The organism is Streptomyces sp. B6B3, from assembly GCF_039871525.1.
GTDB lineage: Bacteria > Actinomycetota > Actinomycetes > Streptomycetales > Streptomycetaceae > Streptomyces.
Map to the genome: position 1 here is coordinate 1 of NZ_JBDPLU010000033.1, position 53,492 is coordinate 53,492.

The 53,492-nt window shown below is 73.0% G+C and carries 48 protein-coding genes and 1 pseudogene; 28 read left to right on the forward strand and 21 right to left on the reverse strand.

What is annotated here, in order from left to right; translation table 11 throughout:
• Positions 1 to 227 (forward strand): HNH endonuclease signature motif containing protein (locus tag ABGB06_RS36740; protein ID WP_347593819.1); only part of this gene is annotated, 227 nt, incomplete at its 5' end.
• A 467-nt stretch (positions 228 to 694) separates the two neighbouring features.
• Here the strand turns inward: ABGB06_RS36740 and ABGB06_RS36745 are convergent.
• Positions 695 to 1,018 carry a hypothetical protein gene (locus ABGB06_RS36745; RefSeq protein ID WP_347599084.1) on the reverse strand — a complete coding sequence of 108 codons (324 nt, stop codon included), beginning with the start codon at positions 1,016 to 1,018 and terminating at the stop codon, positions 695 to 697.
• A gap of 909 nt (positions 1,019 to 1,927) precedes the next feature.
• Between ABGB06_RS36745 and ABGB06_RS36750 the strand changes: the two genes are divergently transcribed.
• From ABGB06_RS36750 to ABGB06_RS36770, 5 genes are all read left to right on the forward strand, one after another.
• Entirely contained in the window at positions 1,928 to 2,464 is a 537-nt protein-coding gene (locus ABGB06_RS36750) for a hypothetical protein (protein ID WP_347599087.1), read from the forward strand.
• A gap of 17 nt (positions 2,465 to 2,481) precedes the next feature.
• The gene (locus ABGB06_RS36755; RefSeq protein ID WP_347599090.1) at positions 2,482 to 2,691 is read left to right on the forward strand and encodes a hypothetical protein; all 210 of its coding nucleotides are present in this window, start codon (positions 2,482 to 2,484) and stop codon (positions 2,689 to 2,691) included.
• Positions 2,688 to 3,158, forward strand: a complete 471-nt coding sequence (locus ABGB06_RS36760; RefSeq protein WP_347599093.1) for a GNAT family N-acetyltransferase — start codon at positions 2,688 to 2,690, stop codon at positions 3,156 to 3,158. The genes ABGB06_RS36755 and ABGB06_RS36760 overlap by 4 nt, the downstream gene beginning before the upstream one ends.
• A gap of 123 nt (positions 3,159 to 3,281) precedes the next feature.
• Positions 3,282 to 4,094, forward strand: a complete 813-nt coding sequence (locus ABGB06_RS36765) for a hypothetical protein (RefSeq protein ID WP_347599096.1) — start codon at positions 3,282 to 3,284, stop codon at positions 4,092 to 4,094.
• A gap of 4 nt (positions 4,095 to 4,098) precedes the next feature.
• Positions 4,099 to 4,518 carry a GntR family transcriptional regulator gene (locus ABGB06_RS36770; protein ID WP_347599099.1) on the forward strand — a complete coding sequence of 140 codons (420 nt, stop codon included), beginning with the start codon at positions 4,099 to 4,101 and terminating at the stop codon, positions 4,516 to 4,518.
• Positions 4,519 to 4,656: 138 nt separating this feature from the next.
• Here the strand turns inward: ABGB06_RS36770 and ABGB06_RS36775 are convergent, their stop codons facing one another.
• Both ABGB06_RS36775 and ABGB06_RS36780 read right to left on the reverse strand, forming a co-directional pair.
• A complete protein-coding gene (locus ABGB06_RS36775) occupies positions 4,657 to 4,869 on the reverse strand; it encodes a hypothetical protein (RefSeq protein ID WP_347599102.1) in 213 nt (70 codons plus the stop codon).
• 147 nt (positions 4,870 to 5,016) lie between these two features.
• Positions 5,017 to 5,556, reverse strand: coding sequence for an extracellular solute-binding protein (locus ABGB06_RS36780; RefSeq protein ID WP_347599105.1), 540 nt, complete (start codon positions 5,554 to 5,556; stop codon positions 5,017 to 5,019).
• A gap of 43 nt (positions 5,557 to 5,599) precedes the next feature.
• On the opposite strand from ABGB06_RS36780, the gene ABGB06_RS36785 reads away from it, so the two are divergent.
• From ABGB06_RS36785 to ABGB06_RS36810, 6 genes are all read left to right on the forward strand, one after another.
• Complete coding sequence (locus tag ABGB06_RS36785; RefSeq protein WP_347599107.1) at positions 5,600 to 6,106, forward strand: sugar ABC transporter permease; 507 nt, start codon at positions 5,600 to 5,602, stop codon at positions 6,104 to 6,106.
• Positions 6,042 to 6,416, forward strand: coding sequence for a sugar ABC transporter permease (locus ABGB06_RS36790; RefSeq protein WP_347599109.1), 375 nt, complete (start codon positions 6,042 to 6,044; stop codon positions 6,414 to 6,416). The genes ABGB06_RS36785 and ABGB06_RS36790 overlap by 65 nt, the downstream gene beginning before the upstream one ends.
• On the forward strand, positions 6,406 to 7,362 hold the full coding sequence (locus ABGB06_RS36795; RefSeq protein ID WP_347599111.1) for a carbohydrate ABC transporter permease: 957 nt from the start codon (positions 6,406 to 6,408) through the stop codon (positions 7,360 to 7,362). The genes ABGB06_RS36790 and ABGB06_RS36795 overlap by 11 nt, the downstream gene beginning before the upstream one ends.
• Positions 7,363 to 7,412: 50 nt before the next feature.
• Complete coding sequence (locus ABGB06_RS36800) at positions 7,413 to 7,850, forward strand: GNAT family N-acetyltransferase (protein ID WP_347599113.1); 438 nt, start codon at positions 7,413 to 7,415, stop codon at positions 7,848 to 7,850.
• Positions 7,851 to 8,004: 154 nt separating this feature from the next.
• The gene (locus tag ABGB06_RS36805; RefSeq protein WP_347599115.1) at positions 8,005 to 8,280 is read left to right on the forward strand and encodes a hypothetical protein; all 276 of its coding nucleotides are present in this window, start codon (positions 8,005 to 8,007) and stop codon (positions 8,278 to 8,280) included.
• 395 nt (positions 8,281 to 8,675) lie between these two features.
• Positions 8,676 to 11,318: an FAD/NAD(P)-binding protein gene (locus ABGB06_RS36810; RefSeq protein WP_347599211.1), complete on the forward strand. Its 2,643-nt coding sequence runs from the start codon at positions 8,676 to 8,678 to the stop codon at positions 11,316 to 11,318.
• Between the two features lie 59 nt (positions 11,319 to 11,377).
• Here ABGB06_RS36810 and ABGB06_RS36815 read toward each other — a convergent pair whose 3' ends face one another.
• Together ABGB06_RS36815 and ABGB06_RS36820 are read right to left on the reverse strand one after the other, a co-directional pair.
• Positions 11,378 to 11,992: a GPP34 family phosphoprotein gene (locus tag ABGB06_RS36815; protein WP_347599117.1), complete on the reverse strand. Its 615-nt coding sequence runs from the start codon at positions 11,990 to 11,992 to the stop codon at positions 11,378 to 11,380.
• A 95-nt stretch (positions 11,993 to 12,087) separates the two neighbouring features.
• Positions 12,088 to 12,801: a histidine phosphatase family protein gene (locus ABGB06_RS36820; protein ID WP_347599120.1), complete on the reverse strand. Its 714-nt coding sequence runs from the start codon at positions 12,799 to 12,801 to the stop codon at positions 12,088 to 12,090.
• Positions 12,802 to 13,123: 322 nt separating this feature from the next.
• Here ABGB06_RS36820 and ABGB06_RS36825 point away from each other — a divergent pair, with 322 nt between their 5' ends.
• Entirely contained in the window at positions 13,124 to 13,663 is a 540-nt protein-coding gene (locus ABGB06_RS36825) for a DUF1062 domain-containing protein (protein WP_347599122.1), read from the forward strand.
• A 53-nt stretch (positions 13,664 to 13,716) separates the two neighbouring features.
• On the opposite strand, the gene ABGB06_RS36830 is transcribed toward ABGB06_RS36825, so the two are convergent.
• The 10 genes and pseudogenes from ABGB06_RS36830 to ABGB06_RS36875 all read right to left on the reverse strand — a co-directional run.
• Entirely contained in the window at positions 13,717 to 15,075 is a 1,359-nt protein-coding gene (locus tag ABGB06_RS36830) for a Gfo/Idh/MocA family oxidoreductase (protein WP_347599125.1), read from the reverse strand.
• Positions 15,072 to 16,283 carry an FCD domain-containing protein gene (locus ABGB06_RS36835; RefSeq protein ID WP_347599128.1) on the reverse strand — a complete coding sequence of 404 codons (1,212 nt, stop codon included), beginning with the start codon at positions 16,281 to 16,283 and terminating at the stop codon, positions 15,072 to 15,074. The genes ABGB06_RS36830 and ABGB06_RS36835 overlap by 4 nt, the downstream gene beginning before the upstream one ends.
• Positions 16,284 to 16,288: 5 nt before the next feature.
• Positions 16,289 to 17,935: an alpha-amylase family glycosyl hydrolase gene (locus ABGB06_RS36840; RefSeq protein ID WP_347599131.1), complete on the reverse strand. Its 1,647-nt coding sequence runs from the start codon at positions 17,933 to 17,935 to the stop codon at positions 16,289 to 16,291.
• Positions 17,936 to 17,945: 10 nt separating this feature from the next.
• Positions 17,946 to 18,857, reverse strand: a complete 912-nt coding sequence (locus tag ABGB06_RS36845) for a carbohydrate ABC transporter permease (RefSeq protein ID WP_347599134.1) — start codon at positions 18,855 to 18,857, stop codon at positions 17,946 to 17,948.
• A complete protein-coding gene (locus ABGB06_RS36850) occupies positions 18,854 to 19,807 on the reverse strand; it encodes a sugar ABC transporter permease (RefSeq protein ID WP_347599137.1) in 954 nt (317 codons plus the stop codon). The genes ABGB06_RS36845 and ABGB06_RS36850 overlap by 4 nt, the downstream gene beginning before the upstream one ends.
• On the reverse strand, positions 19,804 to 21,246 hold the full coding sequence (locus ABGB06_RS36855) for an extracellular solute-binding protein (RefSeq protein WP_347599140.1): 1,443 nt from the start codon (positions 21,244 to 21,246) through the stop codon (positions 19,804 to 19,806). Before ABGB06_RS36855 ends, ABGB06_RS36850 begins: the two co-directional genes overlap by 4 nt.
• Positions 21,247 to 21,341: 95 nt before the next feature.
• On the reverse strand, positions 21,342 to 22,703 hold the full coding sequence (locus ABGB06_RS36860; protein ID WP_347599143.1) for a hypothetical protein: 1,362 nt from the start codon (positions 22,701 to 22,703) through the stop codon (positions 21,342 to 21,344).
• 200 nt (positions 22,704 to 22,903) lie between these two features.
• Entirely contained in the window at positions 22,904 to 23,986 is a 1,083-nt protein-coding gene (locus ABGB06_RS36865) for a LacI family DNA-binding transcriptional regulator (RefSeq protein ID WP_347599146.1), read from the reverse strand.
• A 36-nt stretch (positions 23,987 to 24,022) separates the two neighbouring features.
• Positions 24,023 to 24,787: a carbohydrate ABC transporter permease gene (locus ABGB06_RS36870; RefSeq protein ID WP_347599213.1), complete on the reverse strand. Its 765-nt coding sequence runs from the start codon at positions 24,785 to 24,787 to the stop codon at positions 24,023 to 24,025.
• A 193-nt stretch (positions 24,788 to 24,980) separates the two neighbouring features.
• Positions 24,981 to 25,643: pseudogene (locus ABGB06_RS36875) on the reverse strand (sugar ABC transporter permease); the annotation flags it as partial.
• Between the two features lie 331 nt (positions 25,644 to 25,974).
• Here ABGB06_RS36875 and ABGB06_RS36880 point away from each other — a divergent pair.
• From ABGB06_RS36880 to ABGB06_RS36910, 7 genes are all read left to right on the forward strand, one after another.
• Positions 25,975 to 26,136, forward strand: a complete 162-nt coding sequence (locus ABGB06_RS36880) for a hypothetical protein (protein WP_347599149.1) — start codon at positions 25,975 to 25,977, stop codon at positions 26,134 to 26,136.
• Between the two features lie 373 nt (positions 26,137 to 26,509).
• The gene (locus tag ABGB06_RS36885; RefSeq protein WP_347599152.1) at positions 26,510 to 28,060 is read left to right on the forward strand and encodes a sulfatase; all 1,551 of its coding nucleotides are present in this window, start codon (positions 26,510 to 26,512) and stop codon (positions 28,058 to 28,060) included.
• 46 nt (positions 28,061 to 28,106) lie between these two features.
• A complete protein-coding gene (locus ABGB06_RS36890) occupies positions 28,107 to 31,058 on the forward strand; it encodes a BTAD domain-containing putative transcriptional regulator (protein WP_347599155.1) in 2,952 nt (983 codons plus the stop codon).
• Between the two features lie 365 nt (positions 31,059 to 31,423).
• Complete coding sequence (locus ABGB06_RS36895) at positions 31,424 to 32,125, forward strand: class I SAM-dependent methyltransferase (RefSeq protein ID WP_347599158.1); 702 nt, start codon at positions 31,424 to 31,426, stop codon at positions 32,123 to 32,125.
• Between the two features lie 3 nt (positions 32,126 to 32,128).
• On the forward strand, positions 32,129 to 33,271 hold the full coding sequence (locus tag ABGB06_RS36900; protein WP_347599161.1) for a PLP-dependent transferase: 1,143 nt from the start codon (positions 32,129 to 32,131) through the stop codon (positions 33,269 to 33,271).
• Positions 33,272 to 33,383: 112 nt separating this feature from the next.
• Positions 33,384 to 34,610: a hypothetical protein gene (locus tag ABGB06_RS36905; RefSeq protein WP_347599164.1), complete on the forward strand. Its 1,227-nt coding sequence runs from the start codon at positions 33,384 to 33,386 to the stop codon at positions 34,608 to 34,610.
• On the forward strand, positions 34,607 to 36,067 hold the full coding sequence (locus ABGB06_RS36910; protein WP_347599166.1) for an MFS transporter: 1,461 nt from the start codon (positions 34,607 to 34,609) through the stop codon (positions 36,065 to 36,067). Before ABGB06_RS36905 ends, ABGB06_RS36910 begins: the two co-directional genes overlap by 4 nt.
• Here ABGB06_RS36910 and ABGB06_RS36915 read toward each other — a convergent pair.
• Complete coding sequence (locus ABGB06_RS36915; RefSeq protein WP_347599169.1) at positions 36,021 to 39,947, reverse strand: glycoside hydrolase family 2 TIM barrel-domain containing protein; 3,927 nt, start codon at positions 39,945 to 39,947, stop codon at positions 36,021 to 36,023. The two genes, ABGB06_RS36910 and ABGB06_RS36915, sit on opposite strands and share 47 nt — an antisense overlap.
• 214 nt (positions 39,948 to 40,161) lie before the next feature.
• On the opposite strand from ABGB06_RS36915, the gene ABGB06_RS36920 reads away from it, so the two are divergent.
• The 7 genes from ABGB06_RS36920 to ABGB06_RS36950 all read left to right on the forward strand — a co-directional run bounded on the left by ABGB06_RS36920 (position 40,162) and on the right by ABGB06_RS36950 (position 48,139).
• Complete coding sequence (locus ABGB06_RS36920; protein WP_347599172.1) at positions 40,162 to 40,674, forward strand: M23 family metallopeptidase; 513 nt, start codon at positions 40,162 to 40,164, stop codon at positions 40,672 to 40,674.
• Positions 40,675 to 40,868: 194 nt separating this feature from the next.
• Positions 40,869 to 42,089, forward strand: coding sequence for an amino acid ABC transporter substrate-binding protein (locus tag ABGB06_RS36925; RefSeq protein ID WP_347599175.1), 1,221 nt, complete (start codon positions 40,869 to 40,871; stop codon positions 42,087 to 42,089).
• 7 nt (positions 42,090 to 42,096) lie between these two features.
• Positions 42,097 to 42,981, forward strand: a complete 885-nt coding sequence (locus ABGB06_RS36930) for a branched-chain amino acid ABC transporter permease (protein WP_347599178.1) — start codon at positions 42,097 to 42,099, stop codon at positions 42,979 to 42,981.
• Positions 42,965 to 44,137, forward strand: a complete 1,173-nt coding sequence (locus ABGB06_RS36935) for a branched-chain amino acid ABC transporter permease (RefSeq protein ID WP_347599181.1) — start codon at positions 42,965 to 42,967, stop codon at positions 44,135 to 44,137. Before ABGB06_RS36930 ends, ABGB06_RS36935 begins: the two co-directional genes overlap by 17 nt.
• Positions 44,134 to 44,880 (forward strand): ABC transporter ATP-binding protein, encoded by a 747-nt coding sequence (locus ABGB06_RS36940; protein WP_347599184.1) that lies wholly within the window; start codon positions 44,134 to 44,136, stop codon positions 44,878 to 44,880. Before ABGB06_RS36935 ends, ABGB06_RS36940 begins: the two co-directional genes overlap by 4 nt.
• Entirely contained in the window at positions 44,870 to 45,772 is a 903-nt protein-coding gene (locus ABGB06_RS36945; RefSeq protein WP_347599187.1) for an ATP-binding cassette domain-containing protein, read from the forward strand. Before ABGB06_RS36940 ends, ABGB06_RS36945 begins: the two co-directional genes overlap by 11 nt.
• A 234-nt stretch (positions 45,773 to 46,006) precedes the next feature.
• Complete coding sequence (locus ABGB06_RS36950) at positions 46,007 to 48,139, forward strand: serine/threonine-protein kinase (protein ID WP_347599190.1); 2,133 nt, start codon at positions 46,007 to 46,009, stop codon at positions 48,137 to 48,139.
• A 42-nt stretch (positions 48,140 to 48,181) separates the two neighbouring features.
• Here the strand turns inward: ABGB06_RS36950 and ABGB06_RS36955 are convergent, their stop codons facing one another.
• From ABGB06_RS36955 to ABGB06_RS36965, 3 genes are all read right to left on the reverse strand, one after another.
• A complete protein-coding gene (locus tag ABGB06_RS36955) occupies positions 48,182 to 48,976 on the reverse strand; it encodes an FHA domain-containing protein (protein ID WP_347599193.1) in 795 nt (264 codons plus the stop codon).
• Positions 48,977 to 49,057: 81 nt separating this feature from the next.
• Positions 49,058 to 49,483: a VOC family protein gene (locus ABGB06_RS36960; protein WP_347599196.1), complete on the reverse strand. Its 426-nt coding sequence runs from the start codon at positions 49,481 to 49,483 to the stop codon at positions 49,058 to 49,060.
• A gap of 114 nt (positions 49,484 to 49,597) precedes the next feature.
• Positions 49,598 to 50,701, reverse strand: a complete 1,104-nt coding sequence (locus tag ABGB06_RS36965) for an NADH:flavin oxidoreductase/NADH oxidase (protein ID WP_347599199.1) — start codon at positions 50,699 to 50,701, stop codon at positions 49,598 to 49,600.
• 164 nt (positions 50,702 to 50,865) lie between these two features.
• Between ABGB06_RS36965 and ABGB06_RS36970 the strand changes: the two genes are divergently transcribed.
• A complete protein-coding gene (locus ABGB06_RS36970; RefSeq protein WP_347599202.1) occupies positions 50,866 to 51,330 on the forward strand; it encodes a MarR family transcriptional regulator in 465 nt (154 codons plus the stop codon).
• A gap of 80 nt (positions 51,331 to 51,410) precedes the next feature.
• Here ABGB06_RS36970 and ABGB06_RS36975 read toward each other — a convergent pair whose 3' ends face one another.
• Entirely contained in the window at positions 51,411 to 53,003 is a 1,593-nt protein-coding gene (locus tag ABGB06_RS36975) for a phosphodiester glycosidase family protein (RefSeq protein ID WP_347599205.1), read from the reverse strand.
• Between the two features lie 145 nt (positions 53,004 to 53,148).
• On the reverse strand, positions 53,149 to 53,492 hold a 344-nt coding region (locus ABGB06_RS36980), incomplete at its 5' end, for a hypothetical protein (protein WP_347599208.1).

Sequence of the window (53,492 nt, forward strand, 5' to 3'; positions counted from 1 at the left end):
CGGCCCACCGCTGCGACATCGACCACATCCAGCCCTTCAACCACCAGGACCCGGACGCCGGCGGTCCCACCGAACCGGACAACCTGATGGCCCTGTGCCGACGCCACCACCGGGTCAAGCACCAGACACCGTGGTCGGTTGAACGGGACACCACCACCGACCAGATCACCTGGACCGCCCCCACCGGCCACCACTACAGCCGAGACCCACACACCTACGCCGCCTGACCAACCAGCTGACAACAGGATCACCCGGTCGGTTGCGGGAACCGCCATCGCACGTCGAGTCATCGATCCAGGACACGCTGAACCCGGCGTCCGGGCGGTTCGACAAGATCACGCTGGAGTACCGGAACCTCCCGCACCCCACCGTCGAGCCGCCGCTGCGGGTGTCGGCGAGCGTCGACTTCGATGCCGCGGCGACCGTCGGACGCGTTCTCCGGCGGGTGGAGGATCTGGTCCGGCGCTGGCGCCGAGTGGGGCTACAGGGGTGCGGGGCCGGCGCCCGGTCGGCTGCCGGGCGTGAGGACCGTCGGCTCTCGGGAAGGGGCACCCCAGCCCGGGTGCCGCTGCCGAAAGCTGACGGAGCCGACCCCGCGGATCTCATGCTGATGCGCATGCATCGCTGCCCCGATGGTGGACATTCCATCGAGGCAGTTTCATGCCGTTAGTTGAGGCCGTCTGATCCGGGGTTTCTACAACTTGCAGTAGAGACTTGTACCCTGGGTGTCGCTGACGGCCACGTACCCGCTGCTGTCATGCGTCCAGTAGACGGTTCGAAGGTTCTCTCCGCTCACCTGGCCGGTGGTGTAGCTGGAGCCGCTGGAGGCCCACTGCCACTCGCCGGATTGGTCGTCACCTGATTTGTGCCCGATCAGTCCTATCCTCCAGTTGGAGGGGTCGGGCTGTTGGTTGTAGAGGCCGTACCAATCCTTCTCCGTCTGGGGATGTCCCTCGTAGCCGATGACGACCTTGCCGCCTCGGCATTCCGGGGTGACCGCGTCTGGAGTTCCCGCCACCTAATTTCTCCCTTCGAGAGCGTGGCTGTGCCACCTCGAAACGGTAAGGCCGCGCAAGAATCTCTGTACACGGGCCGAATCAGCCAAAGTGTGGCAGCCGCATTTCGCGCCAACTTCGGAATTTCGCAAGCGGGCCTCGGGGAGCTGTGGTACCCGGCCAGGTCGGCTGCCGATGCACGTCCCGGGCGCCCCATCAGGGCCGTCCGGCTCATCGTCATCGTACGGTGTCGCCGTCCCCTCGCGTTGCGGCCCGCGGTTCGGACGCCGCGGCAGCGGGCGCCTCGCAGGGCTCCGAATTCTGCGTTCTTCCGAATCCTGACCGACAGCACGGTTTCCCACTCACAACGAAACGACCAAGGTCATGCCGGCGGCTCTCAATTGGCGCTCCGGCGTCCTCCGGACTGCCGATTTCGACCACATGCACTCGGCGTTTTCCTCTGAGCTCGACAGGGCTACCAGTGGCGCGATGGGCGCCCTGTCGGAAATCGCCGAAGAAGTGTTTACCCGGGCGATTTCCGACGCCACGCCTCCGGCGCTCATCCGCGTTCTGGCAACTCTCGCTGACGGCATCGCCCTTGGGACAGCTCAGGAACGAGCGGTTGTCGGCGACCATCGTGCCGGGGCGGAATATCTCGGCAGGGCGCACGGCATCTTCGCGATGCGAAAGGCGCGGGACGTAGGGGCGGCCGTTCTGTGGTTCGTACGCATCGGCGCACCACCCAAAGCGACAATGGCCGCCGTCGGGGCCGAACAGGTCGTAGGCGGTAAGGGTGCACTCGGCCCGGTAGAGCGCCAGCGCTTTGTGTCGTGGCCCCGGGCCGAACGCTGGTTCGTCGGCCTCGGCGCCCGCGCGTACACTCACTGGCGCGCTGTCGAGCGCCAGGGCGAACCCGGGGGAGCACACCGTTCATGCACGACCACGACGATCCGGCCTGGGGGCCGTTGCCCGTCCGATCGGCCGCTCTGCGCTGGCTGGTGCTGCTCCCGCTGACCCTGGTGTTCCTGCCGGTGTGGTGGGTGGTGTGGGTGCTCCTCGCGCTCTGCTTCTACGGCATAGCGCCGGTGGTCCAGCTGGTCGTCTACCTGATGCCGCGTTCCGAGAACGGTGCGATACGGATGCTGGACGCCACGCTGGGCCGGGTGCCGTTCATCCCGCGCTGGTGCGTGACGCCCGTGGCGCTGGTGCGGGAGGGCGACGCGGAGTACTACCGGGCGCGCGTGGACCGGAAGGTCGGGAAGAAGACCCGGCTGGCCGCGGCCTCCTCTCTCGGCCTGCACCGCGACCTGGAGCTCGGCGTGCACTACTTCCGGGGCGCGGGCGCCGGTCACGTCATGCGCGTCGCCTCGGAGCTGGGCTGGAGCCTCCATCCGTTGCTGCGCTCGCACCCCCGGCGCCGCCTCCGCCTGCGCCACAACGGTCGGCCGCAGCCGGACACCGGGGCCTGACCGGGGGGTAGGGATACATGTCCGACCTCGCCGTCTTCACCGGTCCGGCCGGTGACGCCGCCCGGCTCCGACCCGGGCGTTCGGGTCTCGCCCCCCGTGTGTGGGAGGCGGCGGTCCTGGCTCACGAACGGGATGCCTTCGCCCGGCACGTTCTGGACGGCCAGGGGGTGCTCGACGAGCGGCTCGTGGCCTGGCGCGACGATGCGCTGGAGGGTGAGGTCCGGTGACCGACGCCGCATCGGCCCGGATACGGCCCGCCCGTGTCGCCGACCTTCCTCGTCTTGCCCAACTCGCGGCCGAACACGCCGCCTACGAGGGGGCGGCGCCCCCGCCGGCCGATCTGGCCCGCCGGCTGGAACGGCTGCTCTTCGGTGGGGAGACCGCGCGGTTGCGGTGCCTCGTCGCGGAGTCGGGCGACGGAGACCTCATCGGTTACGCGTCGTGCGCGCCGGAGGTGTCCACGTGGGACGGAGCCGAGTACCTCCACATGGACTGCCTGTTCCTGCGCGACGGTCACCGGGGCCTGGGGATCGGCCCCCTGCTGGTGCGGGCCGTGGTGGCCGAGGCACGCGAACTCGGACTCGGACAGGTCCAGTGGCAGACCCCGCCGACGAACACGGACGCGATCAGGTTCTACGACCGTCTGGGTGCTCAGGCGAAGGAGAAGCGACGCTACTTCCTGCCGGTCGACTGAACGCTGCCGAGGGTGCCCGGCGAACGGACCCTCGCCCCAGGGATTGACTTGTCGCAGATCTTGTCGCAACTTGATGAGACAAGACTTCAGACAAGGGCGTCATGCCGAAGGGAGCGTCGCCTGATGGCTGACCAGTCGGTGCGTGCGACAGATCTCAGGGAGGCCGGCGTGTGGTTGGCCCGGCACGGCCTGGCCGACGTCCGGCCGACGCCGTTGCTGGCCACGCGTCTGGCGGTCCGACGCAGTACCCGTCTGGCCGCTCATGTCCTGTTGACCGCGTTCATCATCGCGATCGCCCTCATCTACGTCGTCAACCGGCCTGTCGACTCCGCGAACGACGGGTCCGGGCCGTACCAACACGGCTCGTTGCTGGTTCTGACGGCGGTGGTGGCCGGGCTCGTGCTGGCCCAGTCACTGCTCGACTGGTGGGTGCGGCGCGTCGACCGGCGGGCCGGCACGACGTTACCGCGCCGGGCGGCGCACCCGGTCCGGCTCGGCTGGCGCACCGTGCTCGGCCGGCCGCATGCCGCGTTCGCGGCTGCCATGTTCGCGGGCCCGGCGGTGCTGGCGATCCGCGCCCTGACCGTGCAGGACTCCGCCGCGCGATACGCGGCGCTCATCCTGCTCATCGGGCTGTGCGGGATCGCGGTCGGCACGGTGGTCCAGCTGCGCCACGTTCTGACGCACCCGGCCGTGGCCGACGACGAGGTCTCGCTGACCGCCGACGTCATCATGCGGGTCGAGGACGCCCGCGAGGTCGCCACGCCGAGCGTGGTGTGGTGCCTGCCGGCGGTGTCGGTGTTCGATACGCCGCTGGGTTGGTGGAACGTCGCGTGGCTCGTCTTCGTCGCACTGAGCGTCGTCGTGCTCGCCCTGATCTCCGCGCGGGCCGCGAGCAGCGGCGCGGTGGCCCGGCACGCCACACGCGGCCGGTGAACCGATGATCGTCATCGACTCGGCCTCGCCCGTACCACCGTTCGAGCAGCTCCGCGCCCAGCTCGCCCGGCAGATCCAGGACCACACGCTGGCCGTGGGCACCCGGCTTCCGACCATCCGACGTCTGGCCGCGGACCTCGGCCTGGCCGTCAACACGGTCGGACGGGCCTACCGGGAGTTGGAGGAGGCGGGGCTGATCGAGACCCGCGGATCGGCCGGCACCTTCGTGTCCGCGTCCGGCGAGAAGGGGCGCGAACGGGCGCGCCGCGCCGCCGCCGAGTACGCCGCCGTCATCGCGAGCGTCGGCATCGACGCCCACGAGGCCATCCGCATCGTCCAGGCGGCGCTGACCAACGGCACCGCACCGTCGCCCTCGTCGCCACCGGCCGCCGCACGCCCACCGGACGGCGACGGCCCGCCCTGACGGCCGCGGCGACCGTGATGCTCGCGAGGAGCGCGGCCAAGCGTTCGGCGAGCGGCTCCGCGAGCCCGCGTGTCGACGAGCCGGCGCCCGTCGACGCGCAACCAGGGCAGTGCGGTCACGCTCACACCTTCCCCACGCTCAGGCGGAGGCCAGTGCCTGTTCCATCTGCGCGACCCACTCCGCCGCGCCGTCCGCCGGTGAGACGTTGCCGAAGAGCACGTCGGAGTCGATCCGGGAGGTGATGTCGTTGAGCGCGGAGCCGCCGGCGGGTGGGATCGGGGCCGCAGGGGCGCCGTTCTGGGAGACCTGCTCGACGTAGGCCGAGTTCGCCTCGCCCGCGTCGTCCAGCATCGGCGTGATCGCGTCGCGGACCTCGGTGTTGAACGGCAGGCCGCGGTCGTCGAGGATCTTCTCGCCCGCCGCCGGGGAGTTGACCAGGTAGTCGATGAGAGCCGCCGCCTCCTCGGGGTGCTCGGAGCGCGACGAGATCGCGTAGAACTAGGAGGGCAACACCGTGGCGCCCGGCTGCTGGTACTCCGTCTCGCCCGGGAGGGCGACCAGTCGCAGGTCCTCGCCGGCCGCCGCGGCGTAGGCGCCGACCAGGTTGGAGTAGGTGATGGTCATCGCCGCCTCGCCGGTGCCCAGCAGGGACTGTTCCGGGGTGAGCGTGGCGCCCTCCTGGATGATCTCGGCGGGCGGTGGGCCCCCGCCGTCGAGCAGGGCCGGCTCCAGTTCGAAGAAGTCCTCGATCGTCGAGGCGGCGACGCCCAGTTCGCCCTCCTCGTCGAAGATGGGCGTGCCGCGCTGGCCGGCGTAGACGCCGAGGAGGTCGTTGGCCCGCGGGTCGAACCCGTAGGTGCCGTCGGGGCTGTTGGCGGTGATCGCGTTGGCGACGTCGACGAACTCCGACCACGTCCAGGTGTCCGGGTCGGGCAGTTCGACGCCGGCGGCGTCGAAGACGGCCGGGTTGAGGATCAGGCCGATGGCGTTGCCGCCGGTGGGGACGCCGTAGAGGACGTCGACGGAGTACAAGGACAACCGGGTCGCCTATCTCTTCCTGATCCCGTGGCTGCTCGGCGTCGTGTGCATCACCATCGGGCCGGTGCTGGCCTCGCTGTACCTGTCCTTCACGGACTACAACCTGCTCCAGCCACCGGAGTTCAGCGGGTTCGAGAACTACACCCGGATGTTCGACGACCCGCAGTTCTGGGCGTCGTTGAAGGTGACGCTCATCTACGTCGTCTACTCGGTGCCGCTCCAGCTCGCCCTCGCGCTGGGCCTGGCCCTGCTGTTGGACCGCGGCCTGCGCGGCCTGGCGTTCTACCGGTCGGTGCTCTACCTGCCATCCCTGCTGGGGGGTTCGGTGGCCATCGCCATCCTGTGGCGCCGGGTGTTCGGCCTGGAGGGCCTAGTGAACGCCCTCCTCGGGAACTTCGGCGTCACGGGGGCCGGGGTGGATCGCCGACCCCTCGACGGCACTGAGCAGCATCGTGGTGCTGCACGTCTGGACCTTCGGGTCACCCATGGTGATCTTCCTGGCCGGGCTGCGGCAGATCCCGCAGATGTACCACGAGGCAGCGGCGGTTGACGGCGCGACGGCGATCCGTCGCTTCCGGTCGATCACCCTGCCGATGCTCAGCCCGATCATCTTCTTCAACCTGGTGCTCCAGGTCATCTTCGCGTTCCAGTCGTTCACCCAGGCCTTCATCATCTCCGGCGGCACGGGCGGGCCGAGCGACTCGACCCTCTTCACCACGCTCTACATCTACAAGCAGGGGTTCGGCCGGTTCGACATGGGCTACGCCTCCGCCATGGCCTGGGCCCTGCTGGTCATCGTCGCCGCGTTCACCGCCGTGAACTTCTGGTCATCGAGATTCTGGGTGTTCTATGACGACTGAAACGACGGCCGAAACGCGTCCGGGGCCGGCGGCGCCGGCCGGTCGTCCCGCGGCGCCGGCCGGTCGTCCCGCGGCGCCGGCCCGCCGCCGCGGCGGGCCGCTGCCGGCGGGCGTGGCCAGGCGGCGGGCGGTGGCGCTCGGCAAGCATCTGGTGCTGATCGCCGTCGCGCTCACCATGCTCTACCCGCTGATCTGGCTCGTCGTCAGCTCGTTCCGGCCGAACGACGTCATCTTCCGGGACCAGGGACTCAGCCTGCACGGCCTGACGCTCGACAACTACAGCAACGGCTGGACGGCGCTCGCGTCCCCGTTCGGCAGGTACCTGTGGAACTCGGCGATCCTGGTCTTCGGGGCGATCCTCGGCAACCTGTTCTCCTGCTCGCTGGCCGCCTACGCCTTCGCCCGGCTGCGGTTCCGCGGCAGGAAGGTGCTCTTCGAGCTCATGCTCGGCACCATCGTGCTGCCGATCCACGTCATCATCGTGCCGCAGTACGTGCTCTTCTCCGAGCTCAACCTGCTGAACACCTTCCTGCCGCTGGTCCTGCCGAAGTTCCTCGCCACCGACGCGTTCTTCGTGTTCCTGATGGTGCAGTTCATCCGCGGCCTACCGCGCGAGCTGGACGAGGCCGCCCATATCGACGGCGCCGGGCACCCCCGGATCTTCCTGCGCATCATCCTGCCGCTGATGACGCCGGCCCTGGCGACGACGGCGATCTTCACCTTCATCGGCACCTGGAACGACTTCTTCGGCCAGCTCATCTACCTGACCAGGGAGAGCAACCAGACCGCCCCGCTGGCCCTGAAGACCTTCGTGGACGCCCAGTCCGCGTCCGACTTCGGCGGCATGTTCGCGATGTCGGTGGTCTCCCTGCTGCCGCTGTTCCTGGTCTTCCTCTTCGGCCAACGCTGGCTGCTCCGCGGCATCGCGACCACCGGCATCCGGTGACACGGTCCGGACCGAGCGCGGTCGCCGCGGGTGCTCGGTAGGGTCGGCAGATGAGTGTCGAGGTCGAGGTCGTCCGCGAGGCGACCGACGAACTGGTCGAGGCGGTCGCTCGCCTGCTGCCCCAGCTCTCGAGCAGGCCCGACCCGACGGACCGCGCGTCGGTGACGCGGCTCCTCCGGAGCGACGCGAACACGCTGTTGACGGCACGGGTGCGGGGCAGGGTGGTCGGCATGACGACCCTGGTCCTGGTGCCGCTGCCCTCCGGGCTTCGCGGTCGCATCGAGGACGTCGTGGTCGACGAGACCGCGCGAGGCCACGGCGTCGGATCCGCCCTGACCGAGGAGGCGCTGAGGCTGGCGGAGACCGCCGGCGCCCGGACGGTCGACCTCACGTCGAGTCCTTCCCGGCAGTCCGCGAACCGGCTCTACGAACGCCTCGGTTTCGTGGCCCGCGACTCGCGGGTCTATCGGTTCGAGGTGAGGTCGTAGCCCGACAGGACGCACTGACCGCTGGTGCCACGTCCGCCTCAGCAGAATCGAACAGACATCCCGAAAAGGCTTGTGACCAGCGGGGATTGTCAGTCTGAGGCAGTATCATGAAGGGGTAAGTTCTGGTTCGGCCAGGCTCCTTGGAGGTCGCCCCATGCCCGTGGCGTACGCACCGACTCCCGTGTCCAAGAAGCGACTCCCGGCGGGGATGCCCCGCGAGTGGTATGTCATGCACAATCGCATGATCAAGGCGATGCGCATCTCCATCGCCTGCCTCGAAAGCGGCCTGTACACCCCGCAGCAGGCGAGGAACGAGGTCATAGCGCTGGTGGCCGAGCGCATCGGCGTCCATCCGCCGTCCGCGATCACCTGCCGCCTGGTGCGCAGCCTGCTCTGGTCGTCGAACCCCCAGGGCCGCGTTCCCAGGTGAGCGGCTCCGCCCGGACCGTGGCGAAGGTTCCCGGCCGCGTCGCGCCCGGCGCGACGCGGCCGGGGCCGGCGCGGCCGGCGGGAGTTCGCGCCGCCTCGGGCACCGGAGCGCCGTGGTCACGCACCGAACGGATGAGGCGGATGGGCGCCGAGTGTTCCCAAGCGCGACGGGTATCCCTACTATTTCCATCGGAAATATAGGTTCGTAAGAGGTAGGTTGGCCAGAGGACCTCTCGCCCCGTCGCCGACGCCGGGAGCGGATCGCCGGCGGCGGTCGGGGAAGGAGAACCCTGCGATGCCTGTCGCGCCGTCGTGCTGGAGGCTCCCGTGACCACCAACTCCGCCCGTCCCCTCGTCGCCGTCGTCGGAGCGGGCGCCGCCGGCGCGCTGACCGCGATGCAGGTGTGCGAGACGGCGGTACGCCGCAGTACGCCCGTCAGCCTCGTGCTGATCGACCCGGCGCCCGAGGCGGGCCGCGGCGTCGCCTACGCGACCGCCGACTCCCGCCACCGGCTCAACGTGCCCGCGGGCGGCATGAGCTGCTATCCGGACGACCCCACGCACTTCGTGCGCTGGCTCCGGGAGCACGGTGAACCGGAGGCATCCGCCTGCGACTTCGTCCCCCGGCAGCGGTACGGCGCCTATCTCGCCGACTCCCTCGGCCAGGCCGTCATCCGCGCCCACGGCACGGTCGCCGTGCGCCGACTGCGCACCACGGCCACCCGCTGTACCTGGACCGGCGGCGGGCGCGGCACGCTGCGCCTCGCCGACGGTCAGACCCTGGAGGCCGACAGCGTCGTGCTGGCCACCGGCCCTGCCCCCGGCACCCAGTCCTGGGCCCCGGAGCCGCTGCGCGCCTCGGCCCGTTTCGTCCCCGACCCGTGGGCGCCCGGTGCGCTGGACGCGCTCGGCGCGTTGGACGCGCCCGGCGCCGATACGGAGGGCTCGCCCGGGGACGGGGACGTGCTGCTGGTCGGCACCGGACTCACCGCCGTGGACGTGGCGCTGACCCTGGAACGCGCGGGCCGCCGCGTGCACATGGTCTCCCGCGGCGGCGCCCTGCCCCGGCGGCACGCCCTGGTCCAGCTCCCGCCGCTGCTGGCGCCCGACGAACTGGTCGGCCTGCCGCTCCGCACCCTGCGCGCGGCCGTGCGCCGGCACGTCGCCGCGGCCGTACGCCGGCACGGCGACTGGCGGCCCGCCGTCGACGGCCTCCGCCCGCTGTCGCAGACCCTGTGGACCGCCCTCTCGGACGCCGAGCGGGCCGAGTTCCTGGCCCGCGACGCCTCCCGCTGGAACCTCCACCGGCACCGCATGCCCCCGGCCACCGCCGAGGCGGTGGAGCGGGCGTTCACCGCCCAACGGCTGCGCGTGCACACGGGACAGGTGCGCGACGTCGTCGCCCGGGACGACGGCGCCCTCGACGTCACGCTGACCTCGGACCGCACCCTGCGCGCCGCCTGGGTGGTCGACTGCACCGGGCCCGGACTGCGCGTCGCCGACCGCCCCGACCCGCTGTGGCAGGGGTTGTTCGCCGACGGCGCCGCCGTCCCCGGGCCGCTCGGCATCGGGGTCGCCACCGACGGCGGCCGGCTGCGGGGCGCGGACGGCCGCGCGCCGCGCCCGCTGTTCACGCTCGGCTGGCCGCGCCGCGGCGAGCTGTGGGAGACCACGGCCGTCCCCGAGATCCGCGCCCAGGCCGCCGAGATCGCCGAGGCCGTTCTGGAGCCGGTGCGCCGTCCGGTCCGCGGCCGGCGCCGGCCCACCGACCTGCAGGGGCTGCCGCTGTCCACGCACGCCGCCGCGGCGGCGGCGTACCGCGTCGGACTGGAACGCGTGCTGAAGGTGCGCGCCGGCGCCGCCGACGCCCTGTCCCGCGCCGTCGAGCTCGACCCCGGCTTCGCCCTCGGCCACGCCGCGCTCGCCCTGCTCGGCCACGAGTGCGGCTCGGACGTCGACGTGCCGCGCGCCCTGGCCGACGCCCAGCGAGCCGCGCGGGAGCGCGCCGACGAGCGCGAACGCGGCTTCGTCGACGTCGTGTCAAGCCGGATCACCGGCGGTGGCGGCGGCGACGCCGCGCTCACCCGGCATCTGGCGGCGTATCCGGGCGACGCCCTGGCGCTCGCCGTCGCGGTGCCCACCATCGCGTTCTCCGGCGTCACCGACCTCGACGGGGCGATGGCCCGCCGGCTGGTCGAGCGCACCGCGCCCGCCTACGAGGGCCACTGGTTCCACACCTCGTTGCTGGCCTTCGTGCGCCAGGACGACGGCCGTTACGACGAGGCCTCCGAGCTGGCCCGCCGGGCGTTGGCGGTCGAGCCCGCCTCGGGCCACGCCACGCACGCCCTCACGCACGTGTACTACGAGACCGGGGCGCACCGGCAGGGCCGCGACTGGCTGGACGGCTGGATCGCCGGCCAGGGCCGCGGCGCCACCCACCGGGCGCATTTCGCCTGGCACGTCGCGCTGCACGAGCTGGCGCTGGACGACCAGGACGCCGTGCGCCGGCGCTGGTTCTCCCAGCTCGCGCCGCACCGGGTGGGCGGCGTCCGGGCCTTGGTGGACTCCGGATCGCTCCTGTGGCGGGCCCGGCTGGCGGGCGGCTGGACCGGCGACCAGCCGACGGCCGACGTGCTCGCCGCCGTCGGACGGGAGGTCGTGGAACACCCGACGACGCCGTTCACCGCCCTGCACGGCGCGGTGACCCTCACCGCGGCCGGCGACCTGCCCGCCCTGCGGCGGCTGCGCACCCACGCCGCGGGCGCGGACCCGGTCCAGCGCGAGGTCATCGCCCCGTTCTGCGACGCCCTGATCGCCGTGCTGGAGGAGCGCTGGCCCGACGCGGTCGGCCATCTGGAGGCGGTGCGGCCGATGCTGCGCCGGGTCGGCGGCAGCGCCGCGCAGCGCGAGGTCGTGGAGGAGACGCTGCTCCACGCGCTCGTCTCCGGCGGGCGGTGCGACGACGCGCGGCGCCTGCTGGAGACCCGCCTCGACCGACGCTCCTCCCCCGCCGACCACCGACGCCTGACGGCCCTGTAGGCATGTAGGCCCTGTAGGCCCTTGCCGGGCGCGGCACCCGGCCGGAGGCCGCGGCGCGGCTATTCGGCGCGCCAGATGTTGTCGAAGGCGGCCCGTTCGATGTCCCGTCGTTGGCGCACGCCCGCCAGTTCCACCACGGCGTCGCGGACGGCGGCGAGCACCGTCTCCGTCGCCTCGTCGGGCACCTCCGCCGCGTCGCCGGTGGCCTCGTCGCGGAGCCCGACGGCCGCCGCGAGGCTGGTCAGCACGGGCTCGTCCGCGGCCCGGCGGTCCGCCGCCCGGCGCCGGTCCGGCGAGTCGACCGGCTCCAGCCGGCCGGACGCGAAGGGCGTCCGGCCGCGGCGGTGGGCCGCGACCAGTCCCTCCGCCTCCAGGGCGGTCAGATAGGCCGCGGACAGGCCCCGGCCCCGGCGCCACAGCCAGTCCTCGACGGACTCGTACGGCTCCCGCCGGACCAGGGCCGCCGCGGCCTCGTTCAGCAGCGGATCCGCCGGTGTCGTCCGATGGTCCGGCACGATGCGCACGACGTGGTCGCCGTCCAGCCCGACCTCCCGGGCGGCCAGCAGGTCGATCAGCTCGGCCCCCGCGAGCGCCAGCGACAGCTCGCCCTGCTCCAGAGGGCGACGCGGCTCGACGTCCAGGGCGGTGATCATCAGGTCCCGCGGTGTGGTCATGGCGGACTCCACATCAGGGGCAGCGGCGGTGACGACCCACGGAACCAGCAGACCAGATCCCGGCCGATCCCGCGCGGCGAACGGACGCGTACGGGTCAGCCGGTCTGGTTGTCGAGGTGCTGGTTGTCTAGGTGCTGGTTGTCTAGGTGCTGGGCGTCGAGGTGCTGGGCGTCGAGGTGCTGGGCGTCGAGGTGCTGGGCGTCGCCGAGGGCGACGAGGCGACGGCTGCGGTAGAAGTCGTCCTCGTGCAGCGTGGTGATGCTGCCGGAGCGGGCGTGGAAGACGACGTAGTCGAGCGACTCGAGGGGCATCCCGATCCAGCACGCCACCACGTACGTCATGGCGAACCCGTGGGTTACCACGATCTGGTGCTCGCACGGGCGCCGCACGATCTCGTCCATGGCCGCGTAGACGCGCCGCGCGAGGGCCGCGTAGGTCTCGGCGCCCGGCACGCCCTGGTCGTAGCCCATCCGGTCGCCGACGGCCGGCGGCGGGACGTACCTCCCGTCCAGCCACTCCTGCGGCCTGCCCTCCGCCTCGCCGAAGGACTTCTCCCGCAGCCGGCGGTCCAGGATCGGCTTCACGCCGAGGAGTTCGGCCACCTCGTCGGCCGTCTCGCGGGTGCGCCGCAGGTCGGAGGAGAACAGCTCCACCTCGGCGCCGTCCGGGATCCGCTCCCGCAGCGCCCGGGCGATGGACGCGGCCGCCCGGACACCGACGGGCGTGAGCCGCGAGTGGTGCCAACCGCCGACGACCCCCTCGACGTGGTGGGTGGCCTCCGGATGGGTGACGACGTACACGGTCCGCATGTGGGCGTGCCCCTCTCGTGGGTGGCGGCCGGCTGGTTCCGGCCGTCGGAACTATGGAAGGAGCGCGCCGACGCCCGCAAACGGATTCTCCGGCCGGTCGGGGGACCTCGCGGTCGCGAAAAGGTATGGACCGCCCGGCTGGTGGTCGCCTAGCCTGGCCGCTTCCCTTGGGTGTTCCCTACGTGAGGACTTCGCGCGCATGACGCCGCCTGCTCTCTGAACCTGACAGTTCCTGCGCATTGGTCGCCGGCGACGCCGTCGGCTCTTCTTCCCATGCCTTCGTCAGGTTTTCAGAGAGCTCATGTCTTCACATCCTCATACCGTGCTGCCCTGGGCGGTGCGGCGCACCAAGCTGCCCCTGCTCGCCCTCCGGTGCGTGGCCTGTTCTTCCGGCCGCGCCACGCTCGGCGACGGCAAGTTCCGCGTCAACGCCAACGGCAAGCTCCTCGACGTCTGGCTCCTGGTCAACTGCGTCTCGTGTGACCGGACCGGCAAGCTCACCGTCCACGAGCGCGTCCCGGTGCGCTCACTGCCCGCCCGCCTGCTGGCCGGTTATTCGGCCAACTCGCCGTCACTCGTCGTGGACACCCTCCTCGACCCGCTGATCGCCCGGCGGAACCGGTTCGCGCTCGACTGGGACGGGTGCTGGGAACTCCACGTGCCTCCCGTTCCCGAGAGTCCGTGGCCCGTGCGGATCACGGTCGTCTTCGACGATCCCGTGCCCGTCCGTCCCGAACGGCTCATCGCTTCCGGACTGGGCCTCAGCCGTCGGGAGATCGCTGACCGGGTCAAGATCGACATCCCGCTGAACCGCAGGACCAGACAGGACTTCTCCTTCGTCCTGGTGTGGTCGGTTCAGTAGGTCCAGGCGGCCGGGGCGGAACACGGTTCTGGCGTGTTCCGCCCCGGCTAGGTTCAGGGCCGCACGTCGGCCAGGGTGACGACGCGGCGGGTGTGGCGGGAGCGTTCGGCGGCGAAGGCCATCCAGTGGCTGTCCAGCGACGCGGCCAGCGAGGTGGTCACCTCGGCGTCGAAGTCGTCGGCGGCCACGGCCCGGACGAACCGTTCCACCAGCGCGTCGTCGCCGCCGGCGTGGCCCCGGTGGTCGCCGGCGTCGGACGCCTCGGGGACGGCGCGCCACTCGTCCACCCGGTGCCCGAGCGGTCCGTCCGTGCTCGACGTCACCGCGTACCCCACCGACGGTGGCGCGGTCGCGGCCGGCGAGAACCGCTGGAGCCGCAGCTCCCCGGTCTCCATCCGGCCCGACACCTCGCCGCGGGTCCCGGTGATCTGCACCGTCCTGGTGTTGGCGCCGGTGAACGCCGAGGTGGTGAGCGTGGCGGTCAGTCCGCCCGGGAACTCGAACACAGTCTGCTGGTGGTCGACCACGTCGTTGTCCGAGCGGTACACGCAGCGCCCGTAGGGGCCTTCGGCCAGGGCGGTGAGCCGGCCCGCCCTGCTGGTGTCGGATCCGAGCAGCGCCACCGGCCAGCCGTCCACGTCGGCCAGCGCGTCCACGTAGTAGCGCGGGGCGTAGAACGGGCAGGTGTCGGCGGCGGGGCAGCCGTGGACGCAGTGGGTCGGGGCGCCCTCGGGGGCGTTCTCCGCGCGGAAGTGGAGCAGGTTCCCGACGCTGCTGACGGTGCGCGGCGGGTGGCCCGCGAGCCAGCGGATGATGTCCAGGTCGTGGGAGGTCTTGGCGAGCACCATGGGACTCGCCGCGGCGGTGTTCCGCCAGTTGCCGCGCACGTAGCTGTGCGCGAAGTGCCAGTAGCCGATGTTCTCCTCCAGCCGGATGGTCACCGGCTCGCCGATCAGCCCGTCGTCCAGCACGGCGTGCACGCTGCGCCAGAACGGCGTCTCGCGCAGCACGTGGGCGACGGCGACGCGCGGCGCCAGCCCGCGCAGCCGGGTCTCCAGGTCCCGCAACGCCTCCTCGTCGGTGGCCATCGGCTTCTCCAGCAGGATCGCCAGCCCGCGCCGGGCCGCGGCGACGGCCGGTTCCACGTGCACCCGGTCGGGCAACGCGATCACCACGGCGTCGAGGCCGAGGCGTTCGGCGTCGTCGAGCAGCGCGGGCCAGGCGGCGTAACGGTGGTCGGCCGGCACCCCGGCCGAGTCGGCGAACGCCTCCCGCCGGTGCTCCATCGGCTCCGCGACGGCGACCACGGTGGCCAGTTCGGGGTGGCGCAGGAACCACTGGCCGTAGGCCTCGGCGCCCCGGCCGCCGAGTCCGAGAATCGCCGTCCTGACCGGTCGCCCGCTGGTGCTCATCTGCCGTGCTCCGTTCCTGGTGTGGGGTGGGGGGTGGAGTGGGGTGTCGCGCGTCGTGCGTCGTCCTGGGTGAGTTCCTGGCCGTCCAGTTCCGCGAACGCGCGTCGGACCACGTCGTCCAGCGTCCAGAAGCCGCCGGAGATGCGCCGCAGGTTCTCCGCGGCCACCTCGTCCACCGGCCGGTCGAAGGCGCCGGCGAAGAACTCCCGGGTGGAGTCCAGGTGCACCCTGGTCAGCCGCCGGGCCAGCGCCTCGTCGCCGGCCCGCACCGCGGCCAGGATCTCGTCGTGCCGCGCGTTGCTGGTCGCGGGCCTGCGCTCGCGGCGCAGCGTCATGAAGAGCACGTACGGCGCGATGGCGCGGTGCATGGCGGACAGCACCGGGTTGCCCGTCGCCTCGCACAGCAACGAGTGGAACCGCAGGTCGCTGATGGCCTGGTCCAGCAGGTCGTCGCCCTCGTCGATCGCCGACGCCAGGGCCGCGAGCCGCTCCGCCACGGGCGCGCCGCGGCGGGCGGCGGCCCGCCCGGCGACCTCGGTCTCCAGCAGCACCCTGGCCTCGAAGACGTCGCGGACGGTCGCCCCGTGGGTGCTGAGGAGCCGGCTGAACGCGCCCGCGAGCACGCTGCCGTCGGGACGCCGGACGAAGGCGCCGCGGGCGGGCGAGATCTCGATGAGTCCCTGGCTGGCGATCGACTGCAGCACCTCGCGCACCACGGCGCGCGAGACGGCGTACTCCTGCGCGAGCACGCGCTCCCCCGGCAGGCGGTGGCCGGCCTGCCACGCGCGGGTGCGGATGCGTTCCTCGATGTCGTGCTTGAGCGCCGCGCCCGCGTCCGCGAACGCCCCGTGCGGCCGCGGCCTGCGCATCCCCTTGCCGGGGATACCCGCGCTGTCGTGGCCCGCGCCGTCGTTGCCAGGGCTGTCGTTGCCGGGGCTGTCGTTGCCCAAGCCGCCGTTGGCCGCGCTGTCGTTGGCCGCGCTGTCGTTGGCCGCGCCGCCGTTGCCCAAGCCGCCGTTGGCCGAGACTCCGTTGGGCGCGCCGCCGTTGCCCAAGCCGCCGTTGGCCGCGCTGTCGTTGGCCGCGCTGTCGTTGGCCGCGCCGCCGTTGCCCAAGCCGTCGTTGGCCGCGCTGTCGTTGGCCGCGGCCTGGATGCCGGCGCCGCCGGCATCCGTACCGCCGTCGCCGCTCGTTCCCGCACCGCTCACCGTCGTCACTCCCCACCCTCGTGTCGCCCGGGCAGGCGCCACCAGGCCGTTTCCGTCGCGCGCAGCGACCCGTCGTCCGCCGGGCCACCGCCCGACCGCCACAGCATCTCAGCGATCGCGGCCTCACTCGGGCCGAGCGGGACCTCCACCGGCACCGCGGCGTCCCCGAGGTTGGCCGCCACCAGTAGCGGCCCGCGCCGGATCACCACCAGGTCGCCGTGCCGTTCCACCGTCGCCGCGCGCGGCAGTGCCCCGCGCACCGCGCGGAGCGCGGCGATCAGCGCGCGCCATCCGGCCAGCGGGCTGCCGGGGTCCGCCGCCTGGTCGGCGACGGAGCCCGCCGCGGGCAGCGGGCCGTGCGGGAGCCAGGGCGCCGCGGCGAATCCCCGGTCGGGCGCCGCGGACCACGGCATCGGCGCCCGCGCGCGATCCCGGGACGCCTCGGGCTGCCCGGCTCGCACCGCGAGCGGGTCCCGGGCCGCGCCCGGCGGCACCCTGAGGTCCTCCGCGCCTATCTCCTCGCCCTGGTACAGCAGGTAGGGCCCGGGCATCGCCAGGACCAGGCCGGCCGCGGCGAGCGCCCGCCGGGCCCCGCCCAGCCGGGTGGCCGGCCGCGACCGGTCGTGGTTGGACAGGAACCAGGCCACCGTTCCCGTTCCCGGCGGGTGCGCCATCGCGGCGAGGGCGGCGTGCAGCTCGGCGGCGTCGAGGCGGGCGGCCTCGGGGCCGAACCACATCGCCGCGTCGAGCCCGCCGGGTGCCACGTAACGGGCCACCCGCTCCGGGTCGTCGAGCACCGTCTCGCCGAGCAGGAACGGCGGCTCGTCCCGGGCGGTGCGGGGCAGGGCGGCGCGCAGCTCGCGGAAGAGGTCGACCACGCCGTCCTGGTCGATGTCGTGGATCCGGACCAGCCCGTGCGCCTCCCGGGCCCGCCCCACCCGTGGCGGGCGCCCGGACGTGGCCGGGTCGGGCGTGGCCGGGTCGGGCGCGGGCGGGTCGGGCGCGGGCGGGTTGTCGGGGAAGTCGGCGTGCTTGAGCAGGTTGTGCGCGACGTCGAACCGGAAACCGTCGACGCCCCTGGCCAGCCAGAACCGCAGGATCGCGGCCCACTCCTCGCGCACCGCGGTCGAACGCCAGTTGAGGTCGGGCTGTTCGGAGAGGTAGGCGTGCATCCAGTACTGCCCGGAGGCCGGGTCGAACGTCCAGGCCGGGCCGCCGAAGTTGGAGATCCAGTTGTTCGGCGGCCCGCCGTCCGGCGCGGGGTCCCGCCAGAGGTAGTAGTCGCGGTGGCCGCGCCCGTCCCGGCCCTCGGCGCGCGCCGCCAGGAACCACGGGTGCTGGTCGGAGGTGTGGTTGGGCACCATGTCCAACAGCACCCGCAGCCCCAGCGCGTGGGCCCGCGCCACCAGGGCGTCGACCGCGGCGAGGTCGCCGAAGAGCGGGTCGACGCCGGTGAAGTCGGCGACGTCGTACCCGTGGTCGCGGCCGGGCGAGGGGAAGAACGGCGTGATCCACAGGGCGTCCACGCCTAGTTCGGCCAGATGCGGCAGCCGGGCCGTGAGGCCCGCGAGATCGCCGACGCCGTCACCGTCGGAGTCGGCGAAGCTGCGGACGTACACCTCGTAGACGACCGCGTCGGACCACCAGGTCATGCCCACCGGGTCATCCCTTCTCGGCCCCCGCCGTCAGCCCGGAGAGCAGCGAGCGCTGGGCGAGGACGAAGACGACGACGATCGGCACGGTGAGCGCGATCGACCCGGCCATCAGCACGGTCGGCGGCACCGCGAAGTCCGAGAGCTGCGCGATGCCCAGGGAGGCGGTCCACCGGTCGCGCTTGTCGACCAGGAACAGCAGCGCGTACAGGTACTCGTTCCAGGCGATCATGAAGACGTACAGGCCGGTGGAGATAATGCCGGGCAGTGCCATCGGCAGCACCACCCGCCAGATGACCTGGGTCCGGGTGCAGCCGTCCGTCATGGCGGCCTCCTCCACGCTCGCGGGCACGGCGAGGAAGTAGTTGCGCAGCATGAACAGCGCGACCGGCACGGTCTGCGCCAGGTAGATGATCATCAGCCCGACCAGCTGGCCGCGGAGCCCGATCCGGGAGAACATCACGAACAGCGGGACCGCCAGCACGATGCCGGGGAAGAGGTAGACCGCCAGGAACAGCACGCTGACGGTGTCCCGGCCGAGGAACCGCAGCCGCACGGCGGCGTAGGCGCCCAGCACGCTGCACGCGGTCGCCAGGACCACGGTGCCCAGCGCGACGATCGCCGAGTTCCCCATGAACCGCGCCATGCCGCCGCCGCCCTCCGCCTCGGGGCGCAGCGCGGTGGTGTAGGAGCTGAAGTCCATCTCCGAGGGGGCGGGGAAGATGTCGAGCGGGTTGGTGATGACCTCGGTCAGCGGCCGGAGCGAGAGCAGGATGCCGTAGACCAACGGACCGGCGCAGGCCAGCACGGTGACGGCGATGGTGAGCCACTTCAGCACGCCGAGGACGCGCCGCTCCACGCGGTGGCGGGTGGCACCCCGGGTGCGTGGGGGCGCGGTGCTGGTGCTGGTGCTGGTCGTCATCGTGCGACCTCCCTGCGGGACATGCGGACGTAGATGATGAGCAGCACGGTGAGGATCGCCATCATCACCAGGCCGAGGGCGGACGCGGCGCCGATGTCGCCCTGGGTGGTGAGCTCCTCGTAGACGCGCACGGCCAGCACCTGGGTGCCGCCGGCGCCGCCGGTGAGCAGGTAGATCTCGTTGAAGCTCTGGAACGACCAGATGAACCGGAGCACCGCCAGCAGCGCGAGCACGCCCGCGAGTTGCGGCAGCAGCACGTGCCGGAAGCTCTGGCTGGGGGCGGCGCCGTCGATGAGCGCGGCCTCCTCCAGATCGCCGGGCACGGCCTGCAGGCGCGCGGTGATGAACAGGTACGCCAGCGGCGCCGTCTTCCATATCTCGAACGCGATGACCACCAGCAGCGTGACGGGCAGCGGCAGCCCGGCGACGTCCATCGAGGTGGTGCTCAGGAACGACACCGGCTCGTCCCAGCCGAGGAACCGCTCGCCGAACGCGTTGACGAAGCCGTACTGCGAGTTGAGCAGCTGCTCCCAGATCATGACGGCGGCGACCACCGGCAGCACGTAGGGGATCAGCACCAGGGCGCGGACCAGTCCGCGGCCGGGGAACGGCTTGCGCAGCGCGAGGGCGATGGCCAGACCCGCGGCGACCGAGCCCGCGGTGGTGACGACGGCGAACAGCACGGTGGTCCGCATGGCGGCCCAGAAGCCGCTGCTGGACAGCACGGCGCGGAAGTTGTCCAGGGTCCACCGGGTCTCGCCGTCGCCGAGCGGGCCGATGTCGATGAGCCGCACGTCCTGGAAGGCGTAGAGCAGGCTCATCACGAACGGCGTGAGCACCACCAGGACGACGACCAGCAGCGTCGGGCTCACCAGTGCCCGGCCGGTCAGGTCCTCGCGCCGGGCGAGGGTGCGGCGGCGGGGGCGGGCGGTCAGGTTCGGGACTCTCACTGGTTCTCCCGCTGGATGGTTCTGATCTCGGTGGCGACGCGCTCCGCGTAGTCGGCCGGATCGCCGCCGCCGACCAGCCGGTTGACGTCGGTGACGAGCGTGTTCTGGGTGAACGCCGCGCCGGCCGTGGCCCAGTTCTCGGTGCCGAAGCCCCAGCGCGTGAACGCGTTGGCCGCCGCGTACACCTCCTCGACCACCTCGGGGGCGAACATCTCGGCGAACGGCCGCCGGTTCGCCGGGTCGGCGCCGAACGGCAGCGAGCGCCACTCGTCGACGAAGCGCTGCGGGTCCTCGGGGGGCCCGGTCCGGACGGGGATCCGGCCCTCGGGGGTCATGGCGAGGGTGTCGAGATAGCCCTCGTTCATCACGTAGTCGATGTACCGCAGCGTCTCCGCGCGGTCGGCGCCCTGGAGCACCGCGTGGTTCATGGTCAGGCCGAACCCGGTCGCGGTGTCGTTGTGGTCGCCGGTCAACGAGCCGACGACGCCGGTGTTGCGGGCGAGGAACGCCGGGTCGTCGGCGCATTCGGCGCAGCTCACCGGGAAGGCCGGGTCGAGGTTGGCGATCTCGTCCAGCAGGTGCGGCGACCAGAGGACCATGGCGGCGTCCCCGGCCAGGTACGAGGCGCGGGTGGACTCGATGTTCTGGTCGCCGGCGACGGACGCCTCGGTGAGCTCCTGGTAGCTGGTGAACGTGTCGACGCAGGCCTCGGACTCCAGCGCGACCTCGTCGCCCTCGAACATGTCGCAGCCGCCGGCCAGCGCCAGGTGCTCCAGGTTCTCGGAGGCCGAGGCGTTGGCGGGCTGGGTGCCGAGCACGATGCCCGCCATGTCCAGGTCCGCCTCGTCGACGGCCTGGGCCGCCGCCACCACGTCGGCCACGCTGGTGGGCGCGGGGATGCCCAACTGGTCGAAGACGTCGGTGCGGTAGAAGAGCATCTCGCCCCAGCCGTCCGAGGGCACCGCGGCGACCTCGCCGTCGACGGTGACCAGGTCGACGGCGCGGGAGCTGATGGTGTCGGGGCCGAGCGCGGTGAGCGCCCGCTGGGCCGCGCCGGTGTCGACCAGGCCCTGGTCGGTCCAGCGGGCGACCTGGTCGGGGCCGACCAGCGCCGTGTCGGGCAGGTCGCCGGAGGCGGCGCCGGCGACGATGGCCTGGTTCATGTCCGTGGCGGCCATCCCGACGATGTTGACGTGGATGCCGGTCTCGGCCTCGAAGTCGGCGGCTATCTGCTCCTGGGCCGCCATCCGCGGCGGCGTGCTGTGCGGGGTCCAGACCGTGACCTCGCCGTCGCGCCCGTCGCCCGACGGGCTCACGAGCGAACAGGCGCCGAGCGTCGTCGCGCAGAGGGCGCCGGCGAGCACGGCGACGAGCGCGGACGCCGGGCGCCGCGGCGCCGCCGTTCGGGCTCTGGGTGGAAAGCCGGGGGCCCGTCGCATGGGCGTCCTCCTCGGGAGTGGCGGGATCGGGGATGAGGGCATGGGGGTGTCGGGATCGAGGTGTCGGGATCGAGGTGTCGGGATCGGGTGGCGGGTCAGCGGGCCCGCGCGAGGGCGGGCTCGAAGCCGTCGAGAACGGGGACCGGGCGCCCGTCGAGCAGGGCCAGGGCGATCAGCGCCGCCGCGGCCACCGTCGAGATCGGCGCCACCGCGGCCGGCGTGCCGGCGGCCGTGACCTTCTCCGGCAGGCAGCCCAGGCGGGTGCGGTGGGCGTCCAGCCAGTCCAGCAGGGCCCGGGCGATGGCGCGTTCGCCGAGGGCCGCCGCGGTGAGGGCGTACAGCGACACCTGCGGGTTCCACGCGGTGTGCGGGTCCGGCCAGGCGGCGCCGGGGCGCAGCCCGCCGTTGGCGACCCGCATCTCGTCGCGCGAGCGGTCCCAGGCGGCGCGGGCGCCCGGCACCAGCGCGGCGCCGGAGGCGGTGACGAACGGCGGGAGCAGGAACGCCACCGAGGCGTCGCGGCCGCCGCCCGACGGGAAGCGCTCGTAGCCGGACGGGCCGTAGGTGCGCACGACGGCGGCGAGCAGCGCGTCGGCGTGCCGGCGGGCGCGGGCGGCGGCAGCGGCCTCGCCCAGCAGCTCCGCCAGTTCGGCGCCGGCGCGGAGCCCGAACGCGAGCGGGGCCGCGACGCCGAGGGAGGGCTCCTCCTGGTCGGTCTCCCAGAAGTCCTGGCTGGGCCGGGGCAGCGAGGTGGCGGCGTCCAGCACGTCGCCGGCCGCGGCCACCGCCGCCAGGACTCCTCGGCGCAGCTCGGCGAGCGCCGCGTCCCGCGTCGTGGGCGGGCTCAGCCGGGCGGCCAGCCAGGTGGCCCAGAGCGTGTAGCCGATGCCGTCGTCCTGCCGGCCGCGGTCGTCGGGCACCTCACCCGAGCCGTCCGGCAGGTACCGCGCCTCCCACTGGCCGTCCGGCTCCTGCACCCGGTAGATGAAGCGCAGCGCGTCCCAGGCGTCGTCGAACTGGCCGAGCAGCGCGAACGCGGCGACGACCAGCGCGTTGTCCCGGGCCCAGACGAACGCCCAGTAGGGGCTGGCCGCGCCGAGGACGGCGCCGCCGGGCAGCGAGAGGGCGTAGAGGTCGAGCAGCGCGGTTTCGGCGAGGTCGGCGTACCGGCCATCGTCGTCGGGCAGCGCCACCGCCGCGGTGTGCGCCCGGAAGGCCCGTATCTCCTCGTCGGTCGCGAGACGGGCGCCCGGCAGCTCACCGGTCGCCGGGTCGAGGAACGGGGTGCCGGCGATCCTGCGGTGTCCGCCGCCGACGGGCGCGAGCACCGGCCGGTCGACGCCGCGGAACGCGCCCTCCGAGTACAGCCGGGTCTCCGGCTGCCCCGCATCCGTCGTCGAGGCGTCCGGGTTGACCAGCACCCGCCGGGCCTCCCCCGGTCCGTTCTGCCCGCTCACGACGTCCACCCTTCCTACTGGTCTGACCGGTCTGATCGGTCATGCCGGCGCACGCTAGCACGCGGTTCGGCGGAGGGGAATGGTGTAGACCGGTGCCGTTGTCGGCGGCGTGACGCAGCTCACCCCACGGCCGGGCGCCCCGCGGCGGTCCGGAGCACGCGGGGTTCGGAGAGCGCGGGTCGGTGAGCGGAGACGAGCCGCTAGGAGGTCGCCGGGCGGACGGGGCCCGTCGACTCCCGGATGGTGAAGACCGCCGACGGCGGGTCGGGAGACTCCTCGACGGTCTCGCCGAGCAGTTCGAGCAGCCGCAGGGCCGCGGCGCTGCTGACCAGCCGGGCGTTCTGGCTGATGGTGGTCAGCCTGGGGTGCAGCCAGCGGCCGAGGGCCAGGTCGTCGTGCCCGATCACCGAAAGGTCCTCGGGGACCCGCAGCCCCATGCGCTGCGCGGTGGCGATGCCGGTGAGCGCCATCGTGTCGTTGGCGTAGAAGACCGCCGTCGGGCGGCTGGACGACTCGCCCATCAGCTGCCGCGTCGCCTCGGCGGTGGCCTCGTTGGTGAACTCCGTGTCGACCATCGCCCGGAGCGTGAGGCCGTGCCGCGCCAGCGACCGCTCCAGCCGGCGGCGACGCAGCCGGATGTAGACGCGGTCCCCGGGCCCGGCCAGATAGGCGATGTCCCGGTGCCCGAGCTCCACGAGGTGGTCCACCGCGGCCGACATCGCGTCCTCGAGTCCCGCCGAGTGCACGCATTCGACGGCTCCCTCGCGCCAGGGGCGGCCGATCAGCAGCCCGGGCACGCCGAGCCTGCGGAGCAGGTCGGGCCGCGGGTCACCGACCCGGCTGTCCGTGAGGAGGAACGCGTCGACCCGGCGCTCGCGGACCAACCGCTCGTAGAGCATGGTCTCCCGCTCGGGTTCGGAGCCGATCACGTGCAGCCGCAGGCCGTAGTCGCGCGGGCCGAGCTCGTGCTCCAGGCCGGCGACCGTCTCGGCGAAGAACAGGTCCGCGGCCAGCGGGTCCGGATCCTGGGCCAGGACGAGGCCGATGGTCCGGGTGCGCTCCCCGCGCAGCGCCGAGGCGCTGGCGCTGGGCGACCAGCCGAGCTTGCCGGCCGCCTCCAGGATGCGGTCCCGCGTCGGCCCGGAGATGCCGCCGTGGCCGTTGAACACCTTGGACACGGCGGACTTGGACACCCCCGCCAGGGCCGCCACGTCCAGGATGGTGGGCCGGGAGCCACGCCGGGGAGCCGTGCGCTCCCGCGCGTCGTCACGATGGGTGGTCATGTCTCCCTGCCCTCGCGTGCGGGTCGGAGGAGGGGCTCACGTCTTCACCGCGCCGCTGATCAGTGCCTGCTCCATCCTGCGCTGGAGCACCACGTACACGATATAGACCGGGACGAGGGTGACGGCCGTGCCCGCCATCAGCACCCCGTACTCGGTGGCCTGGTTGGCCTGGAGCGTCGGGAGCGCGACCTGGATCGTCCGCTGGGCGGTGTCCGGGCCGATGATGACCAACGAGTAGAGGTACTCGTTCCAGAAGTTCAGGAAGTTCAGCAGCAGCACGGTCGCGATGCCCGGCATGCTCAGCGGCACGAAGACCCGCCACAGCACGGTCCAGGTCCCGGCGCCGTCGACGCGGGCGCTCTCCTCCGGCTCCGGGGGCACGGAGCGCATGAACTGGGTGAGCACGATGACGGACAGCGGCATCGCCCCGGCCGGCAGCAGCAGGATGAGGAAGGTCCTGGTGTGGAACAGGCCGGTGTAGGCCGCCAGCAGGAACGTGGGCACCAGGGCCGCGAAGGTGGGCACCAGGAAGCCGAGGCCGAAGATCCGCTCCAGCAGGACGGCGGCCCGGCCTCGGCTCCGGGCCAGCGCGAAGGACGCCGGGACGGCCAGCAGCAGGGTGAGCGCGAGCGCGGCCGCGGTGACCAGCGCGGAGTTGATCAGGGCCAGGTCGAGCCGGGCGTAGCGGAAGGCGTCCTCGAAGTAGTGCCACACCGGGTCGACCGGCGGCGTCAGCGGCTGGTCGAAGATCGCGGTGGTCTCCTTGAACGAGGAGATCAGCAGGTAGTACAGGGGCACCATGAGGGCGAGGGCGTAGAGCCAGACCAGGGAGTGGCTCAGGGCCCACAGCGCCCGGCTCCCTCGGCCGCCGCGCTGGGCTCGACGCCGGTCCTCCGTGCCGCGGGCGTGGGGTTGCCGCCGGGGCCGCCCGGATCGGTGGTCGCGCCTGGTGGGCGGCGCGTGGTCGATGCTCGACATGGGTGCTCCCGGGTGGTCAGTAGTTCTGCCGCAACGCGCGGCGGATGGCGAGCATGCCGAGGAGTCCGGCGACGAAGAGCAGGACTCCGGCCGCCTGGCTGTAGCCGAGGTCGGACTGGACGAACGCCTTGTTGTAGACGAGGAAGGAGAGGTTGGTGGTGGAGTTGCCGGGGCCGCCCTGGGTGAGCAGCAGGACGTTCTGCGCCGAGGCGAAGAGGATCCACAGGAACTGCAGCATGGTCACCACGCCGACGTAGTCACGGGCGATGGGGAACGCGATGCGCCACATCCGGCGCCAGTGTCCGGCGCCGTCCAGTTCCGCCGCCTCGTAGACCTCGCCCGGAATGCCGCCCAGCCGGGCGGCGAAGAGGACGGCGGTGAAGCCGATGCCGTTCCACAGGTCGATGGCGATGAGGCAGGCCAGCGCGGTGTCGGTGTCCGCGAGCCAGGCGCGGGCGAGCGACCCCAGTCCCCCGCTCTCCAGCACGCCGTTGAGCAGCCCGTTCGGGGCCATGACGCTGTAGGCGATCATCGCCTTGGCGGAGGCCGAGATCAGCGCGGGGGTGAACAGCACCACCCGCAGCACCCGGTGGCCGCGCGGCCGCAGGGTCAGGTAGTAGCCGAGCATGAAGGCCAACGTGATCATGATCGGCAGCACCACGGCGAGCTGGATCGCGCTGACGTGCTGTTCAGCGACATCACGGTGGAGACCCGCTTCTTCCACGCCGGCTGGTGGGGCCGCGGGGAGCCGATCGCCATCATGGCCGTGCCGTGGACCGACCGGTGCGGCACCATCCGCAACGTGCGCGTCCGCAACGTGCTGTGCCGTTCCGAGAACGGCGTGCTGGTGCTCGCCCAGGAGCCCGGGGCCATCCAGGGCCTGGTGCTGGAAGGGCGTCCGGGTCGAGATCGACCGCTGGAGCCGGTGGGAGGGCGGCCACGCCGACCTGCGCCCGCGCCGCGCCGAACCGTTCCCCGCGCTGCCCACCGACGGCTTCCACCTGGCGAACGTGGCGGACGCCGTGCTGCGCGACTGCGAAGTTGCCTGGACCCAGCGGCCGGCCGACGGCCGTCACGCCCTCTACGCCGAGAACTGCCCGGGGTTGACGAACCGCGACTTCCGCGGCGAGGCGGCCCACCCGTCCCGGCAGGACCCGGTCGTCGTCAGCTGACCCCGCCACCACCCGACACCGGCGCGCGCGGCCGTCCCGAGGGAGGGTCGCGCGCGCCGGCGCGGTCACGGACTGATCCCCGGTCCCGGTGTGACTCATCCGGCTCACGCCGGTACGGTTCGGGGTGGGACCGCACGGCCGCCCGCGGGCGCGCGCTGCGGTGTGGGGGTACAGGCAGTTGGTGCGGGAGGGTGGACGTGCTCACAGGGTGGGATTCCTCGTGCGCGGGCGCGGAGCGGGCGCCGGGCGGGGAGCGGATATCCGGACGTGGCTCCGGACGTATCAGACGGGTGACCGGAGGGATGTCCGCGCGGGTGTCCGGTCCGGCGGCCCGCAGGGGTTGCTTATCCCGTCGGCAGGACGGGGAATCCGTATGACCAACCACGCCAGACTTCCGCGGCGGCAGCTCCTCGCCGCCTCCACCGCGGCGGTCACCACCGCGGTGACCGCGGCCGCGCTGAGCGCCAGCTGCTCGTCCTCGGGCGGCTCCGCCGACGCGCCGCGGGTGCCCACGCCGACGCGCTCCGCGGTCCGCGCCGCGCCGCCCGAGTCGCTGCCGCCGAACATCCTGCTGTTCACGCTGGACGACATGGCGGCGAGCACCCCCGGCTGCTTCGGCGGCCGTTCGGACGTGACGCCCACGCTCGACGGCCTCGCCGCGGAGGGGATGACGTTCCACCAGGCGCACGTTCCGGTCGCGGTCTGCGCGCCGAGCCGGGCCGCCCTGATGACCGGGCTCTATCCGCACCGCAGCGGCGCCGTGGGCTTCGGTCCGGTGGCCGACGACGTGCCGCTGCTGACCGACCTGCTGTACGAGCGCGGGTATCTCACGGGCATCCTCGGGAAGCTGGGCCATCTCGATCCCGTCTCCCGGTACCGGTGGGACCTGGCGCGGGACAACACCGACCTCGGACTCGGCCGGAGCCCGGAGCGGTACGCGCAGCAGGCGAACGGCCTCTTCGACCGTGCCGCGTCCGAACGCCGTCCGTTCTTCCTGATGGTCAACGCCCACGATCCGCACCGGCCGTTCCACGGCAGCCGGGAGGAGCGGGACACCTACACCCCGGCGCAGCTCGCCGACGTGTCGCGGCCGTCGATGACGTTCACCGAACGCGAGGCGGACGTGCCCGGCTACCTCGACGACCTGGCCGGCGTCCGCACCGAGCTCGCGCAGTACCAGAGCAGCTGCCGGCGGGCGGACGACACGCTCGCGGCCGTGCTCACCGCGCTCGACGCCGCGGGCCTGACCGAGAACACCGTCGTGGCGGTGTTCTCCGACAACGGCATGGCGTTCCCGTTCGCCAAGGCCAACTGCTACCAGCAGAGCACCCGGTCGCCGCTGGTCATGCGCTGGCCCGGCGTCGTCCCCCAGGGCCGGGCCGACTCCCGCCACTTCGTGTCCACCCTCGACCTCTTCCCCACGCTGTGCCGCGCCGCGGGCGTCTCCGCGCCGGACGACCTCGACGGCGCCGACCTCACCCCGCTGCTCACCGGTGACGCCGACCGCGGCGGCGCGCCGGGCCGGGACCGCGTGCACACCGTCTTCCACGAGACCAGCAGCGGCGAGCGGTTCGAGATGCGCGCCACCCACGACGAGCGGTGGAGCTACATCTGGAACGCGTGGTCCGACGGGGAGCGGGCGTGGCGGAACATGAGCGTGGACGGCGAGGCGTGGAGCGCCATGCGGTCCGCCGCCGCCACCAACCGGTCGCTCGCCTCGCGCGTCGACTTCTTCCTGCGCCGCGCCCCTGAGGAGCTGTACGACCTGAGCGCGGACCCGGACGCCCGCACCAACCTGGCGTCCGCGCCGCGGGCGCGGGAGATCCTGCACCAGCGCCGGACGATCACCCACAACTGGATGCGGCGGACGGGTGACCCGCTGCGGAACAGGTACCTGGAGACCGTCATCCGGTCGGCCGGCTGACGGCGGCCCCGACCCTCGGGGCTAGCGTGGTGACATGGCTGGTGACATGGCAGAGCCAGTGGACGGCGAGCTGCGCTTCACCGTGCTGGGGCCGGTCCGGGCCTGGCGCGGGGAACGGGAGTTACGGCTCGGCTCGCCGCAACAGCGCGCCGTGCTGGTGGCGTTGCTCCTACGGGGCGGACGCGCGGTGCCCCCGGAGGACCTCGTCGACGCGGTGTGGGGGGAGGACCCGCCGCCGGCCGCCGTTTCCGTTCTGCGGACCTACGCGTCCCGGCTGCGCAGGGTGCTGGAGCCGGACCGTCCGGCCGACCGGCCGCCGCGCGTCCTCAGGTCCGTGGCCGGTGGCTACGCGCTGCACCTCGGCGAGGACGCGCTCGACGCGCGGGTCCGCGAGCGGCAGGTCGCCCGGGCGCGCCAGGCCCGGGCGGACGGGGAACCGCGGGAGGCCGCCGCGTTGCTCCGTGCCGCGCTGGCCGACTGGGAGAGCGTGGCGCTGGTCGGCGTCCCGGGACCGCTCGCCGAGGCGGAACGCGCCCGGCTCGCCGAGGCCAGGATCGCCGCCGTGGAGGCCCGGCTGGCGGTGGACCTCGAACTCGGCCGCCACAACGAGCTGGTGGCCGAGCTGACCGCCCTGGTCGCCGAGTACCCGCTGCGCGAGCGGCTGTGCCGGTACCTGATGCTCGCGCTGTACCGCTCGGGCCGGCAGGCCGAGGCGCTCGCGGTCTTCTCCGACACCCGGCGCACGCTGGTCTCGGAGCTGGGCGTGGAACCTGGCCACCCGCTGCGGGACCTACACGCCCGGGTGCTGGCCGGCGATCCGGGGCTGGCCCCGGCCCCCGAGGCCGTGGAGCCGGCCGCCGAGCTGACCGTTCGCCCGGAGCAACTGCCGAGCGCGGTCCCCGACTTCGTCGGCCGCGAGGAGGAGGTCGAACAGCTGCGCGCGGCGCTCGGCGCGCCGTCCGACACCCCGGCGGCGGCCACCGCGGTGGTGGTCGGGATGGGCGGCGTCGGCAAGACGACGCTGGCGGTGCGGGTCGCCCACGCGCTCCCCGACCGCTTCCCCGAGGGGCGGCTGTACACGGACCTGCGCGGGGCGGACGACAGTCCGGCGGATCCGCACACCGTGCTGGCCGCGTTCCTACGCGCGCTCGGCGCGCCGGACGGTTCGGTGCCCGGCGATCCGGCCGAACGGGCGGCGCAGTACCGTTCCCTGCTGGCCCGGCGGCGGGTGCTCGTGGTGCTCGACAACGCGCACGACACCGACCAGGTGACCCCGCTGCTGCCCGGCTCGCCCTCCTGCGCCGCGATCGTCACCAGCCGCTTCCGGCTGGCCGCGTTACCCGCCACGCGGCGGATCGAACTGGCCGGGTTCACCCCCCGGCAGGCGCTCGACCTCTTCACCAGGATCGCCGGTGACGCGCGCGCCGCCGCCGAACCGGCCGCGGCCATGCGGGTGGTGCGGGCGTGCGGCGGGCTGCCGCTGGCGGTGCGCGTCGTGGCCTCCCGGCTGGCGGTGCGGCCCGGCTGGAGCGTCGCGGCGCTGGCGGACCGGTTGGCCGACGAGCGGCAGCGGCTCGAACAGCTGCGCGCCGAAAGCCTGGCCGTCGAGTCGTCGTTCCGGCTCGGCTACGCGCAGCTCGACGCGGAGCACGCGCACGCCTTCCGGCTCCTCTCCCTCCCCGAGGTGCCGGACATCTCGTTGGACGCCGCGGCGGCCGTCCTCGGCCTGCCCCGAGGCACGGCGGAACGGGCCCTGGAGCAGCTGGTGGACGCCGGCATGCTGGAGTCCCCGGCCGCGGACCGGTACCGGTACCACGACCTGCTGCGGCTGTTCGCCCGGCAGCGGGCGGAGCGCGAGGGCACCTCGGGGGAGCTCGACGCCGCGCTCGGCCGGCTCCTCGACCACTGCCTGGCCACCGCGCGCACCGCCTACCGGCTCGTCCGGCCCGCGCACTCCGTGCCGGACGCGCTCGGCCGCACCGCCGCCCGTGGCCTGCCCCTGGCCGACGCGACGGCGGCCCGGGCCTGGGCCGACCGCGAGTTGGCCGGGCTCCTCGCGGTGGCGGTCCAGGCGGCCACCGGACCCCCGGAGCTCACCGCGGTCGCCGCCGACCTGGTCTGGGCCCTCGACCCGCTGCTGGAGGAGCGTTTCGGGTGGCACGACGCCGTGCCGGCCTGCCGGGCCCTCGCCCGGGCCGCGCGGGACGCGGGCGACGAGCGCGCCGAGGCCCGGGTGCGGTACATGCTCGCCGGCGCCCTCATGCAGGTGGGGAGGTGGGTCGAGGTGGAGGAGCACGCCCGGGAGGCGATCGCGCTGGCCCGCGCGGCCCACGACCCGACCACCGTGGCGCTGACGCTCAACGTGAGCGGCGTCAACGCCTCCTACCGTGACGACGACTCCGCGGCGCTCGACTACCTGGAGGAGGCCGTCGCGATCAGCCGCGGCCTCGACGACCGGGGGATCGAGGAGTACGTGCTGGGCAACCTCATCCAGTCGCGCATCGAGCTGGGACACCGCGACGCGTCGCTGCTGGCCGACGCCAGACACCATCTCGCCCTCACCGAGCGGATCGGCGAGCCCTTCACCACGGCCCGTTCGCTGTACCGGCTCGGCCAGGTACTGCGGCGACTCGGACGCAGGCACCGGGCGATCGCCACCCACCGCCGGGGCCTCGACCTCCTCGAACCGGACGGGCCACTGCTGCTGCGGTCAGGCCACCTGTTCCGCCTCGCCGAGGCGCTGCGCGCCGTGAACCGGCCGCAGGAGGCGGTCGGCGAGGCCGAACGGGCCCTCGTGATGCTCCGGGAGATCAGGTTCGGGGCGCTGGAGGCCCGTACCCTGCGCTTCATCGGCGACGTGCTGCACGACCTCCGCCAGGTCGACCGGGCACGGGCCTGCTGGCGCGAGGCGTACGACCTCCTGATCCGACTCGACCTGCCCACCGGCGACCTCCCCGCGCTGCTCGCCGGCGCGTCCCGGGCGGCCGGGGACGGCTGACCGCGCGGCCCGCGCCGCCGCGCCCGCCGCCGACCCCCTCGTTCACCAGATCCGTCCACCAGATCCGTCCAGCCGGTCCGTCCACCAGGTCCCTCCACTAGGTCCGTCCAGCCGGTCGTCCACCAGGTCCCTCCACCAGGTCCGTCCAGCCGGTCCGTCCACCAGGTCCCTCCACCAGGTCCGTCCAGCCGGTCCGTCCACGCCGGCGTCAAGCGTTCGTCAACGCGGTGTGCAACGGCCTGGGCAAGACTCCCGGCGTCGCCAGGACCAGGCCGCGTCGACGGACCGGTCAGGCGGCGGTGACGCCGTGTCCGTGCCCCGGTTCGGCGTCCGCACGACGCGTTCCGGAGGTAGAGGGAAGAGTGATGAAGACGTCCTGGTGGAGTTCGGGCGAGGATGCGCGGACCTACGCGTCGCTCGGCAATCCGCTGGAGTGGCGGGTCGCCTATCCGGAGCTGTTCCGGCGCCTGGAGTTCGGCCCGCAAACGCCTGGTCCGGTGCTGGACTACGGGTGCGGCCCCGGCGCGGTCGCCTCGCACGTCGCCGGCCGCTACGGGTACGACGTGGTGGGCTGCGACGTTTCGGGCGACATGATCGACATCGCCCGTCGGTACGTCGCGAGACCGGGCGTCCGCTTCCTGAAGCTGGCGAACCAGCGCGTCGACGGGTTCCCCGCCAGCTCCTTCGGCGCGGCCCTGTGCACCTTCGTGCTGTGCGTGATCGACGACCGGGAGAGGCATCTGGAGATCGGCCGGGAGATCCGTCGACTGCTCCGCCCCGGGGCGCCGTTCGGCCTGGTCGTGCCCCATCCCGACAGCGTGGGCGTGCAGTTCGGCACGTGCCGTAGCGGTGACCCCAGGGCCTCGTACGCGCCAGGTGATCCGATGACGACCTGCCTCACCGCGAACGACAGGGAACTGGTCATCGAGGACTACTACTGGCCGACGGAGTGGTACGCGAAGCTGCTGGTCGAGTGCGGGTTCCAGGACGTGTCCTGCCACGCCCCGCTGGCCGGGGAGGGCGAACCCGCCCGCGCCCCCTTCCTCCTCGTGACCGGGAGGAAATGAGGCGTGTGCCCCATCGACGAGCACTCCCCCGCCCCGCAGGGCGGGTTGACCGCCGGCAGCATCGGGGTGCGGTCCGTGATGCCCCCGCGGGAGGCCGCGGGCCCACTGGTCGCGCCCCTCAGCCTGGCCACGGCCCACCACCAGGATCTCGACGACGTCGCGCCAACCCGCTACGGGCGGTGGGGACACGACTCGGCGGCGGCCCTCGAGGAAGTGCTGGGGACCCTCGACGGCGGAACGGCCGTCGTCTTCAACAGCGGCATGTCCGCCGTCTCCACGGTCCTGATGAGCCTGCTGGGTGCCGGCGACGCCCTGGTCGTCGGCGCGGACGCCTACTACGAGACCCGGCAGATCGCCGACCAGCTGGCCGCGCGCGGCGTGGACGTCCGGCCCCTCACGGACGTGGCGCGGCAGCTGCCCGAGGCGGTGACCGGCGCCCGGCTGGTGGTCCTGGAATCGCCGACCAACCCGCTGATGCGCATCCACGACCTGCGTGAATGCGCCCGGTTGAGCCACGCGGCCGGCGCGCTGCTCGCGGTGGACAACTCGATGTCGTCCCCGCTCGGCCAGCGTCCGCTCGACCTCGGCGCCGACCTGGTCATCACCAGCGACGCGAAGGTCGTCGGCGGCCACAACGACATCATCCTGGGACACGTGACGGCCCGCGGCCCCGAGCTGGTGGAACGGCTGCGCTCCTGGCGGCATCTGCACGGGACGATCCCCTCGGCGTTCGACTGCTGGCTGACCCGGCGTTCCGTCGGCTCGCTGGAGATCCGCCTCGCCCGGCAGACGGCGAACGCCGCGGCGCTGACCGAGGTGCTGCACCGGCGCCCCGAGGTGCTCGACCTCCGCTGGCCGGGCTGGCGGCTCGACCCCGACCACGCCGTGGCGTCGCGGCAGATGCTCCGCGGCGGCGGGCTGCTGTCCTTCCGGCTGCCCGGACGGGACCACCTGCACCGCTTCCTCAAGGCCAGCAGCCTCGTCGTGCCGGCCACCAGCTACGGCGGGCTGCAGACCATGGCCAACGACATCGCCACCTGGCCGCATCTCGCGGTGCCGCCGGGCCTGGTGCGGATCTCCTGCGGCTGCGAGCCGACCCGGGACCTGGTGGACGACGTCGTCCGCGCCCTGGACGCCGCCGCGTGACGCCAACGTCCGAGCGCCGGAAGGACCGTCGGGAAGACCACCGGGAAGACCGTCAGAGAAACCGCCAGAGAAACCGCCAGAAGAACCGTCCGAAGCGAACCCGGGAGTGCTCATGGGTCACCGTGCGTTGATCATCGGCTCGCTCAAGCCGATCCCGGACGAGGTCCTGGGCTCCGAGCTGCTCGACTCGTGCACCGTCCTCACCGAAGCCGGCTGCGCGCACTACTACGGTGCGGACACCGACGTGTCGCTGGTCCCCAGCATCGACGACCTCACCGCGGTGCGGGACGCCGCCCGGGAGATCCTCGCCGCCCGGAACGTCGACGCGGTGCTCGCGCCCACCGAGTTCGGGGTGGCGGTCGGCGGCCTGCTGCGGTCGTACTTCGGCATCGACGGCATGGGCTTCGACACCGCCCACGCCTTCGCCAACAAGTACGTGATGAAGCGGAGGCTGGCCGCGGCCGGGGTGCCGGTGACGCCGTTCCGCCAGGTGCTCGACCTCGCGGGGCTGCCGGCGGCGGCGGACGCGCTCGGCTGGCCGGTCGTCGTCAAGCCCGTCTTCGGCAGCGGCACGGTCGGGGTCTCCGTCGTGGCGTCGGAGGCCGGGTTGCGGGACTTCCGCGCCGGTCCGGAGGCGGCCCTGCTCCGCCAGGCGGGCTGCCCGTTGATCGCCGAGCGGCACGTGGACGTGGCGGCCGAGTACCACGCCGACGGCGTGGTGGTGGACGGCGAGCCGCGGTTCCTGGCGGTCTCCCGCTATCTGGCCCCGGTGCTGCGCGGCATCGGCGGCATGCAGGGCTCGTACCAGCTGCCCGCCTCGCATCCGGACGCCGCCGCCGTCCGGGAGCTGCACCGGGACGCGGTGCGCGCGCTCGGCATGCGGGACGGGGTGACCCATCTCGAGGTGTTCGGCACGGCCTCGGGGTTCCGGGTGGGCGAGATCGCCTGCCGCCCGGGCGGCGGCGGCATCGTCGACAGCATCGCGCTGCAGTACGGCGTCGACATGTGGCAGGCGTATCTGGAGACCGCGCTGGGCCGCCCGCCGACCCTCGACGCGGTTCCCGCCGACGACGTGGTGGTCAACGTCATGCTGCCGGCCCGACCCGGGCGGATCACCCGGCTCAGCGCCGCCGAGGACCTCGCCGGCGTCCCGGGCGTCGCCCGGGTCACGATGCTGCACCGGCCGGGCGACGTGATCAGCGACGTCAGGTACTCGACGAACATCACCGGGCTCGTGTACCTGATCGTGCCCTCGCCGGGCGACGTCGACCGGGCGGTCCGGGCGGTCGCGGACGCCTACGAGTTCGCCGTGTCCCCGGCCGATCCCGTTCCGGCGTGAGCGCGAACCGGTCGGGCCCGCGGGAGAGGTGGGGACTGCCGCGCGTCGCGGGCCGGTGGCGATCCCGTTCCCGCCTGAGCGCGAACCGGTCGGGCCCGCGGGAGAGGTGGGGACTGCCGCGCGTCGCGGGCCGGTGGCGCTTCGTCGGCGCCAACCTGATCGACAGCCTGGGCTCCGGGGTATTCCTTCCGCTGTCCGTGGTCTTCTTCGTGCGGACCACCAGTCTGCCGCTCACCACCGTAGGGGCCTGCCTGTCCGTGGCCGCGCTCGTCGGCACCGCGGCCGTCCCGCTCACCGGACCGGCCGTCGACCGGCTGGGGCCCGGCCGGTCGATGGCGCTGAGCGGTCTGCTGCAGGCCGTCGGCTTCCTGGGGTACCTCGGCGTGGACGCCGCCTGGCATCTCGTCGGGTGCGCTGCGCTGGTGCACACCGGACAGAACCTCTACTGGACGGCGAGCGGTCCCGCGGTGCTGGCGGTGGCGCTGCCGGGCGAGGCCGACCGGTGGTTCAGCCTGCTGCGCATGCTGCGGAACCTCGGGCTGGGCGCGGGCACCCTGCTGGCGTCCACCCTCGCCCTGTCGGGGGAGTCGGCCGGCCGGACGCTGGTGCTGGTCAACGCGCTCAGCTTCGTCGCCGCCGCCTGGCTGGCGGCGTCCGCGCTGCCCGGGCCCCCGCCCGCTCCCCCGGAGCAGGACGCGGGTGGGGGCCCGGGTGGATCCACGGAACGGGCGGCGGGGCGGGCAGGGCGGAGGGCGTGGGGGCGGACGTGGGGGCGGACGTGGGGGCGCGGCTACCTCCCGGTGCTCCGGGACCCGCCCTTCGTCGCCCTGACCGCCGCCAACGTGCTGCTCGCCCTGTGCACCCTGGTGATGCCGGTGATCCTCACGGTGTACGTCACCGCCGACCTGGCGCTGCCCGACTGGTTCGTGGGCGCCCTGTTCACGGCGAACGCCGCGCTGGTCGCGGGCACCCAGACGGCGTTCTCCCGGCTGCTGGAGCGGCTGCCGCCCGTGGCCCGGCTGCACGGTGCCGCGGGGCTGTGGGCGGTGTGCTTCGCCGGGCTGTGGCTGGCGTCGCCCGCGTCCACCGGCGTCGCGATGCTGCTGGCCGGCGGGGCGGTGGTGTGCTTCACGCTGGCCGAGATGGCGCACGCCCCCACGGTGAGCGGGGAGACCGCCCGGCTGGCGCCGCCGGCGCTGCGCGGCCGGTACTTCGCGGTGCACCAGCTGTCCTGGAGCGTCCCGGCCATCGTGGCCCCCGCCGCCTTCACCCGGCTGCACGACCTGGGCGCGCCGTGGCTGTGGTCGGCGCTGCTCGCGGCGTGTCTCGGCGGCGCGGTGCTGCTCCGGCTGACGACGTCGCTCCGCGCCGCCGGGCGCGTCGGCGCCCGGCGGCGGTCGGCGCGTGCGGTCACTCCGTCGCCGTCGGGCGGCGGGACTCCGTCATCGCGTCGTTGACGTCGGCGAGCGGCCGCAGCCGGTAGGTGTAGGCGTAGTCCCGGTCGGCGAGCAGCTTGAACTCGTCGTGCGTCTGCGCGCCCCAGCTGTCGTCGCCGCCCACGCCCATCTGCCGGTGGTTGACCCGCAGCACGACCTCCTCGCGGACGTCGAGCTGGTAGTCGTGCCGCCGGCCGACGGACAGGTCCTCGGGCGTGACGTGGGAGGCGTTGACCTCCAGCAGCGGTTCGCCCGAGACGAGCAGCCCGGCGCCGGTGTCGTCGGTCAGCGCGACCCAGCGCACGTCCGTCTTGTTGCCGTTCTCCTGCGGGCGGATGTAGGGGGTCCACTGCTCCGCGACGGTGCCCGCGTACACGCCCACGTCGGTGCCGGTGTTCCGGTCCCAGTGGTTCTCCTCGGGGCCCCGGCCGTAGTAGCGCAGTTGCTCCAGCCGTCCCGGCAGCAGGAGCAGCGTGCCGACCTCGGGCAGGTACGGGAGGTCGGGCGCGCCCGGGTGGAGGGCGTTGTCCACCCTGATCTCGCCGTTGCCGAACACGGTGTAGGTGGTGCGGTAGGTCGACTCGACGGCGGTGGGCAGGGTGCCGTCGACGGTGATCTCCACGGCCCGGTCGCGCAGTGGGCGCACGCGCACGCCGGTGACCGTCCGGTGGGCACCGGCGTCGCGCCAGGTCTGGTTGCGGGTGTGCTGCCCGTTGCCCTTGTCGTTGTCGGTGGGCGCGCGCCAGAAGTTCGGGGCCGGGCCCGAGGTGATCAACTGGGCGCCGCGGGACGCGTAGGAGGTGATGACCCCGCTGCCCTTGTCGACGGTGACGGAGAAGTCCTGGCCGGTCACCGTGACCGCCTCGTCGCCGTCCTGGTGGCTCAGCGTCGGCACCTCGTCGAGCGGACGCGGCGTCACCCCCGGGCTGCCGGCGTCGACGGGGAGTTGCTGGGCGGCCACCTCGAAGCCGGCGTCCGCCCACGGCGTGGGCTCCCGGGTGGTGAACGACAGCCGCAGGAAGTACTCCGCGCCGGGTGCCGGGTCCTCCGGCAGCGGAACGGGCAGGGTGATCTCCCTGCTGGACAGCGGGGCGACGTTGAGCTGGGCGCGGGTGAGCCGGCCCTCCGCCACCACCTCCCCGTCGGCGACGAGGGACCAGGCGCCGTCGAACGCGCGAAGGTTGGTGAACAGGTACTCGTTGGTCACGGTGAGCCGCCCGGCGCCCGCCCCGCCGTCGCCGGCCGTCACGTGGATCGCCTGGTAGAGCCGCTTGATCTCGGCGGCCTTGCCGGTGTGTCCCCGGTCGGCGGTGACGATGCCGTCGGCGATGTTGCCGTCGTTCGGGTTGTCGCCCAGGTCGCCGCCGTAGGTGAGGTACGTCGGCTGGTCAGGACGGGTCCGGGTGACGTCGGCGGTGGCCGCGTCGAACCAGAAGCGGACCCCGTCGTCGCCGGGGCCGCGGTCGCCGGAGGCCAGTTCGGCCGCGCCGAGGGCGCGGGCGTGGACGCACGCCTGCCGGATGCTGCCGCTGAACGAGCGGGTCGCGTTGTCGACGTCGTAACCGAGCGCGAGCGACGCGGTGTTGACGCCGGGCCGGCGGGTGGTGTTCGTGGTGGCCCGGGTCTCGCCGTCGACGATCAGGGTCAACGTGCCCGCCTCGGCGTCGAAGACGCCCGCGACGTGGTGCTCGGCGCCGGTCCAGTCCTCGGGCAGCGCCCAGCCCGCGGTGATCCACTCGCCTCCGGCGTGGATGAAGAACTCCAGCCGGTCGTCCGTCTGCTTCAGGGCGTACTGGGTGTCCCCCTTGGCCAGGATGGGCTGGTGGCCGCCGGTGAACGCCGGCGTGATCCGGGCCTCCAGGGTGAGCGATCCGGTGATGTCAAGGCCGGGGTCGCGCGCGAAGACGGTGGCCCCGGAGACGCCCTGGGCGCTGTCGAAGCTGCCGCTGGGGGCGAGGACCTCGCCGCTCAGCGCGGCGGGTCCGGTCTCGACGAGGTGGATGCGTTCGGGGGTCGGCCAGGTGAGGGACTGGTCGGCGAAGTCCCAGATCCAGCCGCCCTGGAGGACGTCGTGGCGGCGGATGAGGTCCCAGTAGCTCGCGACGTCGCCGTTGGAGTTGCCCATCGCGTGGGCGTACTCGATCAGGACGAACGGCCGAGGGTCCGAGGTGTCCTGGGCCCGCTCCGCGACGTCCCACGGTTTGGTGTACATCTCCGAGCGGATGTCGCTGATGCCCGGGCGGTCGTCGCCCTCGTACTGGATGACCCGGCTGGGGTCGGCCGAGGCGATCCAGTCGTGCATGGCCGTGAAGGTGCTGCCGGTGCCGGCCTCGTTGCCGAGCGACCAGATGACGACCGAGGCGTGGTTCTTGTCCCGGTGCACCATGTTCCTGGCGCGGAACAGGCACGCCTCGGTCCAGTCGGCGTGGTCGCCCGGGTACTCGTCGCGGATGCCGTGCGTCTCCAGGTTGGTCTCGTCGACCAGGTAGACGCCGTACTCGTCGGCCAGCTCCAGCCACAGCGGGTTGTTCGGGTAGTGCGAGGTGCGGACGGTGTTCATGTTCATCCGCCTGACCACCTCCATGTCCCGCACCATGTCGTCCCGGGTGAGCGACATGCCCCGCTCGGGGTGCATCTCGTGCCGGTTCGTGCCGCGGAACGAGACGGGCTGGCCGTTGATGCGCATCAGCCCGTCCCGGAGCACGAACTCGCGCAGGCCCACCCGGTGCGACAGCGTCTCGACCACCCGGCCCGCGGGGTCGCGCAGGCGCAGCACGGCCGTGTACAGGTACGGGTCCTCGGCGGACCACAGCCGCGGACGCGGCACGGCCCTGGCGTCCCGGACGGTGACGTCCTGGCCGGCCGGGACGGAGCCGAGGTCCGCGGTCTGGCGCAGCGGGCGCGCCCAGACGGGGTGGCCCTCGGCGTCGTGGAGCTGGGTCTCGACGGTGTACGCGCCGGCCGCGGCGTCGCCGGCGTAGGCGCGGACCTGGGCGGTGACGGACAGTTGGGCCGTCGTGTGGTCGTCGCCGAGCGGGGTGCCGAGGGTGAAGTCGCGCAGGTGGACGGTGGGTGTGGCGAAGAGGTAGACCGAGCGGAAGATGCCGCTCAGCCGGATCATGTCCTGGTCCTCCAGCCAGTCGCCGTCCGAGAACCGGTAGACCTCGACGGCGATCTGGTTGTCGCCGGAGGTGAGGTGCGGGGTGATGTCGAACTCCGCCGCGGTGAAGGAGTCCTCGCGGTAGCCCACCGGTTCGCCGTTGACCCACACGTAGAAGGCGGACTTGACCCCCTCGAAGTGCAGGAAGACCCGTCGTCCTGCCCAGTCGTCGGGGACGGTGAAGGAACGGCGGTACTGTCCGACCGGGTTGTAACGGGTCGGGGCGAACGGCGGCTGGGCCTCCTCCCCCATGCCGTTGGGACCCCACCACGGGTAGGTGATGTTGATGAAGATCGGCACGTCGTAGCCGTGCAGCTGCCAGCAGGACGGGACCGGGACGGTGTCCCAGGAGCTGTCGTCGAGGTCGGTCCGGTGGAACTCCGGGTCACGGTCGTCGGGGCGGTCGGCGTAGGCGAACCGCCAGGTCCCGTCGAGGTCGAGACGCCACGGCGAGCGGGTCCGGTCCGCGGCCAGGGCCTGCTCGACGTCGGCGTACGGCATCAGCGTCGAGTGGGGCGGTTCGGCGCCGACGTCGAAGATCGCGATGTTGTTGTTCCACTCCGGATAGCCGTTGGCCGGCGGCTCCCAGGCGGCCCGCGGGGCGGCGCCGGCGGACGGCCCGGCGGAGGCGCCGAGGGCGAGCGCGCCGAAGCCGGCGGCCCCGGTCTCCAGGAAGCGGCGGCGGCTGAGGACGCGCGGGGTCCGCGGGGCGGTCGCGTCGTCGGGTGACGTGGGCGGCATGGCAGTGCACCTCGTGATCGATCGCGTGCGGGCATGAGCAGGAGGGAACGGAGACCGCGCCCCACAGGCTACGGAAATGGCATGTTCTGTTCAATAGTGTTCACATCACTCGCGTCGGCACCCCAGGACCTGCACACGGAACACTCTTGTTGACCTGTACATGATCTTCTAGGGTGCGTGGCGACTACCGGCCACCCCGGAGGAGGACAGACCGATGATGCGAAGCCGAGTCGAGCGCGCCGCGTTCCGCCTGATGGCCACCACCGTGGCCGGCGGGGCCGTCGCGGCGGGGCTCATGACCGCGCCCGCCAGCGCGCGAACGGCGACCGAGACGGCCGCGGTCGCCGGCGCCTGTCCCGCCAGCGGCGCCATCAGCCAGGGCTACCACAGCGGCCACGACGGAATCGACATCGCCAACGCGCTCGGCACCCCGATCCACGCGGCGGACGCGGGAACCGTGACGCATTCGGGCCCGGCCTCCGGATACGGCCAGTGGATCCGCATCAGCCACGCCGACGGCTCGGTCACCGAGTACGGCCACATGTACCAGCGCGACGTGGCCGTCGGCGAGACCGTCAGCGCCGGACAGCAGATCGCCCTGATGGGCAGCGAGGGCCAGTCCACCGGGCCGCACCTGCACTTCGAGGTCCACCTCGACGGCGGCTTCGGATTCGGCGACGATCCCGTCGCCTACATGAGCGCCCGGGGCGTCGCGCTGCCCTGCTGACCGGCGCTCGCGCGCCCCGCACGCCGGGGGCCGCCGGCTCGGCACCCCGCGGGGTCGGCCCCCGCTGTGACCCTTGCCACACCGCTGACCGGCAAGTACGGTACCGCAAGCTTGCGCAAGCGCTTACCCCCCACGGTGGCAGAGCACTTCTGCCAATGAGGTCCCCATGGCGAAGAAGCAGGGAGAGTCACCTCATGTCCCAGTGGAACAGGTCCGGCACCGGCCTCGCGGCCACGCTCTCCGCATCCGTCCTCCTCCTCACCGCCTGTTCGGGCACCCCCGGCGGCGGGGGCTCCGACGACACCATCGACATCGGCATCTCCCTTCCGCTCACCGGTGACTTCTCCGAGCCCGGCAAGGGGGTGCAGCGCGGCTACGAGGCGTGGGCCGCGGCCGTCAACGCCAACGGCGGTCTGCTCGGCCGCGAGGTCGAACTCCACATACTCGACGACCAGTCCAACGCCGACCGGGCGGTCCAGGACTACGAGGCGCTCATCGCCCAGGACCAGGTCGACCTGGTCTTCGGCCCGTTCTCCACCCGCCTGGTGGTGCCCAGCGCCCGCGTCGCCGAGGAGTACGGCATGCTCTTCGTCGAGCCCGCCGGCGCCGCGGCCGAGGTCTTCGAGCAGGGCTTCGAGAACCTCTTCTACGCCGCCCCGGCGATCGCGGACGACCACTACAACCACCTCGCCGAGCACATCCTCGCGATGCCCGACGACGAGCGCCCGCGGACCGTGGCGGTCGCCTCGATGGACGACCCGTTCGCCCAGGGCACGGCCTACGGCCTGCGGGACCGGCTCGCCGACGCCGGCCTGGAGATCGTGGTCGACGAGGTGTACCCGCCCAACACGACCAACTTCTCCAGCATCGCCGCCAAGATCAACGACTCGGACGCGGACATGGTGATCGGCGGCACGCAGTACCAGGACGCCGTCAACCTCATCGTCGAGCTCCAACAGCTCGACTACCAACCCGATCTGGCCGCCTTCTCGACGGCGCCGACCAACCCCGAGTTCTCCGCCGCGATCGGCGCGCGGACCGAGGGCATCCTCTCCCCCACCGGCTACACCCCCGAGGCCGACTGGCCCTCCAACGTCGAGTTCGTCGAGCAGTACACCGAACTCTTCGACAGCCCGCCCGCCGAGGACGAGGCCAACGCGTACACCACGGGCCAGGTTGTCGCCGCCGCGGTGGAGGCCGTGGGCTGCGCCGAACAGGGCGACTGCCAGCAGCGGTTGGTCGACTGGCTGCGGCAGAACGAGGTGGAGACCGTCGTCGGACCGCTGTCCTGGGACGACCAGGGCCGCCCGCAGAGCGCGCACATGATCCAGCAGTACGTGGAAGGGGAGATCAGGATCGTGCTGCCGGAGGCGCTCGCGGAGGCCGAGTTCGTGCACCCGAAGCCGGCCTGGTAGCCGCCCGGTGTCCGGATCCCTGCTCTTCCAGAGCCTGGTGCTCGGTGTCCTGCTCGGCGGCCTCTACGCCCTGCTGGCCGCCGGCCTGACCCTCTACTTCGGCGTCATGCGGGTGGTGATGATCGCCCACTCGGCGTTCCTGATCCTCGCCGCCTACCTGGCGTGGTACTTCCACGAGCGGACCGGCTGGGACCCGCTGCTCTCGCTGGTCGTCACCGTGCCGCTGTTCTTCGTCCTCGGCGTCGGCATGCAGCGGCTGCTGATCACCCGGCTGCGCCCGGCCACGCTGACCATGATGTCGGTGCTACTGACCTTCGCCGTCGCCCTGTTCATCGAGGGCATGCTCGGCCTGGTCTGGAGCGGCACCCAGCGGCGCGTCCAACTCCCCTACTCCGGCTCGAACATCGACTTCCTCGGCGCCAACGTCGCGGTGGTCAAGCTGGTGGCCTTCGGGCTCGCCGCGGCCTCCCTCGGGCTGCTGTACCTGCTGCTGAAGCGGAGCAGGTTCGGCCACGCGCTGCGCGCCACCATCCAGCACCGGGAGGCCGCCCAGCTGGTCGGCATCCGCACCGACCGGGTCGCCGGGCTCGGCTTCGGCCTCGGGCTGGCCACCGCGGCGGTCGGCGGCACGGCGTTGGCGCTCGACACCACCATCTACCCGTCCCTGCACTGGCACTGGATCGGCCCGCTGATGGCGATCATCGTCGTCGGCGGCCTCGGATCCGTCCCCGGCACGGCGATCGCCGCGATGGTGCTGGGCATCGGCCAGAGCCTGCTCCAGGTGGAGCTGGGCACCACCTGGGCGCAGACGGTCTTCTACGTCGCCCTGTTCGCCACGCTGATGGTGCGCCCCCAGGGATTCTTCGGAGGTCGCCTTGCCCAACGCTTCTGACACCCACCCGCCGCCCGCCCCGGGCAGGGCGTCGCCCGGCGCCGGGCCCGCGCCCGCGGGCGGCGCCGCCCCGCGCGCCCTGGTCACCGTCGGCCGGGCCGTGCGGCTGGTCGCCTTCCTGGCCGGCGCGGCGCTGGTGCTGTCCTTCCCGAACATGGCCCCCAACCCCTACATCCTCTCCTCCGGCGTCATCGTCGCCTCCTACGCCTGCACCGCCACGGCGTGGAACTTCATGGGCGGCTTCACCGGCTACATCTCCCTCGGCCACGCGGCGTTCTTCGGCCTCGGCGCGTACGCCACCGGGATCCTGATCCGGGACCTCTCCTGGTCGCCGTTCCTCGCCTGGCTGGGCGCCGGGGCGATCACGGTGCTGGTGACCGTGCCGGTCGGCGTCGCCGCGCTGCGGGTGCGCGGCGCGTCCTTCGTCATCGTGTCGATCGCGTTCGTGCTGATCCTGCTGCTGGTCTCGCAGGCGTGGCGGGGCTTCACCGGCGGCTCGAACGGGCTGGTGGTGCCGCGCCCGTTCCCCGACCTGCTGCGCCCCGAGCACCACCGGGTGTTCTACTACCTGTTCGTCGCGCTGCTCGCGGTGATGCTGCTGGTGTGGTGGGCGATCGACCGCTCGCGGTTCGGCGCCGGGCTGAAGGCCGTCCGGGAGGACGAGGACAAGGCCCAGTCCCTGGGCGTGCCCACCCGGAACTACAAGCTCGTCGCCTACCTGCTCTCCGCGCTCTTCACCGGGCTTTCGGGCGGCATGTACGCGCTGTGGTTCGGCGACCTGGACCCGATCTTCCAGTTCTCCATCCTGCTCGGCGCGTACATGGTGCTGATGGCGCTGCTCGGCGGCGTGCGGCACCTCTACGGGCCGCTGCTGGGCGCCCTGATCGTGGGCGGCGCGCTGGAGTACTTCAAGCTGGAGTACGGCGACACCCAGCTCCACCTCGTCGCCGCCGCCACGCTGCTGGGCGTGGTGGTGCTCTTCACCCCGGACGGGATCATCCCCGCGGTCCGTGACCTCGTCCGGCGGTTCGGCCCGCAGGACGCGTCCATCCGCGAGGTCACCGCCGAGGAACTGCTGGCAGACAACCGGGCGGCCGGCGATGCCGATCCGCCGGCGAAGGGCGTGACGGGACCCGGAGGGGAGGCGGGGCGATGACCGCGCGGACCGAGGACGGCCTGCGAACCACCGGCCTGACCAGGTCGTTCGGCGGGGTGCGCGCCGTCGACGGCGCCACCGTGGCCTTCCGGAACGGCGAGATCAACGCGCTGATCGGCCCCAACGGCTCCGGCAAGACCACCTTCTTCAACTGCGTCACCGGCATGATCAGGCCCGACGCCGGAACCGTCACCTACCGCGGACGGGCCATCACCGGCCGGCCCCCGCACCGGATCGCGCGGGCCGGGATCGGCCGCACCTTCCAGCTGTGTCGCGTCTTCCCCCGGATGACGGTGCTGGAGAACATGCTGGTGGCCGTGCGCCGCACCCGGCCGCGCGAGCTGCTGGCCGGCGCGCGGGACCCGCGGGACGTCGAGAAGGCCAGGCGGCTGCTGGTGCGGGTCGGCATCGACCATCTGGAACGGGTCGAGGCGGGCAACCTCTCCTACGGCCAGCAGAAGCTGCTGGAGCTCGCCGCCGTCCTGATGGGCGACCCGGAGACCGTGATGCTGGACGAGCCCGCCGGCGGCGTCAATCCCGCGCTGATCGGGCGGATCGGCGCCCTGATCCGCGAACTCAACGCCGAGGGCACGACGTTCCTCGTCGTCGAGCACAACATGGACCTGGTGATGAGCCTGTCCCACCACGTCGTCGTCTTCGACCGGGGCCGGCCCATCGCCGAGGGACCCCCCGACGTGGTGCGGAACGACCCGCGAGTGCTGGAGGCCTACCTTGGCGTCTGAGGCAGCCAAGTCCGAGACGGCCGAGTCCGACGCGGCCAAGTCCGAGACGGCCAGGCCAGAGGCGGCCGAGTCCGAGACGGCCAGGCCAGAGGCGGCCGAGTCCGAGACGGCCGAGTCCGACGCGGCCAAGTCCGAGGCGGCCGAGTCCGAACCGCTGCTGGTCCTCGACGACATACACGCCGGCTACGGCCGCGCCGCGATGGTGCTGCGCGGCCTGACCATCGAGGTTCCACCGGGCACCGTGGTGTGCCTGGTGGGGCCCAACGGCGCCGGCAAGTCCACCGTGCTCAGGGTCGCGAGCGGGATGCTCCGGCCGCGCACCGGCCGGATCGTCGTCGCCGGGCGGGACGTCACCGGGCGGGGCCCCCAGCGGATGCTGGCCTCGGGCCTGGCCCACGTGCTGCAGGGGCACAGCGTCTTCCCCGAGATGACCGTCGCGGAGAACGTGCTGCTCGGCGCGTACACCCTGCGGGACCGGGAGCGGATCGCCCGCCGGGTGGCGTTCGTCCAGAACCTCTTCCCGATCGTGGGCGAGCGCTGGAAGCAGCTCGCCGGGCTGCTGTCCGGCGGGCAGCAGAAGCAGGTCGAGTTCGCCCGCTCGTTGATGGTGGAGCCGAAGGTGGTGCTCCTGGACGAGCCGTCCATGGGCCTGGACCCGCGGACCACCGCGACGGTCTTCGAGCAGGTGGCGCGCATGCGGGACGCCGGCACCGCGGTGCTGCTGGTCGAACAGAACGCCCGCCGGGCGCTGGAGACGGCCGACCTCGGCTGCGTGCTGGATCTCGGTCGGGTGCACACCAGCGGCCCCGCGCCGCGCCTCCTCGCCGACCCGCGGCTCTCCGAGCTCTACCTCGGCGGCCGGCCGGAGGAGCCCGCCCGCCCCGGCGGCTGACCGCCGAGAAACGCACCGCGGCTGACGGCCCGTCACGCCCGGCGCATAGGGTGGTCCCCGCCCGCTCGGCGGGCGGGACGGCGGAGCGCCGCCGACGGATCCCCGCCGTCCGCGTTACACGTTCGTCAAGGTGATGTGAAGGTGGCACCGCCGGGGTCACGCTCCGGCCGGAACCGCTGGACGCGACGGTCCTGATCGGGGACTGTTGGACGCGGCATCGAGGGGAGGACGCCAGTGGAGGCGCTGTATCCGGAGGACCCGTCGACCATCGGTCCCTACCGGCTGCTGGGGCGGCTCGGTGAGGGCGGCATGGGACGCGTGTTCCTGGGGCGCTCGCCCAGCGGAAGGATGGTCGCGGTCAAGGTCGTGCGCGGCGAGCTGGCGCGGGAGCCCCATTTCCGGCGCCGGTTCCGCGCGGAGATCGAGGCGGCGCGGCGGGTCAGCGGGATGTGGACGGCGCCGGTGCTGGACCACGACGTCGAGTCGGCCGTCCCCTGGGTCGCCACCGGATACGTGGCCGGGCCGACGCTGCGCGAGGTCGTGGACACGCTGCACGGGCCACTGCCGGAGCACTCCGTCTGGGCGCTGGCGTACGGCCTGGCGAGCGCGCTGCGGACGGTCCACGAGAACGGGCTGATCCACCGCGATCTCAAGCCGTCGAACGTGATGGTGACGCTGGAGGGGCCGAAGGTGATCGACTTCGGCATCGCCCGCTCGGTGGACACCAGCGTGGTGACCCAGGCCGGCGGGATGGTCGGCTCCCCCGGATACATGCCGCCCGAGCAGATCAGGGGCGAGGAACTCACGGGCGCCGCGGACGTCTTCGCGATGGGGGCGGTGCTGGCGTACGCCGCGACCGGGATGTCCCCCTTCTCGTGGGACGGGGCGCCGGCGCCCACCGTGATCTACCGGGTGCTGAACGACGAGCCGAACCTCGGCCCGGAGGACGGGCGGCTCAGCGGCGACCTGCGGACCATCGTGCTGCACTGCCTGGCCAAGGACGCGGGCGAACGGCTGAACCTGGCCGGCATCCCGCCGTTCGCGGAGAAGCGCGCCGGCGACGAGTACTGGCTGCCGTCCGGGCTCACCGCGCGGCTCGGGCAGCTCGCGGCGAACCTGCTCGCGTTCGACGGGCCCGACGTCGACCGGCCGCCCGCCTCGTGGGGCCCGCGGCCGCCGGCGTGGAACCAGCGCCCGGCCGCGTCGGCCGCCGCGGCCGAGCCGTCCGGATCGCCGGTGCCCACCCCGGGTCACAGCCACACCACCCAGATTCCCGGCGAGTTCGTCCCGGCGGAGCCCGGATCGCAGGGCGCGGCGTCGTTCTCGCCGGTCCTCGCGCCGCCCGCCGTCCCCCCGATGCCGACGCCCACTCCCCCCACGGGCCCGCCGGCCGCTCCGTCCACCCCGTCCACCCGGCGCCCGAGCCGGCGGCGCTACCTGCTGGGGGCGGTCTCATCAGCGGCGGCGCTGTCCGTGGCCGCCTGGTTGATCGTGGCCAACGTGGGAGACGGCTCGGGGGACCCGCGCGCGGGCGAGCAGACGGACCCGGACACCGACGACGACGGCAACCCCGACACCCTCTCCGGCGAGGGCCCGCTGGCCGACCTGGTCCCGCAGGACGTGCGCGAGGCCGGCGGACTCACCGTGCACGTCGGCATCGCGGACGAGCCGATCCTCTTCGAGGACGAGGAGAGCGGCCAGCCGGCCGGTTTCGAGATCGACCTCGTCGAGGCGATCGCGGAACAGCTCGGCGTGCAGATCACCTACGAGCGGTCCGCCGAACGACGCGACGCGGCCACGACCGCCGTCGAGGAGGGCCGCGACTCCGCGGGGCACATCGCGGTGGGCAACTTCGTGGACGACGAGGACGAACGCGACGCCCTGGACGTCGACATGGTCAACCACTTCGTGGACGGCTGGTCCGTGGTGAGCACCGACCCGGACCGCTACTCCGGAGACCTCGACGAGCTGTGCGGCCTCACGGTCACCGCCTACGAGGGGGACCAGGAGGAGGTGGTGCGCGAGGACACCGATGGCTGTGGCCGCCCCACCGAGATCGTGCCGGCCACCAGCAAGGACGACATGGCGGAGGCGATCCTCGCCGGCGACGTCGACGCGGCGATGATGCTCTACTCGCAGGGGAGCTACTACGTCGAGGAGGAGCAGCCCGACCTGGGCGTCAGCTACGACCGAGGGGTGAGAGGGTCCCGGGGCATCGCGGTCCCGAGGGGGCAGGGCGACCTGCGGGACGCCGTCCACGCGGCGCTCGACGCGCTGATGGACAACGGCACCTACCAGGATCTGCTGGCGGAGTGGCACATGGAGAAGTCGGCCCTCGACGGACCCGACATCAACCGGGGCAGATGACCGTGGGGGAGCCGCGGTCACCGCGGCGCTCATTCGCTGAGCTCATTCGCTGAGCAGTTCCAGGTCCGACTTGAGCAGCGTGGTGCTGATCATCAGCTCCATGATGAGGTTGTGGTTCAGCGTGTTGCCGACCGGCGGCGGGACCTCCTCCTCCAGCAGCCCGCGCACCGAACGGCTGAGCCGCTTCCGCACGTTCGTCACGATGTGCGCGGCCCGCCGCTCGCTCCACCGCTCCGCCGGCTGGAGTTCGCTGAGCTCGTTCGCCACCTGCGACCAGGTCAGCGGCTGCGGATGCGGCTCGTTGCGCAGGTACCGCTGGCCGAGGCAGACGATCACCAGCTTCTCGGCCTCGCTCAGCGGCCAGACCTCGCGCGCCCGGGTCTGTGCCTCGTACTCGACGCCCTGGACCGCGGACGGCGACGGCGCGGCGATCCGCACCTCGAGCAGATGCTCCTGCTTCGGGCCGAGGATGAACAACGGCGTGTATCCGGTGAGCAGTTCGGCCCGGTCGCCGCTGAGCACCAGCTGCGAGGGGGAGAGCCGGATGGGCAGCCGGCCGACGTTGTGCAGCACCCAGCGGCCGTGTTCGCGCGAGATGCGTCCGTGCTGCCGGCTGACGTGCGGATCCTCCGGGCCGACGCAGACGTGGACGTCGGGCTCGCTCCGCCCGAAGATCAACGCGAACTCGGCGTCGGGCGCGACGCTCATGCCGCCGTTCACACCCAGGACGAAGAGGGTGCCGAACCGGACCGACGGCGGGAGCCCACGCGTCAGACTGCCGAAGTCCCTTGGCAGGATGTTGACCTTGCTCGTCGAGCCAGGTATCGGCAGCGTCACGACCCTCGTCCTTCCCCTCTCCCTGCGTCACCCTCAGATTACCGCTGGCTGCCGACAGCCGGGAGCCTCCTGGTAATCCGGTCAGACGATCGGCTCGCCGACGCCCAGCATGTTCCCCTCGCTGTCGCGGAACCAGGCGCCGCGTTCGCCCCGGGCACCCTTGCTGGGGTAGTTCCCCTCGACCTCGGCGATCCCGTCCCTGGTGCGGAGCCCGGGCACGTCGACCTCCTCGAACACCACGCCTCGCCGCCTGAGCCCGGCCATGACGGCGTCGAGGTCGCCGACCTCGAAGGCCATCTGCGTGAAGGTGCCGGACGAGGCCCCCGTCGACTGGAACAGCGCGAACTCCGTGCCCGCGCACCGGTACAGCAACCCGCCGGGCCGCTCGTCGACGGGCCGCAGCCCCAGCCGTTCGGCGTAGAAGCGCCGGGCCCGCTCCAGGTCCTGGGCGGGCAGCCGGGTCGCCACCCGCGCCCGGCCCAGCAGGTCGTCGTCATCCTCGTTCATGATTGCACTCTGCCGTGCGCGGCGCCGCCGGGCGCTCGTTCGACCAGAAGGCCCTCACCCATTTCGAGATCACACGACCGTGGCGTCCGTCACCAACCTCCGTGACCAGAACAGCTAGGCGCGGTGGTACTGGACGGGGGTGGGGACGTCGCCGCCGAGTTCGGCGGCGGCGTTCCGGGCCCAGTAGGGGTTGCGCAGGAGCTCCCGGCCCAGCAGGACGGCGTCGGCCCGGCCGGTGGCGACGATCTCCTGGGCCTGGGCCGGTTCGGTGATCAGGCCGACGGCCGCCACGGGCATGCCGGTCTCGTCGCGCACCCGCTCGGCGAAGGGCACCTGGTAGCCGGGGCCCGCCTCGACCCTGGCGTCGGGGGCGTTGCCGCCGGAGGAGACGTCCATCAGGTCCACGCCGTGCGCCTGCAGTTCCTTGGCCAGCCGGACGGTGTCGTCCGGGGTCCAGCCCTCGCGGTCGTCCTCCGGGTTCTCGGTGAGCCAGTCGGTGGCGGAGACGCGGAAGAAGAGCGGCAGTTCCTCGGGCCACACCGCGCGGACGGCGTCGACGACCTCCAGGGCGAACCGGGTCCGGCCCTCGAACGAGCCGCCGTACGCGTCGGTGCGGCGGTTCGCGTGCGGGGAGAGGAACTGGGAGATCAGGTAGCCGTGGGCGCCGTGGACCTCGGCGACCTCGAAGCCGGCGTCGAGCGCGCGCCGGGCCGCGTCGGCGAACTGCCGGACGATCTCGCCGATCCGCTCCTCGGTGAGCTCGTCCGGCCTGGTGGACGTCGGCGCGAACGGGACGGCGCTGGGCCCGACCGGCCGCCAGCCGTGGGGGGCGTCGGGCGCGATCTGGCCGCCGCGGTCGACCCAGGTGCGTTCGGTGGACGCCTTGCGGCCGGCGTGGGCGAGTTGAATGCCGGGGACGGTGCCCTGCTCCTTCAGGAAGGCGGCGATGCGCCGGAAGGCCGCGGCCTGGGTGTCGTTCCAGATGCCGAGATCGTAGGGGCTGATGCGGCCCTCGGGGCTGACGGCCGTGGCCTCCGTGAGGATGAGCCCGGTGCCGCCGGTGGCGCGTGCCGCGAGATGGGTGAAGTGCCAGTCCGTCGGGGCGCCGGCCGCGTCGCCGTCGGGCGCCGCGCTGTACTGGCACATCGGCGCCATCCAGACCCGGTTGGGGATGGTCAGTGACCGGAGGGCGTAGGGCGTGAAGAGGGTGGTGCTCACGTCGGACTCCTGGCTCCTGATGAGGCGATGAGGCGGCACACGATTGCGGATGCGCTTAATCTATGAGCACAATAGTTGCAGACACTGGTTAATGCAAGAGCCGATTATTGCTTCCGTGCCCTATCCTGGGGAGGAAGCCGCCGACGGGACGGAGGAGAACGCCCATGACAGCGAGGGATCCCGCGCTCACCACGCTCGCTCAGGGGTGGTGCGCCCTCTCCGTACTGCACGGGAGAATCGAGGCCCATATCGAACGCGCGCTGCAGGCCGGGCACGAGCTGAGCGTGCGCGAGTACTCCCTGCTCGACGTGCTGAGCCGGCAGCCGAGCGGCGACGGGCGCCATCTGCAGATGAAGCAGGTCGCCCACGCGGTCGTCCTCAGCCAGAGCGCCACCACCCGGTTGGTCACCCGCCTGGAGGACCGCGGCCTGCTGGAGCGCTATCTGTGCCCCACCGACCGTCGCGGCATCTACACCAACGTCACCGAGGCCGGCCGGCAGCTGCTGGAGCGGGCGCGGCCCACCAACGACGCCGCGCTGCGCGACGCGCTCGACGCGGCCGCGCGGAACCCGGAGCTGGCCCCGCTCGTCCGGGTCGTGGAGTCGCTGCGGGTGCCCGCGACCGCGTAGCGGCGCGGACGCCGTCGGGGGGGGGGGGGGGGGGGGCGGGGGGGGGGGGCGCCGGGGGCGCCCCCACCCCCCGACCGTGGTCACTCGCTGAAGACGCCCAGGCCGTTGGCCACCGAACGCTGGGAACCGTCCGACGGCGTGTTGCGGACGCTGGTGGTGGTGCTGTCGCCCTCCCGGGCCACCAGGGTCGTCGATCCGCCGCCGTCCAGGTTGATCACGTCCTGCGTGGCGCCCAGATCCGCCATGATGTCGGCCATCGACCGCAGGGTCGCGCCGACGCTGGACCCGCTGCGCCCGTCGACCGCCACCAGGTACAGCGTCGAACCGTCGGCGCTGGAGCCCACCGCGGTGCGGGGGGCCAGCGTGGCGGGGTCGTCGTCGAGCGTCAGCTGCTCCCCGTCCATGGCGAGCACCAGTCCCCCGATCGCGGTCCGCAGCTCGGTGCCGTCGCCGCTCACCAGCCCGTAGTCGAGGCTCACGGAGTCGCCCACGGCCAGCCCGTCCAGCTGCGCGACGCCCGCGTCACGGGCGACGAGGACGGTGGCGTCCGCGTCGATCTGGCCCGAGCCCGGCTCGTCGCTGACCCGGGTGACCGTCCCGTCGACGATCTCGACCTCCGCGGTCTCCGTGCTGCACGGCCCGTTGCGGTCGGTGTCGGTGCCGCAGGTGGCGCGCTCCCGGGACTGGCTGCCCCAGTCGGCGGTGAAGATCCCCACCCCGTCGACGGGGATGGCGTACTGGTTGAGGCCCTCCAGGTCGAACGACCCCTCCGGGGTGGTCGCCGTGCCCGCCAGGTCCAGCGTCGTCACGGTGGGGCTGCCGTCGGAGGTGATGCCGAAAACGTGCGCGTTGTCGGTGCCCGGCGGCCGGGTCGGGCCGTAGCGCTGCGCGCCCGGCACGGCGGCCTTGAGGGCGTGCCCGTCCACCACCGCGGGGCCGACGGGGGCGCCGGTCTGGCCGATGTTGTAGAAGTCGCCGTTGACGCCGGCCACCGCGCCGAGCCGGTCGGCCTGCGCGCTGGTGGTGGCCGTCTGCGCCACCCTGCCGGGCCACAGCAGCCCGACGCTCGCCTGCGTCAGGTCCACGGTCAGCACGTAGCCGAGGGCCATGCCGTGCGGGGTCGGTATCTGCATCGACGAGAACTCCACGCCCGGCGCCACCTGCTCGCCCGGCGGGGCGCTGCCGACGAGCCACTGCCAGAACGTCGCGTCGACCGCGGTGCCGCCGCCGAGGTCGAAGAGCGCCCTGACCTCGGCGACGGCCGCCCCGGTCAACGGACCGAAGTCGCCGTCCACGTCGAGGCCGAAACCGTACCGGTTGAGTTGGAGTTGCAACGCCCGCACCGCCTCGCCCGTGGCGCCGTCGTCCAGCGGCACGGCGAGTGCCAGCCAGGTGTCCGTGTCGACCAGGCCGTCCGCCGCCAGGCCGCTCTCGGCCTGGAAGTCCGTCACCGCGGCCAGCGTGTTCGGGCCGAAGACGCCGTCCGCGGTGATCGTCGCGCCCTGGTTCCGCAACAGGTGCTGCACCGTCAGCACCTCCACGCTCTCCTCGCCGTTCCGCACCTCCGGCCAGGCCGGCGGCGCGGCCGCCAGCGCCGGGGATATCGCCAGTCCGAGCAACGCGGTGAGCGTGGCGAGGACGACCGCCACCCGCCGCACAACAGGTCCGTGCACCCTGGATCCCTTCGCCATGGCCCCCACCCCCGCCCGGTGGGACGGGACCTCCGTGGGAAGCGGTCAACTACCGTCGGGTAGACGGTCGTTGGGGAATCTAGGGGAACCCCAACCGCCGCCACAACGGTGCCGATCCGCGCCGGCGCTAACCCGCCCGCTCCCGACGGGCCGCGGGCACCGTGCCCGGGACAGGTCCTGACGAGCCCGTCCGGGCGGTGATCACGACGTAGCCGAGGTGCTCGTCGGCCTCGGCCAGCTGTCCGGCGAGTCGGGCCATCCGCGCCACCGCCTCGGCCCCGAACGTGGCGGTCAGCTGCCGCCGGCGGTCCTCGAAGGCCGCCCGGCTCCGCCGGCCGCTGGGGCGCGTGTGCTCGCTGATGTCCTCGTCGCGGAGGATCTCGAACCCGGCCGCGCCGAGCAGTTCGAGCAGCCGCGGCCGGGTGCTCAGATGCGCGGACGGCACGTCCTCCATCAGGCCCGCCCCCGCCC

Coding starts and splice junctions, on each gene's coding strand:
- ABGB06_RS36750 (WP_347599087.1), top strand. CDS start 1,928: ATGCACGACCACGACGATCCGGCCTGGGGGCCGTTGCCCGTCCGATCG.
- ABGB06_RS36890 (WP_347599155.1), top strand. CDS start 28,107: ATGGCAGAGCCAGTGGACGGCGAGCTGCGCTTCACCGTGCTGGGGCCG.
- ABGB06_RS36870 (WP_347599213.1), bottom strand. CDS start 24,787: ATGGTGCCCCTGTACTACCTGCTGATCTCCTCGTTCAAGGAGACCACC.
- ABGB06_RS36885 (WP_347599152.1), top strand. CDS start 26,510: ATGACCAACCACGCCAGACTTCCGCGGCGGCAGCTCCTCGCCGCCTCC.
- ABGB06_RS36895 (WP_347599158.1), top strand. CDS start 31,424: ATGAAGACGTCCTGGTGGAGTTCGGGCGAGGATGCGCGGACCTACGCG.
- ABGB06_RS36795 (WP_347599111.1), top strand. CDS start 6,406: ATGACGACTGAAACGACGGCCGAAACGCGTCCGGGGCCGGCGGCGCCG.
- ABGB06_RS36775 (WP_347599102.1), bottom strand. CDS start 4,869: ATGCTGGACGACGCGGGCGAGGCGAACTCGGCCTACGTCGAGCAGGTC.
- ABGB06_RS36830 (WP_347599125.1), bottom strand. CDS start 15,075: ATGAGCACCAGCGGGCGACCGGTCAGGACGGCGATTCTCGGACTCGGC.
- ABGB06_RS36865 (WP_347599146.1), bottom strand. CDS start 23,986: ATGACCACCCATCGTGACGACGCGCGGGAGCGCACGGCTCCCCGGCGT.
- ABGB06_RS36805 (WP_347599115.1), top strand. CDS start 8,005: ATGCCCGTGGCGTACGCACCGACTCCCGTGTCCAAGAAGCGACTCCCG.
- ABGB06_RS36790 (WP_347599109.1), top strand. CDS start 6,042: ATGGTGATCTTCCTGGCCGGGCTGCGGCAGATCCCGCAGATGTACCAC.
- ABGB06_RS36925 (WP_347599175.1), top strand. CDS start 40,869: ATGTCCCAGTGGAACAGGTCCGGCACCGGCCTCGCGGCCACGCTCTCC.
- ABGB06_RS36920 (WP_347599172.1), top strand. CDS start 40,162: ATGATGCGAAGCCGAGTCGAGCGCGCCGCGTTCCGCCTGATGGCCACC.
- ABGB06_RS36840 (WP_347599131.1), bottom strand. CDS start 17,935: ATGACCTGGTGGTCCGACGCGGTCGTCTACGAGGTGTACGTCCGCAGC.
- ABGB06_RS36960 (WP_347599196.1), bottom strand. CDS start 49,483: ATGAACGAGGATGACGACGACCTGCTGGGCCGGGCGCGGGTGGCGACC.
- ABGB06_RS36770 (WP_347599099.1), top strand. CDS start 4,099: ATGATCGTCATCGACTCGGCCTCGCCCGTACCACCGTTCGAGCAGCTC.
- ABGB06_RS36820 (WP_347599120.1), bottom strand. CDS start 12,801: ATGCGGACCGTGTACGTCGTCACCCATCCGGAGGCCACCCACCACGTC.
- ABGB06_RS36915 (WP_347599169.1), bottom strand. CDS start 39,947: ATGCCGCCCACGTCACCCGACGACGCGACCGCCCCGCGGACCCCGCGC.
- ABGB06_RS36940 (WP_347599184.1), top strand. CDS start 44,134: ATGACCGCGCGGACCGAGGACGGCCTGCGAACCACCGGCCTGACCAGG.
- ABGB06_RS36755 (WP_347599090.1), top strand. CDS start 2,482: ATGTCCGACCTCGCCGTCTTCACCGGTCCGGCCGGTGACGCCGCCCGG.
- ABGB06_RS36855 (WP_347599140.1), bottom strand. CDS start 21,246: ATGCGACGGGCCCCCGGCTTTCCACCCAGAGCCCGAACGGCGGCGCCG.
- ABGB06_RS36815 (WP_347599117.1), bottom strand. CDS start 11,992: ATGACCACACCGCGGGACCTGATGATCACCGCCCTGGACGTCGAGCCG.
- ABGB06_RS36800 (WP_347599113.1), top strand. CDS start 7,413: ATGAGTGTCGAGGTCGAGGTCGTCCGCGAGGCGACCGACGAACTGGTC.
- ABGB06_RS36970 (WP_347599202.1), top strand. CDS start 50,866: ATGACAGCGAGGGATCCCGCGCTCACCACGCTCGCTCAGGGGTGGTGC.
- ABGB06_RS36765 (WP_347599096.1), top strand. CDS start 3,282: ATGGCTGACCAGTCGGTGCGTGCGACAGATCTCAGGGAGGCCGGCGTG.
- ABGB06_RS36845 (WP_347599134.1), bottom strand. CDS start 18,857: ATGACGACCAGCACCAGCACCAGCACCGCGCCCCCACGCACCCGGGGT.
- ABGB06_RS36810 (WP_347599211.1), top strand. CDS start 8,676: ATGCAGGTGTGCGAGACGGCGGTACGCCGCAGTACGCCCGTCAGCCTC.
- ABGB06_RS36905 (WP_347599164.1), top strand. CDS start 33,384: ATGGGTCACCGTGCGTTGATCATCGGCTCGCTCAAGCCGATCCCGGAC.